Source organism: Xylanibacter sp. (genome assembly GCF_057607445.1).
This window is the reverse complement of record NZ_DBLZAX010000014.1, coordinates 1-57,671: the sequence shown is the minus strand read 5'-3', so window position 1 is coordinate 57,671 and position 57,671 is coordinate 1. Positions and strand designations below refer to the sequence as shown.

Genomic DNA, 57,671 nt, shown 5'->3' with positions numbered 1-57,671 from the left:
CGCCGTGAGGCGTTGTCAATTATTTTATCACCCTATCAGTCAAGGATTTATCAAGATCAGATGCAAAAAAAATGACATTGACAATTCTTCAATAGTCGAAAACATAAGACACATCAATATCCTAATTCGAAAATTCGTAAGCATCTATTTTCTTTATTCCGGGAATGGCAAGATACGTCTCGCGGAAACCAAACACAGACAACACCTTGCCGCGATTTTCTGGATGCTCCTTTAGATTGAGTTCCTCACGTATTTTCTTTGAGCATGACGTGAGGCATACTGAAACCACATGAGAAAGATCAGCTGTTGCAGGATCGTCAGCCAAGAGTAATGCTGTATCGTGATCAAACGGAGGTTCAAAATCATATCGTTTCTTACCATTGGCGCCAGTTGCCGAACCTACGATGTAGCCCTTCACCCATACCTGATCAACTATAGGCTTACTGATAAACGTCTCTACATCCACAACATCACCAAAAGAAATGCCTGTATCATCATCATACTCACCATCGCCTTCATCTTCATCATCTGAACCGGTGTCCTTATCCGTTCCGCCGACAATCTCCGTTCCGTCATCTATGCCTTCTTCCGAATCATCATAGGGTTTGTCGCATGCAGAAAAAAAGAATGCTGTCAACAACAGCACAAACATAAACCTGATTTTTTTCATAATATATTATGTTGGTTAACGATATACAAAAGTAACAATATTTTTCATAACAGACAAACAATCACGGGCAAAAACAAAAAGAGGTTGACGCAGGATGCTGTCAACCTCTGACGATTTCGTTAAAACTTCGAAATCATAAATAAGATGTCGCAAATATAAGGCATTTCAATGACAATTGCAAGTTTTTTGATTTAAAAAACTAATATTTAACATTTAGACTACATAAAATGTTAAATATTTTACATTTTGGCATTCTGCATTACATATTGCAAAGTGCTGTAAATCAAAGCATATTACAAAAAATAAAACAAAATAATACACACAAGCTTTCGTATTCAAATTATATTCACTATATTTGTACCAACAATCAAAAAAATAATAACATATATTAACTTTACGTATACATTACAAACTTAGTTTTTATGAAACAATTACAGACATTATTGCTATGCCTACTGTTTCCGCTTGCCATGACGGCATCAGTATGGGAAACGCAGTACAAACAAATTGAAGAAAGCATCAGGATGCCTAAGTTTGCCGACCGTACTTTTGACATAACAAAGTATGGAGCATCGCTAAAGGCCAGTGCGGCAAAAAACCAGAAAGCCATCAACAAGGCTATAGAGGCCTGCTCAAAAGCCGGTGGCGGACGTGTTGTAATCCCACAAGGAACATGGAAGACTGGCGCCATCAGAATGAAGAGCCACGTTAACCTTGTAATCGAAAAGGGTGCTACCCTATTCTTCGAATTTGACAGAAGCCTTTATCCTCTGGTTGAAACACGCTGGGAAGGACTCGACTGCATAAACTATTCACCGCTGATTTATGCTTACAAGGAAACAGACATCGCGATAACCGGAGAAGGAACTATCGACGGTAACGGTTCTGACGACACATGGTGGCTGATGAGCGGAAAGACTCCTAAGAGCAAAGACATTGTTGTTGAGGAAAAGCAGCAGAATCCAGGAGGACGCGCCGACCTGCTGAAAATGGCAGAAAACGGAGTGCCTATCGAAAAACGTATATTCGGCCCGAAAAAAGGTCTGCGCCCTCAGATGGTAAACTTCAATCAGTGTGACGGTATTCTGATTGAAGGCGTAACAATGGTACGCTCACCGTTCTGGGTAATGCACCCGCTGCTGAGCAAGAACATAACCGTAAGAAACGTAACCGTACACAACGACGGCCCTAACGGAGACGGCTGTGACCCTGAATCATGCGAGAATGTTCTTATTGAGAATTGTGTGTTCGACACTGGCGACGACTGCATCGCAATCAAGAGCGGACGCAACGAGGACGGACGCGAAGGCGGCAAGGGCCGTTATGTAGGACGTCCGAGCAAAAACATAATTGTGCGCAACTGCGTAATGAAAGACGGACACGGAGGAGTGGTTATCGGCTCTGAGATTTCAGGCGGATGCAACAATGTGTTTGTTGAAAACTGCAAAATGGACAGCCCAAACCTTGACCGTATTCTCAGAATAAAGACAAACTCATGCCGTGGCGGCGTGATTGAAAACATCTATATGCGCAACGTTGAAGTTGGCCAGTGCGCCGAGGCTGTGCTCAAGATAAATCTTGACTATGAGCCGAAAGAAATTGGCCGTCGCGGATTCTACCCGACAGTACGCAACGTCTACATGGAGAACGTAACCTGCCAGAAGAGCAAATACGGAATCATGGTTGTAGCATTCGACTCACTGACCAATGTATACAACATCAATCTGAAGGACTGTAAGTTTGACGGCGTTTATGACAAGCCGGTTTACATCAATGGCAAAACCCGCGACATGAACTACGATAACCTCTTCATCAACGGTTCACTTATCCTTGCCGAGGCTCCGTTCAAGAACTACAGCGAGTGGATGGTACACTCAGAGATGCAGCGCAACCCAGACCCGTGCATGATTGACTTCGCAAAAAAGCCAAAATGGGGATATGTTGTAGGAATAGAGCTCGAATCAATGCTCGACACCTATCTGGCATACAAAGACGAGAGCATCATAGACTATCTGAAGCAATACCCGGCTAAGATGATTGACGAAAAGGGCAACATCACAGGATACAAATATGAAGACTTCAACCTGGACAACACACGTCCGGCACGCTATATTCTGCGCATGAACAGCCTTTTCCCCGAGAAGAAGAATGAGAAAGCCCTGAAAACACTGTTCAAACAGCTCGAAAAACAGCCTCGTACAAAGGACGGAGTGTGGTGGCACAAAGCTATATACGCACACCAGGTATGGCTCGACGGCGTATATATGGGACATCCGTTCTACACAATGGGAGCACCTATACTGAAAGGCGAGAAAAAGGCAAAGAAGTATTATGACGACACTTTCGAGCAGATTTCAAAGACATACAGCCGTACATACGATGAAAAGACAGGACTGTGGAAACATGCATGGGACGAAACTCAGAAGATGTTCTGGGCCAACCCAGAAACAGGCTTGTCTAAACATACATGGGCACGCGCTCAAGGATGGTTTGCAATGGCTATACTCGAAGTGCTCGACGTTCTCCCTGAAAACTATGAGAACAGAGGTAAGCTGATTGATATGCTGAACAACGTCATGAAAGCAACCGTAAAATATCAGGACAAGAAGACCGGCTTATGGTATGATGTGCTCGACGTTAAAGATCCGCGCAACTATCTCGAAGCAACAGCTTCTTCAATGTTTACATACGTCCTGCTGAAAGGCTCACGCCTCGGCTACTTCTCTAACGACCTGAAAGAAGCCGGACTGAAAGGCTATAAAGGCATACTGAAAGAGTTTATCAAGGTGAATGCAGACAAGACTGTATCACTTACACGCTGCTGCGAAGTGTCAGGCTTAGGCCCCGACAACGCAAAAGGACGCCGCCGCGACGGCTCGTTCAACTACTACATGAGTGAACCTATACGCGACAACGACGGAAAAGGCGTTGGTCCGTTTATCTGGGCTTCACTGGAGATGGAGCGCATGGGATACGATGTTGCCAAGCTCAATCAGTAATCAGCAGCAAGACAAAATCTACTTAAAAGCATCTGACATTTATTAAAACAGATATAACAAAAGATAATTCTAACAGCATTTAATGAAAAAGAAACTCTTAATGACAACAGCAATGGCAGCGAGTGCCATTGCTGTTTCTGCGCAAGCTCCCGCATTCCCCGGAGCTGAAGGTCACGGACGCTACGTAACGGGCGGACGCGAAGGAAAGATCGTACATGTAACTAATCTGAACGACAGCGGTACAGGTTCTTTCAGATCTGCTGTCAGCGGTTCTTCTAAGAAGATTGTCGTATTTGATGTTGCCGGAGTAATACCTCTGAAATCTGATATCAGCATCGGCGCAAACACCACCATTGCCGGACAGACAGCCCCCTACCCCGGAATAACTTTAAGATATTATACTGTAAGACCGGGAGCAAACAATGTCATAAGATTTATACGCGTGCGCCGCGGACAGGAAAAAGACAAGAACGACGGAGCAGACGCAACATGGCAAAGAGAAACAACAGGTATTATTCTTGACCACTGCTCTTTCAGCTGGAGCATAGACGAAGTTGCCTCATTCTACGACAACAATAACTTTACAATGCAATGGTGTACTGTTGCCGAGAGCCTTAACAACGCCGGACACGGCAAGGGAGCACACGGCTACGGAGGCATCTGGGGCGGTAAGCTGGCAAGCTTTCACCACAACATGATAGCACACGTAACCAACCGCGTTCCGCGTTTCAACGGCGCACGCTATGAATGGAGCGGATACACGGGCAACAAACTGTACAGCACATATAACTGGAAGAACTCTGTTCAGGCCGAAAATGTTGACTTCCGCAACTGCGTGATGTATAACTGGGGCAACAGCAACGGCTGCTACGGAGGCCCCGGCGGCGGACAAATTAATATAGTGAACAACTACTATAAGGGCGGTCCGTCTACACCGGACAGCAAAGCAAAGAAGGTTACAGAAATTTCAGTTGCTGCCGATGGAAACTCTGAAGGACATCCGAAAATCTTCGGTATGACCAGCCGTTACTACATTGCAGGCAACACTACAGAAACTCACGGAGGTTCAATAACTCAAAACAGAGACTGGAGCGGCGTAAGCTATGACGACGGCACATACACCATCAATGGCGAAGAATATTCTAAGGACGTAAACAACTATTACGGAGATGCCGTTGAACACGTGGCAAACAGCGACGGCGAAATGTGCGTCAGAATAAAGATGGACGAGCCAGCTCCAATGGGCGAGGTTACAACCCACAGTGCAGAAAACGCATTCAGCAAGGTCATGCTCTACTGCGGTGCATCTCTTTATCGCGACGAGGTTGACGCCCGCTATATGGAAGAAGCCCAGACAGGTACGGCAACATATACAGGCTCTGTAACCAAGCAGGAAGGTCTTGTAGACCTTGTTTCTGATGTTAACGGATACACCGAAGCCAACTTCCCCACCGGTCAGCGCCCTGACGGCTACGACAGCGACAACGACGGAATGCCCGACGAATGGGAAATTGCCAACGGCCTTAATCCCAACGATGCCTCAGATGCAAGTCTGTATACTATAGACACACAGAAAGGATGGTACACCAACGTTGAGGTTTATATCAACTCTATCGTTGAGAATATCATGAAATCTCAGAACACGGATGCCATAAATACCGTTGACGAGTATTATCCTTCGTGCGTATCTACAGGCATAAGCAATGAAGTTACCACTTCTGAAATAAAGAAGATTGAATACTTCACACTTGGCGGAGCCAAGTTAAATGCACCAGCTAAAGGCATAAATATCAGAAAGATAACCTACGAAAACGGAAAGACAAAGACTGATAAAGTTATAAAATAAGATTCGTTTTATTAGACCTTTATGAAAAGAGTGAGGACATTAATGTTGCTCACTCTTTTTTTGATAAAAAATATTAACCACATTTTAACATAAAAAGAATTGTCCAATACAAATAAAATCTCTATTTTTGTAAAACATATAACAACATTAATAATTAAAAAAATTATGATTATGAAGAAAATTTTACGCTTATCTTTAATTGCAATACTGTCCCTTATATGCGGAACAGGATTTGCGCAAACTACATTCGACTTTACCGCATTATATGGCAACGCAACAATTAGCGACATAACAGAAATGCCACAGACTGTAGACGGTATTACTGTTTCATTTGCCAAAGGCAACTCTCAAAATCCTCCTGCATACAATAAAGCCGGAGAAGTACGTCTTTACGGAGGAAAAAGCACTGAAGTTCTTGACGGATGTACAATGACATTCACATCTACAACAGGCAACATGACAAGCATCACTCTTGAGCATGGCCAAATTGACAAATGGGGTGTCCTCACAGCCAATGTCGGCACTATAACTGAAGACGCTGACAAAAACATTACATGGACCGGAGATGCTGCCGAAGTTACATTCACAGCTTCACGTGACGCCAACAACTCAAGTGTATCAACTCAGAACCGCTACAAGAATGCCGTAGTAACACTTGCAGGTGGAGTTGCAAAGAAGAACGCAGAACTTAAGTTCAGCGAAGATGAGGTTTCTGTTGAACAGGGAACAGAGTTTACTGCTCCTACATTTACTAAAGCTACAACAGCAGCCGTTACATTTGCATCTGACAATGAAGGCGTTGCTTCTGTAAACAGCGAGGGAACTATCACATTAGGTGGCGAATTAGGAACAGCTGTTATCACAGCCACTTCTGAGGAAAACGATGAATACTATGCAGGCAAGGCTACTTGCACAATCGAAGTGTTCAAATATAACACTTACAAGAAAGTTGCTGCCATAACAAGCGGTAAAGAATATCTTATCGTTGCTCAGCGTGACAATAAGACATACTATGCATATCCGCTTTCTGAAAATTACACATACGGCTACTTGAATTCAGGCTCTATTGATGAACTTACTGACGTTATCAAAATAAAGAGCACATACGATGACAGCTTCGTATTTACAGAAAAAGGTTCAGGCTACACAATACAGGACTGCTACGACAGATACATGTATCAGAGCGGAACATACAACTCATTCAATGTAGGTTCTGAACCTAGCGTTTGGACTGTAGAGGCTCAGACTGACGGTACATTCAAGATTGCCAACAACGGATATTTCATCCAGTGGGGTGACGGCACTTATACAACATTCGGTGTATATACAGAAAAGAAGGAAAATACAGTATTGCCTTTCCTCTATCAGCTTGACGAAACAGGCACAAGCATCAGCGGCACAACAGTTGAGAAGTTTGACACAAATGCCCCTGTTTACAACCTCGCAGGTCAGCGCGTAAGCAAGAACACAAAGGGCATTCTGATTCAGAACGGCAAGAAATTCGTTAACAAATAATCTTAAACAACAGATTATACATCATAAGGGATGCAGCTGTCATGGCTGCATCCCTTTTATTTTAATATATTCAACTGGAATGAAACAGACTGAGAAGTCTATATGAATTACGGCTTGTTACGACACATAAAGCTAAATGAAGGGATGTAAAAGTTTTCTAAAATCCGAACCTTTAACGTGCGCAGAAAGGCCATCGCGAAAATAAAAGATATCCCTAGCCTTAAAATCCTGCATTTTACAAGTCATATGATAAAGCATTGGTTATCAGCATCTTATAGCATTCAGGTATTAATTCGCACTGTATAATAAAAGCAAAAGCATACCTTTCAGCGTGTAAAAGGTATGCTTTTATAACATAAAATGACATGTTTTGCAGTGTCAAAAGGCTTGTTTTATAGTCAAAAGTCAATGGTTTTCATCTCAAAACTCACCTTTCAGGCTGCTAAAAACCATAGATTTTGAATGTTTTTAGGCCAATGACAGCCATCTGAATCGCTATTTCGCGATTTTAAAATGTCATGACTTTTTACTCGATAAAATGTCATGTTGCCAAACGAGTTTTCTGTTTTATCACTTCACATCCACGCTTATACGCTTCAGATCCTTGTCAGCGCTCGATGTTCCGACCATGATGTCATACCTGCCCGGCACCACTCTCATGGCATTACTCTGAGCATCCCAGCCCTCAAAAGCTTCACGCGGAAAATCTATTTCTACGGTCTTCGTCTCGCCTGCCTTCAGCTCAACACGCGCAAATCCGCGCAATGTTTTCAGCGGTCCTTCTGCATCTGCCGTGTTGCGCATATATGCCTGCACGATTTCAACTCCGTCACGACGGCCGGTATTGCCAACCTTCACCTTTATCTTGCCGGTTGAGGCGTCATAAGACGGCTCGCCTACAGTGAATGTCGTATAGCTTAATCCGTATCCAAAGGGGAACAGCGGTTCGCCCTTAAAATAGCGGTAGGTGCGGTTTGACATATTGTAATCGTCAAACGGAGGCAGCTGACTGTCGTTCTTATAGAATGTAACAGGAAGCTTGCCGCCGGGATTGTAATCGCCAAACAGAACATCTGCCACAGCCGTACCGCCCTGCTCACCTGGATACCATGCCTGCAGAATTGCATCACATGTCTCGAGTTCTGGTGTAAGCGCAACCGCACTGCCGCTGCAATTGACCAGCACAACCTTCTTGCCTGCATCATGAAGAGCCTTAATAAGTTCGCGCTGAACTAAGGGAAGTTCAATGCTGGTACGGTCGCCATTGTCAAATCCCGGCTCCGTAACCTTAGCCTCCTCACGCTCCAGATTGGGCGATATACCGCCAACGAACACAACAGTGGATGCATCACCAACAGACTTGAGCACACCGGGAACTGTGAGTGTCTGCATTCTTGATACGTCAAAATTCAGCGAAGCACCGTTGCCAAACTGGATATAGTCGAGCTGCACAGAATAGTTGGCGCCGGCCTTAACCTTAATACGGCGCTCATTAAGCCTCACCTCGTTCTTATTATTTCTGTTTACCAAAGTGTCTCCGTTGACAATAAGGCGTATGCGTCCGTCATTCAGATATCTCACACACAGAGTCTCAGTCTTGTCAGCCGTAAAGTTTCCGTTAAACCTGACAGAAAAATCTTTCAGCTCCACTCCCGGAGCAAATACGGTGTTGCCGCCGGTGTCAAACTGAGGATGGCTCGAATAATTGCCCTCATAAACAGGCTGTCCGTCCATATCGGTGTTATTCCAGAACTTTGCTGTCATTCCGGCCTTGCCGTCAAGTCCTGTCATGCGTCCAAAAATGCTCTCACTCTCGGTCATTGACGTTATGTCGCATCCCTTGACATATCTTACGCCAGAGCCAAGCTTGTTGCGCATTCCCTCAAGCACCGTGATGGTGTGTGTAGGCTGACCGTAATATATGCCCCACATCATTGTCGAATCGGCAGCATTAGGTCCCATAACTACAATATCAGAAGCGTCCTTTGCCAACGGCAGAGTGTTGTTCTTGTTATGCAGCAGCACCATCTGCTCGCGTGCCATGTCGAGCGCCAGCTTCTTGTGGGCCTTGCTAGCTATAACACTTTCAGGAATGCGTGTCCACTCAACAAGTGAGTCAGGGTCAAAGTCGCCTAGTTCAAAACGCGCCTCAAGCAGCCGTTCTACACTTGTATTTATCTGTTGCTCCGTTATGGCTCCGGCCTTTACGGCATCAGGCAGAGCCTTATAGCTGTTTCCGCATTCGAGGTCTGTGCCGCTTATAACGGCTTTGGCTGAGGCTGAAGCAGCATCGGGTGAAACTTCATGGCAGCCAGGAGTCCAAAAATCACTGATGGCGCCGCAGTCGCTCACCACAAGCCCCTTGAATCCCCATTCGTCACGAAGAATCTGCCTAAGCAGCCTGTTGCTGCCACAGCATGGCTCTCCCTCAAAACGCTGATATGCACACATAACTTCCTTTACGCCTCCCTTCTGCACAAGCGCCTTGAATGCCGGCAAATAAGTCTCCCACAAATCACGTGGCGACAGGTTTTCGATGTCGAAATGATGGCGCGTCTTCTCAGGACCGCTATGTACGGCAAAATGCTTTGCGCAGGCATAAAGCTTCATATACTTATGTCCGGCCGGTCCCTGCAGGCCACGCACCACGGCAAGTCCCATACGCGTGTTCATATACGGGTCCTCACCATAAGTTTCCTGCCCGCGTCCCCATCTCGGATCACGGAAAATGTTTACGTTTGGAGTCCAGAACGAAAGACCCTGATAACGGCCCACGCTGCCCTTCTTTCTCTGTGCCGTATTCTTTGCACGTGCCTCATCGCTCACCGCCGTATATATACGCTCGAGCAACACATCGTCGAAAGACGCAGCCATTCCGATACATGAAGGGAACACCGTGCAATAGCCGTTGCGTCCGACGCCATGAAGGGCTTCGCTCCACCATGCAAAGCCGGGTATGCCTAGTCGGGGGATTGCCTCTGACTGATCGAGCATCAGCTTGGCTTTCTCATCAAGCGTCAACCTTGAACATAAATCAGCAGCACGTTCCTTTGCGGAAAGATTAGGATTCTGGTAAGGAAGAGTCTGAGCACCAGAAACAACAGAACAAAAGACAGCCGCTACAACAAATAGATTTCGCTTTTTCATCGTTTTCTTGGTATTATAGATTTTAAACAGTTTACAAGAACTCAAAAAGACTTTAAATAAAGTCACGATTTATCACATATGCAAAGATACTTAAAACCAAAGAAAAGTAAAAATATCACAAAATGTTTTTTATATGGTTCATCTGTTTATATACAAAACAAAATGCAAATGAACCAAAACAGGGAACAAAGCCTAATCAACAGGCTTCTAGTCAGTCATCATAATCAAGCCAAAATGGTGCTTTATATTAAGCGGATTATTGTCTGCTAATCCAAAATCAGTCTGAATAATTCTGACAAAACAGAAAATAAGAACTTCCTACAAACGCTTTTTAAAACAAAAAGGCAGAAGCCATTATGATAATGACTTCTGCCTTAATAATTATTTTATCTGCTGTTTAAACATTCTATTTAACAACAAACTTCTTGCCGTTACGGATATATATTCCGGGCTGCAATGAACCTTTCATTTCTACACCCTGCAGATTATATATCTTTCCTGCATTCTTTTCATCAGTATTGATTTCAGAGATGCCGGTTGGAGTTGTTGTTGTGAGAGAAAGTTTCCATACACACTGCTTGCCGGCTGCCTTAAACGTAAGTGTGCCTTCGGCAGGTGAAACAAGTTCTATATCATAAGACTTATACACCGGAGTTGTGCCTATTTTTGCCGGGAACACATAGTCAGTCTCTGAATATTCCATGCCGTTAAGCTCTGCAAGATAGCTGTCACCGTCAGCATAGTTGTCGTATCCATAGATGCCTACTTTTGTAACCTTCTTGCCTGAAGGAATGTTCACTGTAAACTGCACTCCGCTTGAATACTTGACACAGCCCTGCTCGCCTTTCGAATAGCCTTTACCACCATCATTAGAAATGCTGAAACCGTTGTTGAAAATCCATAAAGCAGAATTTCCAGAATCAGAATTAAGATATGTATCTGATGAAAGTTCATAAACAACAGTCTCACCATCTGACGGGTCGTTGTCATCATCATAAATCTGATTGCCGCTAAGAAGCGTTCCGCCTTCATTGCCAGCCTCCATTATCTCGGCAACAATACTGTTCATGTATCTCTCAAGATTTGAATATCCGTCAGCTCCTATGGTCTTTCCGTCACTGGCATTATTCTTGTCAAGTCCGTTTGCGTCTTCCCATGCATCAGGCATGCCGTCGCCATCGGTATCTAACGGAGCTGCCTCAGATTTCAGTTCAGGCCATGCGCTCCAATCATCTCCTGCATCAGGGAAAGCCTGCTTCAAGTCGTCCTGGCTGTCAATAATGCCCGGCAACTTGCTTGTTGCACTTGATGTACCTGTGCATGACGCACCGCCATTACGCGTATCGTTTACAACGAGTTCGTCTACCCAGTCTCTGTGCAGTGACGCACCTGCATAGGCAAGCACCCTGTCATAAGCCATCTCAGCCGAATGTGTTGTTACAGCCTCAAACGTCAATGGTTCTGACAAGCGCATCGTGTCGCGGGTCTCCTGTGTGAACGTATTGTCGTTGCCACTGTTGCTTATCTGATTGTAAATACCGTATGTCCAGTTGTCATTAGTAACATCAGAATATTTTGGATTTACATTTCCGTCTACATAAAAGTCGCCCCAGACGTGCCACATTACATCCCATTCATTAGGTTTGTCTGTATCGTGATCTGTGTATTCAGAAGTACGGATGCCGATTCCTGCTATCCTCTTCTGCATATCAGTCTTCCTTGTATTTGTAGCAGGTCCTGGCTTATAATAATTGTTCACAATGTTAACATTCATGCCTTCACCGCCGTAACATCCATTTCCGGCCCAGTTGTATATAACATTGTTGCGCATATCCATACGCTCATCTGTCTGTGTATCAGGGCGCGGGCCAAGGCGCGGAGCGCGTGACTCATGGTGAGCAAGAAGATTGTGGTGATAAGTTGCACCGGAACCACCCCAGTTACCGCCATATCCATGAGCACCCTTTGAATGGCCTGACTCACGAAGACTCTGCGCAGCAATACACCACTGAACTGTTGTGTTCTCGCTTCCGTATACAGACAAGCACTCATCTATGCTCCAGCTTACAGAACAATGGTCGACAATTATATTCTTGTTGTCAGTACCTCCAAGACCATCGCCTTCATGGTCATCTACATATTTGTTTCCAAGTCGGAAACGCAAAAAACGCATAATAACATTATCCGTAGCTATTACAAAAGGATGATCAGCAATGCATATACCGTCACCAGGAGCTGTCTGTCCGGCAATCGTCACGTTACCGTTACGCAGTTTGAGTTCACTCTTCAAATGTATTGTACCAGACACATCAAAAACGATGGTCCTAATTCCACTACGTTCGCACGCCCAACGAAATGATCCTGTACCGCTGTCATTAAGATTGGTTACATGGTATACAGCACCACCTCGTCCACCTGTGGTATAACGTCCAAAACCTTCAGCACCTGGAAAGGCTATCGGCTTATCCTGCGAGTATGCTGTCTGAAAAGAAGACAAGCACAACAATAATGATAATACCTTAAAAATAAAACTTGTTTTATACATAAAATGTAAACAACGAAAAATAGTTTCTTTATTATTAAAACAACGAACTGATAAAGCCCGTGAGATGAGTAAAATAAATTTATCTATAATATTATACCCAACTATGCTAATAAACGAAAATCAAAGAGGAGCAGAAAAGCCCTGCCCCTCTTTGATTTTATGAATGATTATTCTGCTGCGGGCCACCATCTTGGGTCACCAGCACCTGAATTATCTAATGTTCCTGAAATGAAGTGGAAGTCTGCATTTGCCGGATCAACAAACAACTTATCTGATGTGTAATCAAGAATTGTTATGTTGGGGAAGCCCTTAGACTTATAGAAGTCGCTTGCGCAATATGAGTTCACAACTTCAGGTTCAATCTTTGCTCTGATGTTCTTGTTTGTTGCCTCATCCGGAGTCTTACCGAATACGCAGTTAAATACAGAGAACGTCTCAGGACCATAGGTCTTATCGTTGAAATCGATAAAGTACTGACCACTACCGTTGTTGTTATAGAAAGTACAATACTCCATGTAGATTGAGCTCATGTTCACTTTCTCACTATAGATAAAGGTCTTACCCGTAACACAGATATTCCAGAAAGTGCTGTTTGTCATCTTAATGTTGTTAACATATACAGCCTGGTTTCCATTGTCATCAACATGTATGAATGAATATCCTGAGCCAAGATCATGCATCAAGCAGTTATCAATAACCAGATTGTTGATAACCTTAGCCTCGCTGCCCTGCAGGCGGAAGAAAGTATTCTTCATACCAGAAACTTCACAGTCAGTGAATTCAATCTTGTCTACAGTACAAGCCTTGCTCTGGTTAATCAGATAGTTTGCGCCAGAACCGTCATCTACAATCTTCAGATGCTGGAATGTTATGAAGTTATGTGAACCAGCGATGTCAATGCTCTTCAGCAGACGCAATACAGGTGTTTCACCACCACCACGGCCAAAGAAGTTAACAGACATTCCGTCAGGAACTGTAAGTGCACCCGGATCGCTCTGAGTATCATCACCAATAACCTCAATTGTCTTGTCTGCCGGGAATACAATTGTAACGCTTACATTACCAGAACCTGTTGCAGCCTGAGCTTTTGACAGGATTTCATCCATAAGAGCCTGGTTGAATCTTTCAATGTCAGCATCAAGATACTCTGTATAACTTGCAGCAGGAGGTGCAGCAGAAGTTGTAACAGTCTGTGTACCACGCTTAGCCTCACCATTATATATTATAAAGGTGTAAGTTGTCAGAGGAGTCAGACCTGTAAACGTATGAGTTTGTTCTGCCTTATCTGTTTCAGTCAACACATAGTCAGTTGTGTCTGTGCCCTGAACAACCAGGATGTTTGTTACAGAATCAGCCGGTGCATTCCAGCGTAATGTAACCTCAGAATCTGTATAGTCATCAGCCAGCACCTCATCAAAGATCTGCTCTGCCTGAGTTTTAAAAGATTCACCTTCTTTATAATAAACCCACTTAGACTCTGCCTTTGTATCAGACATTGTCTTTATTCGCATATAATACTTAGAATCACCGTCAAGACCTGTCAGAACAACAGGAGACTTTCTGATTTCTTTGTTCAGTCCAAAAACTTTGGCACGCTCACCGCCCATTGCAATTTCGTCATACAAAGAGTCTTTGCTGACCTCGATAACAAAATATAAAGAGTCCTTTGTGGCAGACATTGCCGAGAAAGTAACAGTTGCAGTTGTTGCAGTTGTTTCAACAGTAATGTCGTCCTCTCCAACTCCAAACAATCTGTCAAAAGCACTGTCCAAGCCCCAGTCGTTTCCGTCCGTACAAGAAACCACAGAGAGACCTAAAAACATTATCAGTATTGAACTGAAAAATTTATTAATAGTTTTCATCCTTTTTTAATTTACTGTAAATTAATAACCGTATGAGTTACTTAAGTATCCCTGTGAGTCAGAGATTGTTGTCAAACTTATAGGCATCAAATAACGATTCTTAACTGCAACACCTGCATCCATCGAATTTACATCATTGCCAACAAGTCCGCTACATATAGAAGGAAGGTTTGTATTTACCTGAGTATCTGTTCCTGATTCAAGATCAGCCTTTCCGAACCAGTCGCAGCTGTCTTGATAATCTGCCTCATTAACTTCCTCGACAGGTGTATACCATGTCACAGAAGAGAAATCGATACGACTCTTTGAGTCATCTGTATAGTTGAAGAACACTTTTTCAGGATATGTTCCATCAGCAAGCTGACGCAGATATGTCTGCTTAAACTCATAAATCTTCTGAACAAGCAGGTTCCAACGAATCAGATCATATTTGCGGAAGCCTTCACCTGCAAACTCCCATGCATTCTCCTGTACGATACCATCGTTGAAGAATCCTTCCTTATCTGACGGAAGAGAAGCCACATAAGCCTGAGCTTCAGCCTTATGCTCGTCATCGTAAGCACGCTCATGTACGAGAGCCAAAGCCTGACGGGCTGTCAAGCCAGCATTATCAGGATATGTTGCATCAGGACCTCCAGCCAATTCGTTCATACACTCTGCATAGAAAAGCAGTACATTAGAATAACGCATCTTAACAGGATTGATACCAGTCATGTGCTTTGAGTCAATCTTCTGGTTGTCAGAAAGCCATGTTTCAGACATCCATCTCGGATTCCATTTTCCTACATAAAGTCCAAATGGAGCATTCTTAAGCATCTTTTCAACAGCCTGCTCAGCTCTATTGTCGCTACCGCTTGTAGTAGTGATTTCATAAGGAGCAACAGTTACGTCACGGCGTGTATCGTTCTGCTTATAAGAATAGAAGAAAGGAGCTGTCAACTTAACTTTACCGCTAGAGTTACCATTACCAAATGTAGCATTATCCTTTGTGATACGCACACCAATTGTATAACCAAGCTCACTTGTAACGTTATATTTCATAGGTATCTCGAACAAGTTCTCCTGATATGTCAAATCCAATGTCTGCTGATTGATAAGATACCACTCATTTTCGAACGAAGGATTCAACTGGTGCTTGCCAGATACGATAACGGCTGTAAGATGCTTCAACGCTTTCTCATAGAGAGCCTTACGCTCCTCTGCACCAGGACGCTGTGTCGGATACACAGGATCTGAATAACTAGCTGTCTCATATCCGTCCTTAGCCTTCTCACGTATAGCATAGCCTGCACGTGTCATCGCTATCTGTGCCAACAGGGCGTGAGCATAGCCTTTTGTTACATGCTCTGTGGTATATCCGTTCTCACCTGCCCAAGGCAAAAGTTTTGTAGCTTCATCAAGGTCAACCATCAATGTGTCCATAATAACATCACGGTCAGTCTTGGCCATGAACGCATTGCTCAAATCAGGCTGAGATGTTTCGAGTTTCATAGGAATATCACCCCAGTAACGCAACATGTCAAAATATACCATAGCTCTGATAGTCAAAGCTTCACCGAGATAACGGCCCATTTCCTGGTATGAATCATTGCCTTCAACAAAAAGTGGGCTCTGACGAATGCCTTCAATAATATCATTAGCATCCTCAATGATTCCATACATTGCAGTCCACTCATCTGTAAGAGTGCTCCATCCTGTAGAAACATTATAGTTTCCGGCACCACGGTTACCTGCTTCATAAGCACCGTTTCCGAGACCGTCTACAAGCTCGATATCACTGTTTATATTGGTTGTAATACTCCAATCCTGTGAATAAGTACGGTCTTGGCCCATACCACCATAAAGTTTATTCACACGCAAACTTGTGTAATATGTTGAGTTATACACAGTTGTTTGATTCATTTCCGAAGGAGAATTCTGATCCAGGAAATCAGAACAAGATGAAAGTCCCAAAATTCCCGCAGAAAGAATCATCATTGAAAATATCTTTTTCATAATTTCTATATTCTTAAAATTTAGAATGTTACGTTAATACCTCCTACAAATGTACGGCTCTTAGGATATGCCGCATAATCTATACCAGGACACATAGGAGTCTTCTTACTGCTTGTATCAACTTCAGGATCATAGCCATCATATCCTGTGATACAGAAGAGGTTATAACCTGTGAAATAGAGTCTGATATTCTCAATATTCATAGCCTTAACCCACTTCTTAGGAAGTGTATATCCTACTGTAATATTCTGTACGCGCAAGAATGAAGCATCCTCAACTGCATAATCAATAAGGTACATCTTTGAAACACCTGCAGGGTTATACATAACCTTACCCTGGTTGATTTCGTTCAGACGTGCCATAACAGCCTCAGCGCTACCATAAGCAGCAATAGTGTTTGTTGAAGGACGACCTAAGTTAAGACCTGTCTCAGGGTCGATCCATGTATAACGGTTCTCAAGATTGAAGTCTGCAACCAGGTTGTAGTTCTTGCTTGAACCTGCATAGAAAGAGTTTGCAAGTTTTGTACCGTTAACCAACTTGTTGCCAAGAGAATAGTTAAAGAATACGTTGAAGTCAAAGTTACCTATGCGACCGTCAAATCCGAAACCACCTGTCGTAGGAGCAACAGTATTGCCAAGACGCTGCTTTATAGGATCACCATTTTCGTCAACCTGAACTTTAAGAACGCCAGGATAGAGACCGCCAAAGTAAGTATAACTGTTGTCTTTCAGTCCTTCACGCAAAGACCATGTTCCATTTGCATTCAGCACGAGGTCACCTGTGCCTGTGGCAGGATCATAAACGGTATAATAACCATTTGTCTTGTATCCCCAAAGTTCTCCCAGACGACCACCGGCAACAACACGGAAGTCCTCATACTGCTCAAGAGTCTTACCACTCCAACTTGAGCTCTGCCATGGGCTGCCGCTGTTAAGTTCTTCAATCTTGTTGCGGTTGTAAGAAATATTGAAATTAAAGTTCAATCCAAAGTTCTTCTTGTCAACAAGTACAGCGTTGATTGCAAGTTCAACACCCTTGTTTGATGTCTTACCAAAGTTCTGGAACTGAGTTTCATATCCTGTGCTTGAAGGAATTACTGTTTCCATAAGCAGATCCTTTGTTGTATTCCAGTAGAAATCCAAAGTACCGCTGATTCTGTTATTCCAGAAACCGAAGTCAATACCCAAGTTACGTGTTATGGTTGTTTCCCATTTCAAGTCAGGATTATAAAGATATTTACCATGCTCAAGCATTGAACCTGTAACGCCGTTGAACTCGGGAGCCTTTGATGTATTAGAAGCCATTGAATATAAGGGCTCGAGCAATCCTGAATTAATACGGTTGTTACCTGCTGTACCAAAGCTCAGACGAAGCTTCAAGTTAGAGAGCCAGTCAGATGCACCCTTCATGAAGTTCTCTTCTGACATACGCCATGCCAATGCAAGTGAAGGGAACCAGCCCCAACGGTTATTCTTGCCAAACTTACTTGAACCGTCAGCACGGAGAGTGAATGTTGCAAGATATTTGTCAGCCATTGTATAATTAATACGGCCGAAGTATGAAAGGATGTTTTCCTGTGCCTCAATATCGCCTTCGTTTGGAAGAGCTGTACCTGCTGCTGTGTTTGCAAGAACCTCATCGATTGTCATTTCCTCTGGGAATGCAACAGAAACATTTGTACGTGTAATATCACGTGAACTGCTCCACTCCTGACCGATCATTACGTTAATATGATCACGGCCACCGAACAATTTTCTGTTATCGTAAGTAACAGTGTTAGCATTGCGCCAGTTCTTATTCTCCAGTCTTACAAACATAGCCTGCGGCTGTCCGTTATATCCATATTTAGAGTTTGTAACGGCTCTTGCACCCCAAACCTGGTCTGTATCATTATATTTCCAGCCGTAACCGAATTCAGTACGGAATGTAATGTTCTTGAAAGGTTTCCAGTTCAAACCTACATTATAGTTCTGAGAGAAACGCTCCTGATACTTATATGTATCGCTGATACGCTCAACCGGATTGCGTCGTGTATTAGAGCTGTTTTCGCTGTCATCATCAACAGAAACCAAAGCCTCAACAGGATTCCACTTAACAGAGTTTGCTACAGCAGAGTTTGCAGCATTGCTTTCGTTGGTGTCAGCACCACCATTAAGACCTTTGAGCTTTGTGAAAGCCATACGGCCGTTGAAGTCAAGAGTCAACCATTCGTTAAGTGTAGCATTGATTTTTGCGTTAACATTGTTCTTTGCATAACCAGAACCGAGCATGATGCTCTTTTCATCGTTGTGAGAGAAACCTACGTTATACTTGATTTCTTTTGAACCACCGCTAACATTAACATTGTATTGTTTCTGTAAACCTGTACGTCCGAAAAGTTCATCCTGATAGTCACGTCCTTCGATTGACTTCCAGATATCAAGGTCATCATAGTTTCCGTAAGCATCATTACCAAGTTCATACTGATAATATGCATAGTTGTAAGGATCCATTGTCTTGATAAGCTTAGTAACCTTCTTCCATCCCAGAGATGCATTGAAGTTAACCTGAGTCTTACCCTCTTTACCGCTCTTTGTTGTAACGATGATTACACCGTTTGCACCACGCGCACCATAAATAGCAGTAGACGAAGCATCCTTCAATACGTCGATGCTCTGAATTTCGCTGGGTGCGATGTCGCTGATGCTCTCAACAGGGAAGCCGTCTACTATATAAAGAGGTGAGTTGTCCTGAGACAAAGAACCTCCACCACGCACACGAATCTTGATGTCGGCGTCAGGAGAACCTTCTGTTGTTGTGATGTTAACACCGGCCATTTTACCTGTCATAGCCTCACTTACGCTTGAAACAGGAATGTTTGCGATGTCTTCAGCACTAACTGATGCAACAGAACCAGTCAAGTCTCTTTTCTTAACTGTACCATAACCGATAACGACAACGTCATCAAGATTTGTTGCCTCATCTTCAAGTACAACGTTGATGTTTGATTTTCCGGCAGCATTTACAGTCTTAGCCTTCATACCGATGTATGAAAACTGCAACTGTCCGTCGCCGGTTGTTTTAATAGAGAAATTTCCATCAAGATCTGTCACGGCGACATTCTTGGTACCTTTCTCCTGGACAGTCACACCGATGATCGGCTCACCGTTGGTGTCCTTCACATTACCTTTAACTGTTTGTGCAGAAAGACCGCTCACCACAAAAGTGAAAAGCACTAAAAGCACAATTCGAAAAGTTTTCAAATTACCAGACATAAATGTTATTAATTTAATTAAAAATAAAAAATATAAATTCATCTTACGACAAAACCACCATAAAGGGCGCAATTATGGCATGTCCAAAACAGCCAAGCGCCGGACCCTTACGTACTCTATATCGCATAATAAAGGCTCATCAAACAAACATTTACATTGTTATTACCTTGTTTTTTGATATTAGTTTTTATAAGTTTGATAGTTTTGCCTGCAAAGATACGAAAAAAATACATTCCACAAAACAAAATCATTATTTTATACATAAAAAATTTAAATATATAAAACCCATAATTTTATTAACATATATAAATCTTCATGAATACGACTACAACAAAAGATTGTTAATTAGGATGTAGGTAAAAAGGATGTGAAAGTATTAACTTTTCGTATGTTCAAATAATCAACAGATAAAAAGCGACGGACAAAAGGAACAAAATAAATGCAGCATAAAAATACAATGACAGACAGAGACTAATGCATACAAACATTCTAAAATAAAAATGGTGGATACACATTTAAGCGCATCCACCATTACGTCTAAAAGCCTTTAATAACTATCTAATAATTTTGGTTGCTATCTGCTTACCGTCTTTCAACGTTTCTACTTTAATAACAATACCTTTATAAGAGCTGCCAACACGGGCACCCTGCACATTGTAATATGATGTGCGGACAACATCACCACCGGCTACAACAGAATCAGATATACCTGTAGCTGTTGTTGAACCCGGGCCGAAACCTCCACACTCATTAGCAGCACGTACAGAATACTCAGAAGCATTTCCTTCTGTGATGTCATAAGAAGCTGATGTTGTCATTCCGACGAACTCACCATTTCTGAACACGGCATAAGCCAAAGCTCCGTCAACAGCATTCCATGTAAGTTTGTTTCCGTCAGCCTTCAGCACGTCCATGCTCTTCTGAGCTGTATATGTTGCCGGATACCAGTTCCATGATTTAGAGATAGTCTCGAGTGAGTATTCTTCAGCCTGTTCAGCTGTAAGTATTGTTTCATAAGTATTGCTCTTGCTGTCCTTTGTAAATGTACAAACAAGTGAAGCTGGCGAAATAACCTTTCCGCTCTGATCCATAGTGTTATACTCTACAAATTTATCTGCAGGCACGTTCATTCCACCGAGAGTCCATCTGTTTTCGTTAAGACGCTCAGGCTGCAGCAGAGTTGTATTTATGTAAGCACAGCGCGGGGTGTTGTTCCATGCACGGCCGTAGTTAAACTTCTCTGCCTTGCTGTCAATTGTACAACCGCTGAATACATAACCAAACTTGTTTCCCTCTGATGAATTTGTAGAAGGAGCAGTAAGCGTACATTCACCTGAGCCGTCGGCATTGCGGGGTTCTACAGTAAGTGTACAGTTGTTAAAGAACACATCACCCTCACCGCAGATAAAGTCTACCGTTCCGTGAATGTCAGAATTCTCGAAATAGAAGTTTGAGTTGCTGTTTGAATAATATGTGTCCTGATAAGAAAGCATGCGTACATTCTTGCAGACAGTGTGCTTACCCTTGTCCTGGATAACAACGGCACGGCCGGCAAATCCGGGTTTGTAGTAGTCGTAAGCATTCTTCAGGGTAAGATCCTGCAGATAAGTATTTTCACCTGTAATGAGGAATGTTGCAGAAACTCCGATACCTTCCTGCTCAGCCTCGTTTACGATTATTGTGTTATCCATGCTCTGACCGATTACAGAGATATTGTTTCCTGATATAGGTGTAAGCACGGCGTTGCCGAGATCATAAGTTCCGTCCGGCACGAACACATAGGTACGCTTGTCTGAAGAAGAAGCAGCGTTTGCGATTTCAAGAGTTGTAAGGAAGTTACCGCCGTCGTTTGGTTTAACTACATAATAGCCCTGCTCGTTCATCTCAATAGGAGAATCTTCAACATTTGCTATCACGAGTTTGTGCAGATAAATTTCATTGCTTGACTTAAGAGTGACAGTTCCTGCCTGACCTTTATATTCGAGCATAACGCTCTTGCCGTCTGTTGAATCATATCCGGGAGCAGTAGCAACCTCATTGCCTTCTGCATCATAGAGAGTGAGTGTAGCATCCTGCTTGCTGTAACGGCACAGTGTTGCAATAATATAAGCATGACCGCCGACCAACAAGTCTATCTTGCCGTTTGACTCGAGTGTCCATCCGTGTGCAGTATCGTGGAACTGGGCCTTCTCAGCGTTAAACGCCTCATGGTCTTCATCATAGAAATATTCGTCAGTGAGATTGAATGTATAGCGTGCAGATGTGCTTTCTGTCTCTATTTCTGTAACACCTGCATAAAGATTAAGGTCAGAAGTAACGACATCATCTATAGTAAACTTACGTCCACCATCTGCCTCTGCAAACCAGCCGCGGAATTTCTTTCCTTCAGCAACAGTAACCCCTTCATCATCTCTCAATGTAGCGATGCTTGCATCTTTCTCCACTTTCTGTGAATTTTCCAGCACGCTTCCGTCTATATTATAATAGGTAAGGGTGAAGTAAGGCTTGTGAACGAAAGTAATCTTATATGTCATAACGTCCTCGTTGGCCTTCACCTTTATTGTAACGACAGATGTTTCGCCGACAGTTTCGTATGTAACGTCACCGTCAACCTCACCATTGTCGCAAGTTATATCTGTTACAGGATTCTCCAAAGAAGGCAGTGGAGTTGCATTGGGCACCTCGATAGTTGTAGTCAGCACGCCGGCAGATGTCTCTTCGAAGATATCAGCTGCATGGTATGTCTCGTTATTGTAAGAGAAAGTTCCGAGAGACGGAGTAAGCGACATGTCTACATTACCATAAATGTCAAGCTGCAGAAGATATGCATTCTGATTGGTTGTGATATTAGTAAACTTCAGCTGACAGTTTGTTCTGTTGACATCACATGTAACTTCACAGCCGGCAGCCGGATTAGCCACACTTTCCGACAGGATAACCCAGTCGGCATCGCCGTCACCTTTAGCCCAAAGTTTCCAGCCACGATTTCCGCCTGTGGCACCATGTATAAAGTGAACCTTTGTTACAGAAGCAAGTTTTGAAGTAATAATATAAGGATTGTCACTCTTTGCGGCCATCAGCATACCGCCAGTCCAATCAGGGAATTTACCAACATTAAAGTTGCTTGCGCCAATCTGTGTATTGAAGATTGAGAATGATATCTCCTCATGGCTGTACTTGGTATTCCACTTTACAACAGTTTCTTCTTCTTTGGCAGCGGTCTCATAATCTCCCCATTCAGAAAAATTGGTAGAATACAATTCCTTTTCCTGAATGTTTGAGATGAATTTAACCTGAACACTATAAAGATAAGAACCTCCGGTTGCTATTACCTCAACATAGCCTTTCTCCAGATCCTTACTTTTAACATTATAAGTTGTTACATCTGACGTTGCAGCAACTCCGCCCACAGTAAACTTATACTGACCGGGATAAGACTTCACTGTAACAACATCGTTTACAGATTTTACAGGAACCTGCAGGATTGTTCCCTGATTAAACTGTGCATAATTGTTTTTCTCTGCGTTCAATTTGCCGTTTGTGGCGTCTACATGCAGCACAACACCATCAACGTTAGATTTCAGGTCGCCAGTCTTGCCTTCAAAATTCGTACTGGCACAAATGCCTAAAGGACTGTTATGCTCCCAGTCCCACAACGCAGTAACATCATTCTGTGCCTTAGCTACGATTGCAAACAGCGCAAAAAGGCACATGAGGGTCACTTTTTGTAACGATTTTCTCATATTTAAATTAGGTTAGTTAATATATTTTAGTAAATTATTTTTCAATACTTATATAAAGTTCGTTTGTTGCGTGCAAAGATATGAATAAAAAACAAATATACGATAAAAATTAATAAAAATATGGCGACAACTTCATCTTTAATGAAAATGCTGATTAAAACCATTAACACAAAACATGCCAAAAGATAAAATATTTTCGATTTTTATCCCTTAAAAAGCATCTTATTAAAATAAATTATTATCTTTGCAGCGAAACAACAAGCTACGTGGAATAGAATAAAATATTATATCTTTTTTACAAATCAAATTATTAACTAAAAAATTAAGTCTTATGAAAAAAATTTTTACTCTTGTAGCAGCTGCTATGATGGCTGTATGTGCTAATGCGCAAGGAACTTACGCTGTACCTGACGATGGGTCTACACCTGAAGACAACATGGTGATAACAGACGTTGAGAACATCACTGTCACACTCGGAACCGGATTCAAGGAGAACAAAAGCAACACTAACCTTCCTGAATTTGTTGCCTACACACAAGGAAACAGCAATGCTGCTTTCGGAGAAGATGGTATAATTCCTGTTTCTGGAACATACTATGAATTCAAGCCTGCAGTAGACGGCTCACTGAAAGTTGGTGCCGTTATCGGTAACGGTAAAGAGTTCCGTGCAGTATGCGACGGCGCATATATGACACCCGGAACAGACTTCACTCTGGTTAACAAAGACGGCGAAACTGTTGAACTTGCAGAGGACAACACTCTCGCAGAGAAATTCTACGGATATGTAAACTTCGACGTTAAGGCAAACAGCACTTACTATCTTTACATGAAAGGTTCTAAGATGAGTTTCTACGGCTTCATCTTCTCAACAGGCGGATCTACTGGCATCTACGACATAACAAAAGACAACGTTGACGCCAACGCTCCTGTATACAACCTTGCCGGTCAGCGTGTAAGCAAAGAAACAAAAGGCATCCTTATCCAGAACGGCAAAAAATTCATCAATAAGTAAATAATATAGTTTACGTTATAATAAATGAAAGGGACAAAGCTCAAAACGACTTTGTCTCTTTTTATTTACACGATCAATAATCCTTCAGTATCTTTTCAAGACGCTTGCGTCTCTTTTCGTGCTTATGCCCCTTAAAATCAAAGAGCTTGAACATATCAAACGAGAACAAGCCCGACGGGGCCTTAAACTGTTTTGCATATTTAGACACCTCACCCTTTTTGATGCACACTATAGGTGCCTTTGCCGTAATGACAACCTCATCGAGCCGGTTGAGTTTGGGCATAAGCCATATTGTGTCACAAAGTTCCTTTCGGCTGTATGCCCTGCTTTCATAACTTACATGTGAAAAAGTGACGCCGTTACACGGCTGACTGATTACAAAACGTCCTCTTGAATCGGTAATCACGGTTCCTTTCGGATTGATATACACTCTTACACCGGCTATCTGACGTTTGGTCTCCATATCGAAGACCACACCTGTTATTTGTGCACTGCCATCAATGCATATCAACAATAACACGAGACAGCCAAAAAGTCTGACAAGAAACATACATCCAATATTTAACCTCAAAAGGAATTCATGCAAATATAAGAATTTTATAGGCTCGAAATAACATGGCAGACGGCCAATTATAAAACTTTCACGTAGTTTTAAGCCCATTAAGACCATGAACAAGATGAGGTTATGCAACATGCATATATCCATATAAAGGAATATTCAATATAACAAATCAGCCAGACTATCTATCCGGATAAAAGCATCTGTTTGAGAACTATTTTTCACAATTTAAACCAACAGCAGAAATATAGCATAAAAAACTGTAACCATTTCAATCACTAAAGATTACAGATAGGGTGTTTACGCATAGTCACACAACAATTCTTTAAGCAATCAACACGCATTTACCTTCAAACTGTTAATGGCCGGTTTATGCATCGTAACTCGGCCACTTTTTAACCGTAAATGGCCGAGTTTTTATGTAAAACTCAATCGTTTATTTTTGATCTTTTACAGTGTATCTAATTTTGTTTGCTATATATTGCAGTATACTGGATTTTGTTGACTGCTCTCCGTGTTAAAACTATATTTGTTTCCAAATCTTTTTTAAATCCAAATCAAGTTGTCACTGCCTTTATTAAAGTTCATCTTTGGTTGTAGTTTGTCATGCGCATAAAGTTATAACACTTCATCGTGTAAAGCTCACAGCCATCACCATTTTTATGGCATGATGACAGACTTATATAATAAACAAAGAAAATCGGACCGAAAGGTTCTTATTATATAATTAAAAGCATACCTCTCCTTCAACAAAGAGAAATATGCTTTTAATCGCCAAGAACGGACAGTAAAAAATATTATAAAACGTCCATGAATCATTAAGATGTTTTATAGCGGAGTATGCTGCTCCGTAAACATCTTCAAATTATAATGCTAACTTAAATATCTTTCTCATGCCGGCAGAAGATGTATGCCCCAAACAAACACGGGACAAAATAAACATTCTCCTTTTTGCCAGATGCATCTTCCGCTCATTTGCGGCATATCTAAAGTTCTGTCCGCCGACATCTATTATATCTCAGTTGTGGATTTATGCGTTCACAATGTAGCCTGCTACTTTATGATAATCTTGCAGCTCTCGCTTTTTCCTTTCGCATAGACCGTTACTACATAAAGGCCTTTAACCGGAACATACAATGAGCCTCCGTCAATAATTTTGTCTGCTATTGTTTTCCCGCTGAGATCTGTTACCACAATTCTGTAAGCGCCTTCTACAGAAGCTGAGACATTATGGCCTGACACAACAAGCCCGATTTTGTCTTCCTGCAAGACTGAGCCTACAGATACAGTACTTTCATCTTGCCAGCTTAGTAGCGGAAATCCATTATTAATGCCGTTTGCGTCTTTCTTCCATGCATTTTGTCCGTTGTCAAGCGCATATAGGAAATCATCGCTCTTCATCTCGTCTGCCGTCTTCTTGACAACAGCACTATTCTCATCAGCGGCTCCTTCTTCTGTTTCAAGATAATAGCAATTTTCTATTACAACACCGTCTTCTGTAGTGCCTACAACAGCATTGCCAGTAAAATCGCTTAATATCTCTCCACAGTTATAGCAGTTTCTCAATGTACCGTCTACCAGGAAGCCGACAAGTCCGCCTGCAAAAAATCCGGTAAAGACTATATTGCCCCTGTTATAACAATTTTCGATTACTCCTCCACGGTCTACATATCCTGCAATGCCGCCTAGGTCTGTACTGCCCGCAATATCAGCGTCATTGATGCAGCCTGACACCGTGCCGCCATACATTGTGCCGACGATGCCACCCTGCCCCAGGCCCTGGGTTATTGCTATAGATGCCTTGTTTACGCAGTTCTCAATCCTGCCACCAGTCATTGCTCCAACAACAGCGCCAGAGCCGTCGGTGCCTTCAACAACCGAATTTTTGCCTATTGTAAGATTCTTCACTACGGCATTTTTTGATATACAGGCAAAGAGTCCTGTGCCGCCTACGCTGTTTTGGGCGTCTATAAAATATATGTGCACGTTGTCCACGGTTTTACCATTGCCGTCAAAAACGCCTAAAAAATATTTTGACTCGTCAATCATCTGACCCGGATTTTCCAGATCAGCATACTCGTTAAAAAAGCCTATAGGCGAAAACTTATGCAGTCCACCTCCCATGTCAAGACTGTTTACAAGTTTAAAGAACACACCTTCATAAGTTTCTCCGGCAGTAACAGTCTCTGCCAGATAAGCCAGATTTTCTCCTGTCTCAATGAGATACGGGTCTGCTTCGGTTCCGCTTCCTTTTGCCCAAGCCTTTGCAGTACCGTCCCACACCTGTGCATTTGCAACCATAAATGCAAACAAACTCAAAATCGTAAAAATGATTTTACTCATAAATCTAATTAAGTAAACTTGTATACATACGTAATTTGTGCAAAACTAATTATATTTTTGCATAAACAAAACATTCTGTATTAATTTTATACCATATTGCATATAATGAAGTATGCAAAAAGTAAATTATGAGCATTAAGTATGACTGATAGAGGAAGAATGGAAATATTATATCAACTGATAAAATAATGTTTTCATCAGTTGGGACAGCATAAATGTCATATAAATTTAAAATAAATTCATCCAGTCATGCAATATTTTAAGATTATTAGGGTTTTATAAAAAGTAATCGCACTAACGAAATCTTATGAACATCTACATATTATGCATTATCGGGGTATTCATCATCAGTGCCATATGCGGTTTTTTGTTTATCCCGCTGATACTTAACTTCTGCAAGTCGCGTAAGCTTTATGACATACCCGACGCACGAAAAATACATCACAACGCCATTCCGCGGCTTGGAGGAATATCCTTCATGCCCAGCATGCTGCTGTCGTTTGCCGCAGCGTTGTATGTAATCAACACTACCGACAAGCAGGTAACAATCAACTTGTGGAGCATTTATTTCCTGCTGAGCATGCTGATGATATATGTAATGGGCATAGTTGATGACATTTTGGGGCTGTCGCCGCTCATCAAGTTTATCGTGCAGATTATCGCAGCCTGTGCCCTGCCTTTGTCAGGACTGTATATCAACAATATGTACGGTTTTTTCGGTATTCATGAGATCCCTTATTATATAGGTTTTCCGCTGACGGTGCTTACTATTGTGTTTATCGACAATGCCATCAACCTTATTGACGGAATAGACGGCCTTGCGGCCAGTTTGTCAATAATAGCCCTGTCTGGTTTTCTCTATATGTTCATCGTTCAGAACGTATGGAGCTATTCTATACTGATTGCAGGCCTGATAGGTGTGCTTGTGGCATTTATGTACTTCAATCTGTTCGGATCGGCTGAGAACAACCGAAAGATATTCATGGGCGACTCAGGAAGCCTTACGCTGGGTTACCTGCTCGGTTTTCTCTGTATAAAATATTCTATGAACAATACGGCTGTGATGTCTCACCACAAGTTCGACTTCATCATAGCCTTCACCCTTCTTCTGGTACCCATGTTTGATGTTGTCAGGGTTTTCATGATGAGGATTTACCACAAGAGGTCGCCTTTTTCTGCCGACAAGACACACATTCACCATAAGTTTATGAGTGCCGGATGCACTCAGCACAAAGCTCTTGTAGCAATATTGCTATTGGCTGTATTTTATGTTGCAGCCAACCACTTCATGCTTATGGCAATGAGCAACACTGTTGTGTTTATCATAGACGTGTTAATATACATCGGCGTGAACCTTGCGCTCAACTATATAATAATGAGAAAGCATTTGCACGTAGGCGATATAAAAGTTGTTTCTGAGAGAGTTAAAAGTTAAACAAATATCATCAAGATTATTAAAAGCGTCCATTTGCAATGCGAATGGACGCTTTTTTATTTGTATAACATCACCTTTTAAAATGCAGGAAACAATCTTTTATAAGTTACGAAAATCAAGATAAGATAAACATGTCGCTGCAGCCATTACTGCATAAAAATAAAAATGTGGCATGAGCCGCCTGCAAATGCCATTTTAATGTTCAAAATACTAAATCAAGAAACATCAAAATCACGGCACTCGGCTCATGCCACAGATATCAAATAATTATAATTTACATCACCCAAAAGCGTGGCGCCAATTGTATATATCCCCAAAACACTCAGACAGGGTGGTCCAAAACCACGGATAATATATTTACACTTGTATCTTAACGGAGTACAAGTTTATACCCTGACTACAATTTTTTGAAATACATACGATAAGTACCCGACAACAATATCATCTTGTTTCCACTAAGACTTTCTATGGTATACGTCTCGTCAGGCGCCACAATTCCAAAAGGATTAAGCAGCGTAATGTCCTCAAGGGGCTTGTCACCATTTTCACGGTCATAGACATAAGGATCGTAAAGACGCAGGGTGGCACCATTATGTTCAAACCTCATCAACAGGCTCTGATGCATCCCCGACTTATCGTCGAGCTGCAACAGCCTGGCCTGAAACGACCAGTAGATTCGCTCATTGCCAAGATCTGCTGTGGTCGACGTGGCCAGCGTGTCTACTCGCGTCAAATGCCATATACCATCAAGGTCGCCATTGTCCAGCGTCCGTATCTCACACGCCCCAAACATCATGGAAACAACAAAAGCTATAAAAATATTTATGTAATAATGTTTCATCTTCATATACGTAATTATAAATTAAGAAGTCCGGTCTTTGCCACCGTCAACTGAAATCCGTAATTGTTGCCAAGTATGCTGCCAAGATCCATGCCATAGGTACCCTTAACGCTCCATCCCTTCAGCAGTTTGCCGCCGAAGGCGTATTGTCCCTCAAGCATAAAGCTGAAATTGTGGCGGCTCTTGCCATACGGATCGTCATAAGTACCCAGGCCTTCCTGCCACGAAGCCAGCAATCTATATGTAAAGCGCTCAATAGGACATCCGTCTATACCGAGATGGAAAGCCATGAAGCGGTTGTCCTTCACACATATCGTGCCGTCTGAATTATACAGCGGCGAACGGTAGAGCGGATTGCCCATCACCTGTCCCCAATGCTGCCAGCCTGTATATATTCCGTGATTATAGAAATTATCCTTGCCGCCAATATGGTCGGGTATCGTACTTGTATGGTCGTGATAAATAGGACCGCTCTGATATTTCGAATAAATATACTCAAACACCACGCCGTTCACCCATCTGTCATAGTTCATTCTGAACTCTGCACCAAGCATAATGTCTTTAAAGTCATACAGAAGATAGCGGCTTTTCTTCTTTTCCTGCCACTCGCTTCCCTCGCCATATCCGTCATAGTCAACCAGGAACATGGCTGAATGATCTTCAAAATATTTGTCGGCATAGATGCTGAAACGCCACAAATCCTCTTCCCAGTTAAGGCGCACGAGCCAGCTTCCTACCTGATTGCCTTCGGCGTTCTGATAGGTAGTCTCGCCAACATCTGCTCCGCCTGGAATAAAAGCATTCCAGAATGCACTGAAACCGGTGTCGCCCTTTATGGCTGTCATGCCTCCATTTCCGTCAGGAAGATACGACGTTCCGCCGAAAGTTGAAGCCATCTCAAGTCCAAGTTCAAACGAGAAAGGACAAAAAAAATTCTCATTTCCAAACTTCAAATATCCTGCCTTGCTGTGATACAGCACATTATCGGCATATTTGCTCTTCTTTCCTGTAAAGTCATGCTGCCATCCGTCATCAGTCATCATTCCGTAGGCAATGTGTCCCTTTAGGTGCAGCCAGCCGTTGGCAAAAGGCAGAGTCCAATAATCAGGCAGAGCCAGACGCACCTGTGGCACAGGTCTTGCGTTAATGCCGAACGTCTGCGAACCGCTGCTCAGGCGGTCGTCCTTTAGTTCCATTGGATACTGTTTGCTTCCGACAGTAAGCACTCCATGAAGCCAGCGTGCCTCAACGAAAGCCTGCTGGACAACGAAATTGCTTGTATAATTATAAGGCACGGCAAGATCTACGCCATAGCCTACTCCCCACCGTCTGGCCGAATCTGTGCGTAAGGGTCTGAACAGGCCAGCCCTGACATATCCGTTCGTTTCGTCGAGCGAACTAAGTCCGTATCTGTTGGCATTGAGCCAAAGCGGCGTACTTCCAGAAGAGAAGTCGGCCTGCATCTCAACATTATATTTAAGTCCCTTGTCGAGACGCAGTTTCTCAGGCTTGTCTTCTTCCCATCCTTGTGAAAAAGCCTGACCGGCAGATGACAATAATAATAAAGCGAGTAATAATGATTTCATCAAAAACAAATTTTAATATATAACGCCATTTATTAAAAAATATTACATTTACCATTCAAAAGACTTATATCATCCTTTAAATAAAGGATTTACGGCACACCTTCAGATATAAAACAGCACTGAATATAACGTAAAATACGGCATCTGCATGCAGAATAAACACAAAATAGGGATTTTCCCCCTTGAAGTTAGGGAAAAACCTTTTTACATATGAATAATTATAGCTTTCTTTGCATACGGTTAAAAAGAAAACAGAAAGGCTTTGACATGAACAAGTTTATAATAATACTGACAACCCTGCTGACACTCACCACCGCAACAAAGGCGATGAGTTATAGTCAGGCACGCGAACAGGCACTGTTTCTGACGGACAAAATGGCCTATGAACTGAACCTGAACGAGGAGCAATATGATGCAGCATACGAGGTGAATCTCGACTACCTGATGAGCATCAACACATACGATGACCTGTACGGCACATACTGGACACAACGCAACCTCGACTTCAGCTACATTCTGCTCGACTGGCAATACAGGGCATTCTGTGCCGCAACATACTTCTACCGCCCGCTTTACTGGACTTCTGGAGTATGGCACTTTGCAATTTACGCCCGCTATCCCCGACGCGACTACTTCTACTTCAGCCATCCGACTGTATACATATCATATCGCGGAGGCCACAGCTGGCACCATAACGGAGGATGCAGCTGGTATAAAGGGCGCACGTTTAACCACGGAAGTATAAACAGAGGCCACGGCATGAGAGACAGATTTGACCGCGGCGACTACGGAAGAGGCCATAAAGGTGCTTTCTCCGGAAGAGACAGAGACAACAGGCGGCCAAGAGAAAACGGATGGGGCCGCAACTTCAACCGCAGACCTGAAAACATAAAAACCATTCAGAATGTAAAAGGGAACATCAACGGAAGCAACCTGAAGGGACAAAAAAGTTTCAGAAGGAACAACCGTGAAAGCAGTACGCGGACAACAGCAAGGCCGAGACCAAACGGCAACGGAAGCATAAACTTCAACGGGAACAGGAGGCAAGGCATCAGCCGCCAGATTAAGACTCCCAACAATACTTTCAGTCCACAGAGGTCAACCAAGAGCTTCAGCGGAAACAGAAGCACTCCCACACGCTCATTTAAGAGCAGCGGAAGCAGCAGCCGAAAAAGCTCATCTGGCGGAAACAGCGGCAGACACTTTGGCGGACGAAGATAAAAGCAAAGCCATGCAAACAGACAATATCATAACAGCATGAGCCCGGCATCATTGACACAAGAGAACAATTTGCCGCAAACATAAACGACAAACAGGGACGTTAACAAAGAGTAATGCTGCCGACAAGAGGAAGAAACATTAAAACTGATAACAAAATAAGTGACTGTTGAGGACTGAAATCTGCAATTCCTACAATAAAGACTACTTCTTAAACAGCAAGATACATGGTCTTCAACAGTCCAAAAACACCAGGACCGACAGGAGAAATCCTCGTCGGTCCTATGTTATTTTGCCGTAATCAGCGCCTTATGCAATCGCATAATACGGACAATACTGCACCTACGGAGAACATCTGACGGCAACAGGCAACAACCAGATGAACTGCCATAAGCGCCCGGCAGACTTATAGCCTACCAAGACTAAAGCATCAGCTGCCTTACCTCCGTATTGCGCATAGGCGCAATATCCTTCATTTCCTTGTCATAAAACACAGCCTGAACGGCCTTGTTTATAATGCCATGCCCAACGGCAAGCACTCTCTTTTCAGGAAAATTTTCACGTATAAAATCAATAAAGCGCCTTGCCCTTGATTTCAAAGCGTCAATTGTCTCTATGTCATCAGGCCATTCAACATCCTTCAAATCAGGTATGTAACGTCCGGTAAAGCTGCCCCAGTCGCGCTCTCTGAGCAGTTCCGTGGTAATAACTTCAGCCCCGTAAGGCTCTGCTAATATTCTACATGTCTCAACAGCACGCCACAAATCGCTCGCCACAAAGACATCTATATGCTCGGATGACATCTGCACAGCCAGTTCGCGGGCCTGCTCACGTCCTTTGTCGTTAAGCTCGCCCTGCGTCTGTCCCTGCATGATGTGGTTTGCGTTGTCCACAGTCTCGCCGTGCCTTACAAGATAAAGCGTTGTCATATTTCTTTAGTTTTCAAATCAATGCAAAGGTAATACATAACGAGAACAAAACAAAATAAAAGTCAGCTTAAGCCTGATGTTATCTGTTTTTTAGCTGACGGCAGGACACGAAAACCTTTGCATGCATATTAACAGCGCCAATATACAGTGCCGGCAGCGGGATAAAATCAAGCCGGACACGGCCAGCATCACTTTGTTATCATTCTTTGTATAAAATAAGTTAAACTTATTGTAAACAAAGACAAAACGCACTATCTTTGTAAGAAAGAGCAAAGAACTTACAGCCTGAATGCCGCATGGCCGGCAGGAAGAATAAAACTGCATAATGACTGCATGACAATAATAATCCTTAAGGACTATATATAAAAGAAAATCTAAATAAAATCTACAGACATGAAAGTATTGCAAAGTTCTGTTTTTCGCGCTATATGCGCAATAATTATCGGCATACTGCTGATAAACAACCCCGACAACACCGTGAAAGGCATAACCATTGCCATCGGACTGCTGTTTCTCGTGTCGGGTGCAATATCGTGTGCGGTATATCTGAACGCCAGGGCGCACGCATCAGACACTGAAATTTACGACGCTCAAGGGCGACTTATTGTAACGGGCAAGCCTACATTCCCTATTGTAGGAATAGGCAGCGTGCTGCTCGGTCTGATACTGACCATAGTGCCCGGTCTGTTTGTCAAGTCGCTGATGTACTTTCTCGGAGCCATAATCATCCTCGGAGCCATAAACCAGTTTATGGTTCTGGTCAATGCCAAAAGGATGTTCCGCGTGCCACTGTGGTTCTGGATATGCCCGTCGGTGATATTCCTCACTGGCCTGCTTGTGCTGATTAAGCCAATGGAAACGGCATCGCTGCCGCTGCTTATCATAGGATGGTGCCTGCTGCTTTATGGCGCAACAGAATGCGTCAACGCATTTAAGATTCACCGTGAGCGCAAGCGCATCGAGACAAATCTGACAATAAAAGACAAAGACTAATAACAACAAAGGCTGCCGTGACAATGTCGGACAGCCTTTATTGTTTTGTTATAAGAATGAGGTCTAATGCCGTCAACGCTACAATGAAGAGGCATTAAACGTTTACAAGACTTTCTATGTATTTACAAAGGATGTTTATTCCCTTATGATTCTCTCCTCCCTGCGGAATTATGAGGTCGGCATACTTCTTTGTAGGCTCTATAAACTGTTCGTGCATGGGCTTAAGCACTTCGAGATAACGGCTGATAACCATGTCTACGGTGCGCCCGCGTTCGAGCACGTCGCGCTGTATGTTGCGTATCAGACGCTCATCCGAGTCGGTGTCAACAAATATCTTCAGGTCCATCATGTCGCGCAGTTTCTTGTTGAGCAGAGTCATGATGCCTTCAATGATTATCACCGGTTTCGGCTCAACGTGCAGCGTCTCTTTCAGTCGGTTACACTTGATATACGAATATGTGGGCTGCTCAACGGCCTGTCCGTTTCTCAGTTCGTTTACCTGCTTGATAAGCAGTTTCCAGTCGAAAGCGTCAGGATGGTCAAAGTTTATGGCATGACGCTCCTCCTCGGTCATGTGCGACGTGTCGTTATAATATGAGTCGAGCGGAACCACAACCACATGATGCGGCGGCAGCGCCTCGGCTATCTTTCTCACAACGGTGGTCTTGCCCGAACCTGTTCCACCGGCTATTCCAATAATGGTCATACTCTATATGTTTTTTAGTCGCAGGCAGTTGTCTTATATTTAATAAGGTAGATATGCCCTGCGGATTTATGGTTAATAACTTTATTGCTTAAATAAGGCCAAGTTGTCTGAAGGCTTTTTCATAATATTCGGCCTTACGCTCAATCTTCATCGGATATGCGCGCGAACTGCTCGGCATGCGGTATAGCGTCAAGCTGCGGCCTAAGGCAGAAAAGCCGACGCCCTCGCCCACCTTCGGCTGCTTTATTCCGAAGTAAGAGGCAAATGTGTCCGTAGCCTTCTGTCCCGTGGTTATCACGGCGCGGCATGTTGGTATGGAGTCCAGCAGCGAGCCGAGGTCGGTGGCTTCAACAATCTCAAGGTCTTTGTCTGATGCCGTATTCTTTGTGCGGCACACCTTGCACGCCGTGTCGTAGAGACCTATGCCCTTTTCGTTAAGGAAACTGATGATGTCCTCACGTCGGAAAGTCTTCGCCTCACTGTCTACAAAATGCAATTTGTCGCCGAAGAATATATGGCCGAATATGCGCCACATGTCATTGATGAAGTTGGGATAAAAGAAATCCATACACCAACGGTTGCGTGCCGGCGGAAAACTGCCGAGCATCAGCAACCGTGTGTTTTCAGGCAGAAAAGGCCTTAGCGGATGTTCTTCTGTAACGCTCATTTCTGCTCTTTTACCAAGTAAACAACAACAGGCAGGTGGTCGCTGTATCCGTCGAGCCAGATGCCTCCTCCGTGTGTACGCTTAGGCGTGCCCTTGTATTTTCCTTCATTGTTGAATAGATAGTCGCGGCGGAATATCTGATTCTTCCAGAACTTCAGTGTCGAGAAGTCTTTCTTGCCGTCGCGGTTAAGCATGTTTGGCGTAAGCACTATCTGGTCGAAAAGATTCCATGAGCCCTGATATGAGAGCGTGCCCACGCCCTGCTTTGTCAGGATGTTATACCACGGATTATACATGTCGCCATCCTTTACGTCCTTCACTTCGGCCTTTGCTCCCAATATGTCTTTCATGCTCTTGTTTGTCGGGTCGTCGTTCATGTCGCCCATAACGAGCACCTTCATTGCCGGATTCTCGCTGACAAGCGAATCCTTGATGTTCTTGACGAGCTGTGCAGCCCTCTCACGATATGAAGATCCTGAGAAACGGCTCGGCCAGTGGCACACGATGACCGTAACAGGCTCGCCTGCAAGCTCGCCGGTAACGGTGAGGAATCCGCGCGTGCGGAAGTTGGCAGGCATGGTCTCGTCGGGTATGTATGGCAGCAGCGTAGACTTATTGACTGTGAACATAGACGGATTGTAGAGCAGCGCACAGTCGATACCGCGGCTGTCGGGTCCTTCAATATGTACATATTTATATCCACGCGCGCGAAGAGGCTCCTGCGCCGTAAGGTCGTTGAGCACATTGGCGTTTTCAACCTCAGACAGTCCTATCACAGCACATCCCACGTCAGGCAGCACGTCGGTGCCCATATCGGCCAGCACCTTGGCCATGTTGCGCAACTTATGCGAATACTTAAGACCGTTCCAGCGCGACGAACCTGTGGGCAGATACTCATAGTCTTTCTTGCCTTCATCATGACATGTGTCGAAAAGGTTTTCCTGATTGTAGAAACCTACGGCATACACTGAGTATTTCTTCTGTGCAAAACTGCTCACGGCAACAAGCCAGAGAGACAAAACAATTAACAGATTAAACTTTTTCATAATATAAAAATCATTGTTTCTTCAATACAATTTTCTGATTTATCCCCCATGGCAATGCTGAAAGCATGGCTTTTCGGAGGTGGTGGTTATTTTTGCAAAGATAATGCAACTTAAAGATAATTCAAAAAATTAGATACTTTATTTTTTGATTATCCGGATTTTGAAACAAATTTGTAGAAAACAAGTAACAATAATGACACACTGCGCCAAAAACCCACATCAGCGCCAACCGGGAGAAACCTGAAGGATACGTCACAGCATATCAGCATATGCCCATATTGCAACTTAAAGCCCACGCCGGTCCAAAACAACGCATCGGTCCAAGACTGCCGCACCCGGCAACATCACGACAAGCCTCAACACAGCTCAACATCTGCATGGAACACGCTGACCAAACTGCACATACGCACAAGCCCAAAGCCGGACAAAGACTACCGTGCGCACGGCGCTCACGCACAAAGAGATAACACACTGACATACAATAAGTTACAAACGGCATTGTAAAAGGTATCCTTTTAGGCTGCAAAAGGTGGCATATTGCAATGTAAAAGGTGGTCTTTCAGAAGCCAAAAGACCACCTTTTGCAAAACGGCATTTTGCCAACCATAATACACGGACAAAAAACTGCACGAAAAAATACCAAAACGCCATTGGAAAAAACGCAGGCTAAAACTGCATAAAAACCGTGGCATGCGAAAAATAGAACAAAAAAGCAAACTGCAAGAACACCGCTTGTTAAAGTTGCATAAAGCTAGTAAAAACGGGCTATTCAAGGCCAATGAACGTGGAGATATTACACTCTGATTAAATTTAACACAAAAAGAAGCAAGCAAAAAGATTATTTTTTGTTTTATTTTTGATGTTTATCTAAAAAAAATTATCTTTGCCAAAAGTTTATTACCTAAAACCATTATTATGCAAAAAAAGCTGAAATTAGCAGTGATTGCTTTATGCTATACGCCTTTGCTGCATGCGCAAAGCGATTCCATAGGGCAAAGGGGTGCCGTCTTGAGTGAGTCGGCATTCACATTCACGGAGGCACAATTGGGCGAAGACGATGACATGTCACAAAACGTAACCATAGTGAACTCTAACTCAAACATCTATGCAAGCGAGGTTGGATATCTGTTCTCACCTATGCGTTTCCGCTACCGTGCATTCGACCAGAAATTCAACGACATCTACATTAACGGCGTACCGATGAACGACATCGAGTCTGGACAGTTCCGCTATTCGGTCGTAGGCGGACTCAACCAGCAGACACGCAATATGGAATTCTCATTGCCCTTTGAGAGCAACAACTTTGCCATGCCGTCAATGGGCGGTGCAAACAACTATAACTTCCGCCCGGCTGCCATGCCCACAGGCCACAGGCTGACGCTGAGCGGCGCAAACCGCAACTACACCCTGCGCGGAATGTACACATTCAACTCAGGACTCAACAGCAAGGGATGGGCCTTCTCGGGCAACGTAACTTACCGCTGGGCCAACGAGGGATATGTTGAGGGAACATTCTACAACTCGCTCTCTTACTTCCTCGGCGTGCAGAAGGTGTTCGGCGACGGCGCACATTCGCTCTCGTTAGTAACATGGGGCAACCCCACGGAGCGTGCATCACAGGGTGCAGGTACTGACGAGATGTACTGGCTGGCAAACGACCGCTACTATAACCCTTACTGGGGATATCAGAACGGCAAGAAGCGCAACTCGCGCATCGTGACAGACTTTGCACCTACAGCATTGCTGACATGGGACTGGAAGATTGACGACGAGACAAAGCTCACCACGTCGCTCATGGGAAAATACAGCATGTATAAGAGCACAAAGCTCAACTACAACAATGCTGACAACCCACACCCCAACTACTGGAAGAACATGCCGAGCAGCTACTATGACGTATGGGACGAGACCGACGCCACCAACCGTACAGAGCAATGCCTGGCTGACTGGAACACGGCATACGACTACTGGACTTCGTCGAAGGCCAACCGCCAGATAAACTGGGACCGCCTGTACTATTCTAACCGCCAGGTTTCAGCACAGGGAGCCGACGCCATGTACTACATCCAGGCCAAGCACAACGACGCGCTGACAGTATCACTCGCGTCAACGCTGAACAAGCAGCTCAGCAAGAACAGTCAGCTCAACTTAGGTATCATCGCATCTACAAACAAAGGCATGCACTATCAGACGATGGAAGACCTGCTCGGAGCTACCACATATCACAACATAAACACATACGCCCTGGGAACATACGACCGCAACGCCGACGAAATACAGTACGACCTTAACAACCGCAACGGCGTGGTAAGAGAGGGCGACAGATTCGGCTACGACTACAACCTGCTCGTAAACAACGGCAAGATATGGTCGAGCTACAGCGAGAACTTCGGCATTATGCATTACACCATAGCAGCAAAACTGGGATACACCAGCATGCAGCGCGACGGTAGAATGCGTAACGGTATGGCAGCCAACAACTCTTACGGCAAGAGCAAGACAGCCCAGTTCCTCGACGGAGGCTTCAAGCTCGGCACAAGCTTCAACCTCGGACGCGGCAACACGCTGACCTTCGGAGCCGGATATGAGCACCGCGCACCTCAGGCAAGAAATGCGTTTGCATCTCCTGAAATCAACAACGACTTCGTGCTCAACCTCAAGAACGAGCGCGTGTTCAGCACCGAAATCGGCTATCAGCTGCAGACATCATGGCTGCATGCCAACATCAACGCTTACTATAGCTATCTGACAAACGTAACCGACTGGCAGAACTTCTACTTCGACGATATCAACTCGTTCTCATACGTATCTCTGACAGGCATGAAGAAAGAGTATTACGGAGTTGAAGCCGGACTTAAGTTCAAGGTTACAAGCGCATTCGACATCAAGCTTATCGGTACTATCAGCGACGCCAAAATCAAGAACAACGCTCATGTACGCTACATGAACTCAACAAGCGCGCTCTACACCGACGAAATAGTATACAACAAAGGCATGCGCGACTCTGGCACACCGCTCACAGCAGCAAGCCTCGGCTTGAGCTATCACAGCGGCGGATGGTATCTCGACCTCAGCTGCAACTACTACGACCGCATCTACCTCTCTTATTCTCCATGCTACAGATACGAGAGCACACTCAATGCACGTCAGGAGGCTGTAGGCGACATCTACGACAATGAAGGCAACGTGCGCGCATCTGCATTAGAGCAGGCACAGGGCCACGGCGGATTCATGCTTGACGGATCAATCGGCCGAAGCATCTATCTGAAACGTGGATCGCTCTCTATCAACCTCATGGTTACAAACATCCTGAACAACCAGAACCTCTGCACCGGAGGATATGAGCAGAGCAGAAGCGACTACACAAGCTCTGGCAACATCCGCGCATACCGCTTCTCTAAGAACCCGATGAAATTCTATGCTTACGGAACTAACGGCATGCTGAACATTACTTACAGATTCTAAAAATCAAAAGACGATGAAAAAAATTAAATATATAAAACTGATAATGCTCACGCTGGCCCTCGGACTTTCAGTTACATCATGCATGGACGAAGACTGGAGCGACCCGACAGGAGACACCGCGCCCTACGGCAATAACGACATACAGGAGACAAACGTAATATCTATTGCCGACCTAAAAGCCAAATATGCATCAACCCTGGCCAACCAGAACGATACGGCGCGCATAACAGACGACCTGCAGATAAAGGCCCGCGTAACAGGAAACGACATTGGCGGAAACATCTATAGCGAAGTGGCTGTCGACGACGGCACAGGAGCAATACTTATCTGCATCTCTCAGGGCGGACTCTTCGGATTTCTGCCTGTAGGTCAGGAAATACTTGTAAACCTGAAAGACCTCTATATCGGAACCTACGGCTACCAGCCGCAAATCGGCACTCCGTATACCAATGCAAGCGGAAAGACATTCCCGAGCAGAATGAACAAGACTGTATGGCAACAGCACTTCAAGCTGATGGGCGCAGCTGATGCGTCAAAGATAGACACTCTCGAGTTTGACATCAGCAAGGCAAAAGACGCCAGCTACATGAAAGAGAACTGCGGACGCCTCATGGTTGTAAAGGGTGTAAGACTCAAAGATGCCGACGGCGTGAAGACTTTTGCACCTGAATCAGAGAAAGACGGCGGCAACGGCGTAAGCCGTCCAATAGAAGGCTTCTCTTCAAACGAATTCGTAGTACGTTCAAGCACGTATGCCGACTTTGCCGGAACAGTAATGCCACAGGAGAAACTTGACATAACAGGTATCTTCACACGCTACAGCAACACATGGCAGATACTGATGCGTTCTGACTCAGACTTCAAAATATCAGAATAAAAAACATTTAACAAAACAATAAAAGAACAACAGTTATGAAAAAGATATTATTTTCAGTGCTTGCCCTCGCTATGGCAGCATTCTCATTCACAAGTTGCGAAGACGTTCCCGCTCCTTATGACGATCCCAATGCAGGCGGCGGTGGTGAGGTAGTTTTGCCTGAGGGCGTACTGCTCGACCAAAGCTTCACCAACTCGTTAGGCAGCTTCACATCTGTATCAGCAAGCGGCTCGCTCAAATGGTACAACGACTATTCAAGCGCTATGGTTACAGGATTCCAGGACTTCAATGGCGACGGTCAGAAAGAGAACCAGGCGGGAGTTACATATCTTGTTGGCCCCGAAATCGACCTTACAGGTGTTGAAAACGCATACATAACCATCAACCATGCGCTTAACTACGAACGAGGCGACATCAATACAAACAACACTATCCTGATAAGCAAGGATTATTCAGGCGACGTAAACACAGCCACATGGGAGCAGTTAAGCTACAATACAGACGGTCTGAACTCAGGTTTTGAATTCTGCGAGAAGAGCGTAAACATCCCTGCATCATACATGGGAAGCAAGGTTGTTATAGCACTGCGCCACACCTGCTCAGAAAGCCAGTCATCAACATGGGAGGTCAAGAGCATCAAGGTTCAGGAAGGCAAGGCACCTGAAGAAGGCGGCAGCGAAACTCCTGACGGCACATATATCGACCAGGATTTCTCTTCTTCACTTGGTTCATTTACATCACAGTCTGCAAGCGGAAGCCTTAAATGGTATAACGACTACTCAAGCGCCATGGTTACAGGTTTCCAGGATTTCAACGGAGACGGCTCTAAAGAGAACCAAGCAGGTGTTACATATCTCGTAAGCCCTGTAATCGACCTTACAAGCACAACAGAGGCATATATCACCATTAATCATGCCATCAACTATGAGAAAGGTGACATCAACGCCAACAACTCTATCGTTATAAGCAAAGATTACAACGGCGACGTAAAGACAGCAACATGGAAGATGCTCGAATATGACACAAACGGCTTAGGCACAAGCTTCACATTTATGGAAAAGAGCGTCAACATTCCTGCTGAGTATATTGGAAGCAAGGTTGTTATAGCACTGCGCCATACATGCAACGACCAGCAGTCATCAACATGGGAAGTTAAGAAACTTTCTGTAAAAGACGGTTCAGTAGAAGAGCAGCCGGGCGGAGACACAGGCGATCTTACAGCTCCCAATGGCGACTTTGAGGCATGGGTGTCAGGTCTTCCCAACAACTGGTCGACAACATCTACAGCCGGAAATGCAACACTCTCTATGAGTACAGACGCTCACAGCGGTTCATATTCAGTAAAAGTTGCCGGAGATTCAAAATACAACAAGCGTATATCATACAAAGAAATAGAGCTCAAAGCCGGTGAATACACAATGACATTCTACGCCAAGGCTGCCACATCTGCAGGAGCATCAGTACGTCCGGGATACGTACCTGTTACAGACGGAAAAGTAGGCAACTATTTCTATGGCGACTACACAAATGACATTACAAGCAGCGAATGGGTAAAAGTTACACACACCTTTACTATTGATGCAGACGGAACATATTGCGTAGTGATTATGAACTCTAAGAATCCTGGCGGAGATGTCCTCATCGACGACTTCACCTTGAGCATGGGAGGAACAGTCATTATAAAATAATTTATAAAAATTATTACCAAAACATTTGGCAGGCTGCGGAAATCTTCGTATTTTTGCAGCCTGTAATGTGTAATTATATTTTTAACAACAATATTTAAGAACAAAATGAAAAAAGGTATTCATCCAGAAAACTATCGCCCCGTCGTATTTAAGGATATGTCCAACGGCGATATGTTCCTTACACGTTCTACATGCAAGACTACAGAGACAGTAGAATTTGAAGGCGAAACTTACCCGGTGGTAAAAGTCGAAATTTCAAGCACATCTCACCCGTTCTATACAGGTAAGAGCAAGCTCGTTGACTCAGCTGGTCGCGTAGACAAGTTCATGAGCCGCTATGGTAAAGCTCGCAAATAATAGATTACCATATTTCGATTAACATACAAAGTGCGTTTGGGCGTAGTTGCATATACGTTTAAGCGCACTTTTTGTCTAAAGACACTTCTACTCTTTCCGCATCTTTTTCTTGCTGGCTTATGCGGATTGTTCATTATCATACCATCATAGTTATTAGTAAATTTATGTCTGTAAAAAGTATTTTTAGCAAAACAGCCCTGCTCAAACTCGCAATAATTCTGCCGTCATTTATTCTGCTGACAATCTCATGCAGCAATGACGACAACGACAACGGAGGGAGCGGAAAAGAAGAGATAAACCTCAATAAGAATGAGGTTACCACAGACAAGGCTGTCACCCGACTTGAATTTCCACGCCTGAAAGGAGGCAACAGCATAGTTCTCATATACAGGACCAAAGGCGATAAACAGTATGACAAAGACGAAATCAACTATTGTGTCGAATGGGACTGTAGCAAGAAATCGCAGCGCTGGTCGTGCTATCAGATGCACCAAGGCTACACCGGAAATTACAGTCGTGTGACTGACAGCTATCATAACGACCCCAACCTCGACTCAGAGTATTATTGGGCTGAAGACTATTATTATGGCTCCGGATATGAGCATGGGCACATCTGCCCTAACGCAGACAGGAAATTTTCTTATGATGCAAACTACCAAACTTTCTATATGACCAACATGCAGCCGCAATATCACAAATTTAACGGCTACACAAACAGTGGTCAGGATCAAGGCGAAGGCCTATGGGTAAGAATGGAGGATCAGGTACGTTCATGGACTCCCAGAGCAAAGACTGATACGCTATACGTCTGTAAAGGAGGAACAATAGACAATGAAGACCAGATAATTTCAAGAATACAGGGTAAACTTATCGTACCAAAATATTTCTTCATGGCATGCCTTCTAAAAAACAGCGAGGGCTATAGAGCTATAGGCTTCTGGGCCGAACAGAAAAAAGACGAATGGCGGACAGACGACCCGCTTTCACTATATGCAGTTACGATAGACCGGCTCGAAGAACTTACGGGCATCGACTTCTTCTGCAATCTGCCTGACGATACGGAGAACAAGGTGGAAAGCAGCATAGCCATTAAAGCATGGGGACTGAAATAACCGATTACATCATTTAAATATCTGAAGAGCCATATCATCACCCCAAAATGCAGAGATTGATATGGCTCTTCACATTCATCATGTCAAGACTGATTTGGCTTAGATATAGCATGAAAATACAAACGTGAATAACACCCAAACGACCTAAAATAGACACAATAGCCAATAATCGCATTCGATATTTACGACTCTGCGAGTTTATCCTACCAATGTATCCATAATAACATTATCATCAATATCTATTTTTATTCCGTCATTACTGATTGTCAATCAGAACAATATATACAGACAAGAAACATCTTGCCAATTTAAGAGCAAATTCAAATATTGTTGCAGCATTATCGGGGCTGATACAGATTCTATAAAACAAAAAATCGGCTCAAATCAGAATTGGATTTGAGCCGAGTGTTACATCTGAAAATCAATCATTTTCCATTTATTATCATTGTAAAGAGAGTATGCAAAAAAACATAATGACTAACAACTGCATAATTGTGACTATGAGTAAAATTACATTGTATGGTAAATCCGTGTTTTGTTTATCAGCACCCGTCTCGCCATAAATGTTTTTTATGCAAGTCCCTCCTTACTACAACTGAATATAAAGACACTGTGCCGCTTGCATCACTGCAAGATTCGGCTATACACAACTTATTCCCAATAATTTATATCAACCTAAATTTCAACATCCATCAACTTTGTCTATATATTCCATCAACCATATTATAAATAATCATCAAGTCATTTTCACCAATCCGCATGACCGGACAATATTTAAGCATTTCAGCCTATGGAATCAAGAGCATTTATGTTTTTCTTAATATCGTCATCGGACAACGAACAGTTAATCAGGTCTCCGTTGAGATACTAATCATAAGCAGTCATGTCTATTAGGCCGTGGCCGCTTAGATTAAGCAATATCACCTTCTGTTCTCCTCTATCTGCACTTAGCTGCCTCACGTATGTTTGCCGCCATGGCGTGGCAGATATCAGGAGCCGAATATCGAGCGCCTTTTCAAGCGCATATCCTCAAGTGGCGCTGAACGTTAATATTTACGCATATCGAGCACCTCATTGGGGATGTCCATCCATGCATGCTTATTGTCAAACTTCTATCTGCAACACTATTCACAGAACACGAGAAAAGTTTTTCAATTGCTCTTTTGTTGCCAGATTAAGAGGCTGCAGCGGTTTGCTAACCACGTCTATCTATATATTATACCACCATGTTTGGCATCTCCTTTTCCTGCAGAATAGACCTCTTATGCCCCTTTATATCTCAATTTATATTTCCGTTTGTTACTCTCAACATCTTACGAGGACAAATTTAATATTTTTCTTTATAAAAAACAAGAAAATTTCAAATAATTTATTCAAAAAAACTTACAATTTGATTCCATACCTTATTATATAACGGCAAAAAAGGCCGATAAACGGATTTTTGTGACAAAATTAACTGCGAACAAGCTCTGCCGGTTACAAATAAAACACTGAAGTATCTTTGTTGTTTACAAAAAAACACTACCTTTGCATTATGCTTATTCTGATTACTGTCTTGATTTATTTTGCCGTCCTCTTCGGCATAAGCCGGCTAACATCACGTAAGGCCGACAATGAAACATTCTATCGCGCCAACCGCAAGTCGCCATGGTACATGGTTGCCTTCGGCATGATCGGTGCGTCGGTGTCCGGTGCCAGTTTCGTTTCTGTGCCGGGCATGGCGATGCACATGGACATGACCTACATGCAGACGTGCATCGGATTCATACTGGGATATTTTGCCATAGCCTTCATCCTGCTGCCTGTATACTACAGACTAAATCTTACCACAATATATTCGTACCTGCGCGAACGCCTCGGGACGCGGTCGTACAAGACGGGAGCCGCATTTTTCATTCTGTCTGACCTCACGGCCGTGGCAGTGAAATTCTACGTTGTGTGCATCATCCTGCAGCGCTTTGTGCTCGATGCCTATAATGTGCCCTTTGCCGTAACCGTGCCCGTGCTGATGTTCCTTATATGGCTCTATACTCACAAGGGCGGAATAAAGACTCTGGTATGGACCGACACTGTGCAGACGGCATGCATGCTAGGTGCGCTGGTGCTGATAATAATAAAGGTGGCCGGAGAGCTCGACATGAACTTAGGCGAGGCTGCAAAGGCTGTTGTTGCCGACAGCCACAGCCGCATGTTTGTGTTTGACGACTGGATGAGCACGCAAAACTTCTGGAAACAGCTTGTCAGCGGAGCTTTCATCGTGATTGTCATGACAGGACTTAACCAGAACATGATGCAGAAGAACCTTACGTGCAAGACTCTTGCCGAGGCACGCAAGGACATGTGTACTTACGGCTTTGCGTTCGTGCCCGTCAATCTGCTGTTTCTCTCTCTCGGCATTCTGCTCATGATGCTTGCCGGACGCAAAGGCATGGCCCTGCCCGACAGTCCCGACGAACTGCTGCCCATGTTTGCCGCCACGGGCGAGCTGGGTTCTGCCGTGGTGGTGCTGTTCATCATTGGCATTGTGGCAGCTTCAGCCAGCACAGTCGACTCGTCGCTTACGGCTCTCACCACGAGCTATTGCGTAGACATTAAGGAGCGTCCGGCCGACGTTGGCCTGCGCCGCCGCGTGCATGTGGTCATCGCTGTGATATTTGCAGTGTTCATACTACTGTTCAGGATGATAAACTCAACAAGCGTGATCGACGCCATATTCATCCTCTGCTCCTACACCTACGGCCCTCTGCTCGGTCTGTTTGCCTTCGGTCTGCTCACCAAAAGAAAGGCGAGCGACACAGCCGCGCCGTATATCGCCGTGGCATCACCTCTGATATGTCTTGCCGCCAACTACATCGTGCCGGCTGCTACGGGATATAAATTCGGTTACGAACTGCTACTTCTCAACGGGCTCATAACCTTCTGCGGACTATGGATAAGCGGAATCGGCAAAAATCAGGATGCAGGCAAAGACATAAGATAAAAAGACATAAAAGAACAATCTGCAGGCACGAAACATCTTTTTATCATGATTATGCGCCTGCTTATTAAATTTGTTTTGTATTTTTGCACCACAAATCAGTTTTAAGGTAAAAATTTTTCCAGGTAATATCATGGAATGGATTAACGGACTTTTCACCACACACTCTGCCCTGCAAACAATGGTACTGCTGTCGCTAATCATAGCGGCCGGACTGGCATTGGGCAAGCTCCACGTCAAAGGCATATCACTCGGCGTTGCCTTTGTATTTTTCGTAGGCATCGTGGCCGGACACTTCCAGCTCAGCGCCGACAAGAGCATGCTCGACTTTGCCGAGACATTCGGACTTACCGTGTTTGTTTATACACTTGGACTCTACGTAGGGCCCAACTTCTTCGGACTGCTGCGCCACGAGGGCATAGCCGCCAACCTGTGGAGCCTTGGCGTCATAGTCATAGGCACCGTCATGGCCCTCGGCCTCTGCCTTGTCCTGCCCGTCAGCCTGCCCGACATGGTAGGCATACTGTGCGGAGCGACAACCAACACGCCCGCACTCGGAGCTGCACAACAGGCACTCGAGGCTGCAGGACAACCTAGCGGAGGGGCTGCCCTGGGATGCGCCGTCACTTATCCGCTGGGCGTAGTGGGCGTAATATTGGCAATGATACTAATCAGAAAGCTGCTGGTTAAGCCGGCCGACCTTGAGCCGCGCATATCCATGGAGGAAGACAACACATACGTGGCGCAGTTTGTCGTTATCAATCCGGCCCTGGAAGGCAAGACGCTTTCACAAATATCGCAGAAATCGCATATCAAGTTTATCATTTCACGCATCTGGCGCAACGGCGAGGTGATAATGCCGCTGGCCAACACCCAACTGCACATCAACGACAATGTGCTGGTGGTCACCATGGCCGACGAGATTCCGTCGATAGAGATTCTGCTGGGAAAGAAGATTGAAACCGACTGGAACAAAAAGAAAATAGACTGGAACGCCATAGACGCCCAGGTGGAAAGCCGCGTCATTGTGCTGTCGCGCCGCGTGCTCAACGGCAAGCATCTCGGGCAGCTGCACCTGCGCGACACTTACGGAGTGAACGTCAGCCGCATACAGAGAGGCGACATAAAGCTGCTGGCCACCGACGACATAAGGCTGCAGTATGGCGACCGCGTAACAGTTGTTGGCGCACCTGAGGACATAAACCACGTGGAAGGATTTTTGGGCAACGCCGTACAGACGCTCAACGAGCCCAATCTTGCGGCCATATTCCTGGGCATAATGCTCGGTCTGGCTCTCGGCACCATACCGCTCAGCCTGCCCGGCATGAGCGCCCCCGTAAGACTCGGCATAGCCGGAGGCCCAATCATCATGGGCATACTGGTAGGCTCGCTCGGCTCTCGTGCCCACTTCATAAGCTACACCACGCCGTCGGCATCGCTCATGCTGCGCAAGCTGGGCCTGTCGCTCTATCTTGCCTGCCTCGGCCTTGAAGCCGGCTATCAGTTCTTCGAAACCGTGGTGCGCCCCGAAGGTCTGCTGTGGATAGGCATAGGCTTCGCACTGACAGTGGTACCGGTGCTGATAATAGGAGCAGCCGCCCTGCTTACACGCAAATATGACTTCGGCACTATATGCGGCATCCTGTGCGGCTCTATGGCCAACCCGATGGCCCTAAGCTATGCCAACGACACGCTGAAAGGCGACTCTGCATCTATCAGCTATACATCGGTTTATCCGCTTGGCATGTTTGTCCGTGTGGTCATAGCCCAAGTATTGGTGATGTTCCTGGTTTAGCCCCATTTTTTATATCACAGGAAACAGACGTTGCAGCCGGTCGGCCAATACGTAAAAAAAAATAGAATATTGCAGCAAGGATAAATTTTCACTTTACTGCAATATTCACATTTATTCTTACTATTTGTATTTACCACACACTCTAAAACCGCAGTATTTTAAAATTAAAATCTTTTGCCCGTAATTTCGCAAAAATACGTGTGCAAACATAAATATCACGATTACAATATATTACAGGCAACCTACAGCATTATGTGCAACAAAACATACATGAAAAAGGCCTAAAAACCACTGAAAAAGGCAATAAAAACGGCCGTTTTATGAGCACAGAACAGGTATGTTTTCACTCATAAAGCGGCCATTTACCATTCAAATCCTTACCATTTAACATGGTTTGTAAATATTATCTATCATCATAAAGCATTTTGCATTGATTTAAATTCTATTTCATCTTAAAAACCAGACAAAGCTACAATATCATTCTGACACACATCAGCGCGAATATCTTACATATTTAAAAACACAGAAAGGCTCATCAATATATCAAAAATAATTACATACGCTGCAATAATTCAAATTATATTTAGAATGCAAATAATGTCAAAATTATTTATTGCTGTTCTTTTCAAGCCATTGCATACGACGCATGTCAGGCAGATGCTTTATCGAGAGGTTCTCAAACATGGCTTTAAATCCGTCACCGTCTGGACAAGCTCCCATCAGTCCAACCATTACAGGATGATTATCCTGAAGCCATGCATTGCGCATCATCGTATAGTTCTTGTCGTCGAACGAATAGAATATCTCAACAGCATCGAGCCTTCTTACAGCCTTAATCCATACATACTCAACAGGCTTGTCAAGCGGAATTATGCTCCAGTCGCTTGTATGATGGGTTACTACTGTGCTGAGGTTATACTTGCCGTCTACAAACTCAATTCCGGCCTTGATATAGTTTTCGTGGTCAATACGGATCATCAGTCCTGCCTGATCAAAACGTGTTTTATAGTCACCCGATATCTTGACCTTTGCTTCAAACTCGCCCCCGCGTATAGTGTATAAGAACGGGGCATCGTCTACCGTAAATCCGTAGTGAGAGATACGCCAATAATCTGTGTGTGGTGTAACATCCATAACAAGCGAATTATTTTTTATCTCCCATTGTTCCGGCTCGTTAAACCATTGCATCTTGTCTAACGACTGCGCCGTTCCTGTTAATGAAGCGGCAAACATTGATCCACATAACAACATAAGTCTTTTAATCTTTTCAATTATCATAAGAAATATTCTTTTTGATTATCTTTGCAAATGTAAAGCATTGACCATTGACTCGCAATAATTAAAAATAACCATTTTTTCTGCAAAATGAAGAACACCATAGACATATTGAACAAAGAATTCGCAAAACAGGATTTCTCAAAAGACAAAGCCTACGACAGCGCTACAGCAGAATTAATCAACACGGCATACAACTATGCAAAAATAGAAAATGCCATTGCCGTACTGAGCGACTTGCGTGCTAAAGTCAGCTATATATTCTATGGCAAATTTTCTCATATATTCGGTCTTGGCAGAGATGTCAGTGAAATGACAATGGCCTCTATCTGGGAGGAAGACATATTCAGCCGTATTCATCCTGACGACCTGGCAGACAAACATCTTCATGAACTTTGCTTTCTGCACTTCATAAAACAACAGCCAAGGAAAAAGAGGGCAGACTATTATCTGATGAGCAAACTCCGCATGAGGACAACCACAAACAGCTACATCCCAGTAATACACCGCATGTTCTATATTTTTGGAACTTCATGCGAAACGTTACATATGGCCTTATGCCTTTATAGCCCTATGGTTATAGATTTTTCGGAGAGATGCGTAATTATCGATTCTTCAGACGGCCACACAATCCAACCGGAAGCCCAAAATAAAGACAACATTCTGTCAACAAGGGAAAAGCATATTTTAAGTTTAATCGACAAGGGATTGACAAGCAAGGACATAGCAGAAATGTTGCACATAAGTATTAATACTGTCAGTCGTCATAGGCAAGATATCCTGAGCAAACTTCAAGTGAGAAACTCTATTGAGGCCTGCAGAATTGCCAAAGAGCTAAAAATAATATAAGCCAAAGTTTTTTACGGAAGATGAAAACATGTGGAACATCAGCCTTATATTTTACGCAACAAGAATGTTATATCCGAAGCCATAAAACAGCCAACCCTACCATAATCCATATAAAGCTTAGGGAAATCCCTAACCACTTGTAGGGAAAACAATTCTGTTTATAGATATTTTACGCCTATCTTTGCAACAGAAAAATAACAAAAATGTCTGAGCTGACTGGAAACAGAGACTGAGACAGGAAAAAAAACAATAACAAAATAAAAGGAGACTACGCTATGAGAAGATTCAGACTATTATCGCTGCTAATGCTTCTGACGCTCACATGCGCAACAACAGGAGCCTCTACACTGACTGAGACATCGTATATAACTCAGCCCAAACACCATAAGAAACATCACCACAAGGCACCGCCACATAAAAAATATCATCACAAAAAGCGCCCTGCTCCGCCGCCGCACGGACGCCCGCCTGGAGTGGTGATACATCATAACCACAGGCCGTACATCTACTCACACGGACGTTACTATTGCGACAGGGGCGGCACATACGTTGTGGTAAAGCCGTCAATCGGAATGATTGTGCCAAGTCTGCCCACCGGCTATGTAACGGTTAAGCGTCCGCACGGCAGAATAGGCTATGCATTCGGCGGAGTGGTTTACGAGAAAATTACTTCTAACGGAGCATTTAAGTTCAAAATTGTAGGTTTCTTATAAAAAATAAATTCCAAATCTAAAATGATATAACCCCAAGACCTAAAATGATATAAACCTGGAAACCCTAAATAATGCTTTAATTTTGAATATAAAAAGAAAGTATGAACGCTGCAACAACCCCATGCGCGTTCATACTTTTGTTTTCATAAATATGCTGCTATTTTTTTATCAGCCCATAGGCAACAGCCATGTCTGCCACTTCGTCAGCCATCTCGTCGCGAAACCATCCGGGCGACAACACCTCGACCGCCCCGCCGCGTGAAAGCAGTTCCTGACGGAAATCGAACGTCGGCTTTATGTAATACTCAAATACGGAATAGTCTGAATATGTTTCCGTCTCGGTCTGCGAAGAGTGAAGTCTAAGCGAACGCAGATACATACGCTGACGGCCGTACACCTTTATGCGTACCCGTTCCGGCTTGATGTCTTCAGTTATTATTCCGAAACAGCTTGAGAACCATGCTTCAGGGTCGAAGTCCTTTGGATATGTAAACTTATTGTCTGTGGTGTCAAGCCTTAATATCCTGTCGAGCGAGAATGTCCTCACGGCATTGCGCTCGTCGCATAGTCCCACGACATACCACCGCTGCCTGAACACTTTGACGCAATAAGGACTTATGGTATAAACCTTAGCCTCGCCGTCAAAGTATCCCTTATGGCTTATCTCTATCTTCAGGCTGTCGCGCATAGCCTCTATCACCGGTGCAAGATAATCCCGGCCCGACGGTATTTCCTCAAACAATATGCGCCGCTTCAGATGATGGCTCTCATTTATAAGATTGTTCACCGCAAACGTATTGAGCAGCCAGTTGCGTATTCCGCCACGCTCCATGTCCTCGGCATTCTCGATGTAATAATAGTAGCCGTGCCGGCGGTCGCATTCAATATTTATGTCAAACACTTTCTCTATGGCTTTGCGCCAGTTATGAAACGTGCGCAGAGGCAAGTCTACGCCTTCGCTTAGCTGCGAGCGCAGCCACCGCTCGTTTATCTCCTCGAAGGTTATGTTCCGGGCACGGTAGATGGTGTCAACCAGCCAGATGTATTTGTCAAAAAGATCTTGTGTCATATTTTATTCTTATTTAAATGTCAATTTATATTACGATGTCTTTCGTGATATTCCTGCATCACTAATGAATCCAACTCTCGGCATCGGATTTTTGTGTATCAGTTCTTCGTCACATTTCTCCTTTATATATTCCAGACTCATTTTCTCTTTTCCATAGAGGATGAGGTCGATGGCCTGCTTGCGCGCAACGTTCTCAATCTGCCCGCCGCTAAGATCATAATGATAAGCCAGATAGCATATATCTTCGTCACTGATTATAGGTATCATGCTCTTCCAGATGCCGCATCGTGCCACAATGCTCGGCTTTTCGAACTCTATCTTATAAAGGAAGCGGCGCTCAAAGGCTTTGTCCATATTCTCCGTAAGATTCGTCGTGGCTATGAATATGCCCTCAAGCAGTTCAAGCTCCTGAAGAATTATGTTCTGTATTGAGTTCTCCATCTTTTCCACAGCCCTGTCGGCACCTTTCTGCCTGATACCAATCAGAGCGTCGGCCTCATTAAAAAGCAGGATTGGTGTTATATCTGAAGAGTTCACCAATGTACGGTAACGGTCAAAAAGGTTTTTCACATTCTTCTCGCTCTCGCCAACCCAGCAACTTTTCAGTTCAGCATAATTCACCTGTATCACATCACGGTGTGTTGCCTTAGCCAGCTGCATAACAGTTTCAGTCTTTCCCGTTCCAGGTGCGCCATAAAACAAGCACGTAAAGCCTGAGCGCATTCCTACTCTCTTTAATTCGCTGCACACTTTGGTGTATCTTTCTTCGGTGAGCAACTCTTTCAGCTGCTCGACCTGACGGCTTTCGCGTTTGTTATAGTACATCTTGCACTCCGTTATGTCTTCATGCTTTATCAGCTCTTTGAATCTGGTCGTAGCGTTCAAATTCATGTTCAGCTCTGACAGAAACTCCTGTTTAGCCTTTACCGTCAGGTTATATTTCTCGTGGTTGACCAGTCCGTCTTCATTACAGAATTGAATCAGTCCGTTCTTTTGCAGCATGCTTTCGCCTCGAGAGAGCTTACCCTTCAGCTTATTTGCAATAGCCCTATTCTTGAATAAGTCTCTAAAACTTTGCGTGTCCAGGTTGTAATCGTTGTCACAAACTAAACGACTTGCCCAGAAAACAAATATTATGCCTTCGTCATTTACAGTATGGTCGCAGATAAGTTTATAGGTACGCAACTGCTTTACAAACTCGAGATTTCTGTTTGTTTCAAGCAAACTGAATAATTCTGAAATAAATTCTTCATACGGCAAATAATCATAAACACGAGATTCAAACAGACTGTAAATCTCACAAAACAACTCATCGCAAGTAAGGAACTTAGGCTCAGCCGGCACAAATGCCTCATTATGCTTAAACGCATCTATCACATCAGGCCCCATGGCGTATGTTGTTTCACCACGTCTGTTTTTTATGCGTATCATCTTTCTTTTTAAAAGCTCGTCTATCTCAGTGCTGTAGTTTATCATCCTTACCATACGGCATTTCAGATATTCTGCCAAAGTTCGGAGTTCGACATCTCTGTCCCAGCAGTTGTCTACAAACAGCGACAGCAGCACGGCTTGTACTTTGTTCACGGACAATTTACGGCACACATAACTGATATAACGTTTTGCCTTCTCATAAAACTCATCGCTCAGGTTTGAACCTTCAGAGAGCTCTACGATATTATCCATAGCCGTCATCAATGTCAGCTTTTCTTTCTTCTCTGTCTTTTCTGTCTGTTCGCCTGTTTCTGTTTTCACTTTTAATTCTCCCATCTTATACATCCTTTATGTTTTTGCTTTATCATCTCCAAATTGTATGAGCCTGGTGTCTGTTCCGTCTTTTTCAGACAAAGCTACCTATTTAACAGCCTTTCCGTGTACATCCAAGCCACACAATTATGTTTCACGGATGCAAAGATTGCCATTAGCTATGCCAAAATAAAGCACAACCAAAATATTTTTCTACTTTTACATGTTCGATATCACCAAGATTACATCAACATGCTGCGCCGACCGCTGCAGTGACACCTAAAGAATTTGCTATATTGTAACATATTCTCTTTCAAGATTTTCTTATTTCAAAAATCTCTGTCGTAATTTACATAATGCCGTAGTTGGCATCAAAAAAATCTGTCAGCATTTCGGAAAGTAAGGTGTTGTACACACTGTCAACAACATACAATCTGAAACACTGACAGACAAGTCTCATGATAATATTACTTTTATAACTTAAAGCTTAATCCGGCTCCACGCTTCTTCAACGCCCGACATCATGTCTGAATACATTTTTTCGTGCGTATCACCTGTATAGGTTGGATGCCAGCTGTCAATAACCATCTTACGGGTTCGTGGAGAATAATATACCCAGTTGTTCAGTTTTAGCAAGTCTGTAAGATAATTCTCTGCGACAAAATCCTTTATTGCCCCAGAAGCGCCACAACATAAAAGAATGTTTGCGTCATAGGCAGCAATCTGTTTCACCAGCAAGTCTTTATAACGCTCCATATACGACTTCAACACAGAAGTTTCGATACTGCTCTTACCTACTTGTTTTTTGCAGTTTACACGGGCTACGGGTGCCTGGTCATAAAATGGCCGATAAACATCTTGTCTGTCTATTTCTGCAAACTTCTTGGCATGTCCGTTGGCATCGATCGTCAGCAATCCGTAAACCCAGCGCATGAGGTTCTTATAGAACGGTGCAGAAACCACAACATTATTTTCGCCAGAGAAGTTGTTGCGTCCTGTCTCCGCACGTATGTCCCACGCTTCCTCATCATTAAGGTCTTTAGTAAGTATCAACACACGCCTCTTGGCACGCTCCCATATAGCATTCTCATTGCCCGGTTCACGGCTCCAATAGCCGTCTTTATAAACAAACCGTCCACGATAAAGCAGTCCGTCAGGTGCTAGTTCGCAGCCATCACCGTTGGCGACAGAACGCTTCCGCCATTCAGCAAAAATATTATCTTCAAATTGCTTATAATTCATTTTCTATAAATCATATTTGAATTAACTTATGAGCCATACTAAAATTAAAAGGGCCAAAAGAAATTATATTAAAATCTCCGCATGTTTCCATTCTAAATCATATAGCTTATTCTATTTTCAGTTTAACTAAAACAGCCCTGCAATAACGTGCCAAAACCATGTCATCACCTTTATTGTCAGCAACACAAGGAAATAAATAATTACGCACAGCATAACTATGAGAACAGCCATCCTCACCGCCTTGCGGTTTATCTCACTTATAACCTTTTTGTCGCCTTCAACAAATCCGACAATCAGTTTAAAATTTCGGACAAACGACTTGTTGAACACGTCAATGACATCACCAATATAAAATGGAATAAGTCCCATCGCGATATCGCACAGCGCATTATAAATCACCGCCAGTGTCAACGGCACCGACCGTATCTTAACTGCACTGACATAAATGTAAGGCAGCGTAAGCAACTGTGTGAGCAAGTCACCAAATCCTTCAAGCAAAAAGCCCAACACTGCATCAAGATAATATTTATCCATCAACCGCGTAATCCTTTCTGCAAGTTGGTATGACTTGGATGACTTTATTTCATACTCTGAAATATTCATATTCATTTAATCATATATAAAACATCATTAGTGTCTACTAATGTTTATTTTGAATTACTTATTCTCATATCTCTCCCAAATACTCTTATAAAATTTAAGATTATTAGGCTGAGTTAAATAACCTTTTGGCAAAGTCCTGATACTTTGGCATTTTGGACATCGCAGTGGCATTGAAAATATGGTTGCAGCATATTCTATATCCGGACCAATGAAGTTATTACCACACTCGGTGCAATGAAATTTTATAAATCCTCTTAACATAATCTTTATTTTTTACGTTATACATTAATTTTCAATTCCAAAGATACGCCTATGATATGCCATACTAAAGCATAAGGTCAATAACTTGAACGGAAATTTCAGTAAAACTAAAGAGCCATGTTATTTTCACAGCGCCGGAGAGTGGTTGCCCTTATTCGGACCTTTTGGATGATTTACGCACGGTGCTGCTGTCATCAGCATTATCGACGGGAACTTCCGACCACAATATTTACAGGTGTATTCGCTCTTCTCCGTGCCTTCATACAGCTTGTGGCGACCTTTGTTCGGGCCGTCGGGATGGCGGACACATGGGGCTGAAGTCAGCAGGCGCACTGACGGAAAGCGATGACCACAATACTCACAATAATAATATTTCTGCTGCATTTTTCCTCCTTTCTCCGACTGAATACCGGATGACAATACGATTAATGCCAAAAGGCATATGGCGGTTATAGATATAGTCGGTATTTTGTTTTTCATTATTATCTTATCAAATTTGTGTCCTTCAATATTTATTTAACAAAAATAGAGCATTTAAATCTGCAAATCAAGTTCACAATGGTTCACTTCACAATTATTAACCCAAGAGTGTTCTTGTGTTTTTGCATTATGTTACACGTTACAACAAATAATGGCTCACCCGATAAATAGTGGGGAAAGAAAATATTACGCATAAATTTTAGTCAGCCTAAAGAGGAAGAATGGTATGTCAATAACTCCTCGGAGCAATG

Annotated in this window: 37 protein-coding genes and 1 pseudogene; 16 read left to right on the top strand and 22 right to left on the bottom strand. The window is 43.6% G+C overall.

All coding sequences use genetic code 11. The annotated features are described in order from the left end of the window. Positions 1-121 precede the first annotated feature (121 nt). Entirely contained in the window at positions 122-670 is a 549-nt protein-coding gene (locus ACZMIG_RS11115) for a DUF6359 domain-containing protein (RefSeq protein WP_053398163.1), read from the bottom strand. A gap of 422 nt (positions 671-1,092) precedes the next feature. Between ACZMIG_RS11115 and ACZMIG_RS11110 the strand changes: the two genes are divergently transcribed. The 3 genes from ACZMIG_RS11110 (at position 1,093) to ACZMIG_RS11100 (ending at position 7,030) form a co-directional block, all read left to right on the top strand. After that, positions 1,093-3,669, top strand: coding sequence for a glycoside hydrolase family 88 protein (locus tag ACZMIG_RS11110; RefSeq protein WP_418874446.1), 2,577 nt, complete (start codon positions 1,093-1,095; stop codon positions 3,667-3,669). Between the two features lie 82 nt (positions 3,670-3,751). After that, positions 3,752-5,515, top strand: coding sequence for a pectate lyase (locus tag ACZMIG_RS11105; RefSeq protein WP_021853966.1), 1,764 nt, complete (start codon positions 3,752-3,754; stop codon positions 5,513-5,515). A gap of 171 nt (positions 5,516-5,686) precedes the next feature. Next, positions 5,687-7,030, top strand: a complete 1,344-nt coding sequence (locus ACZMIG_RS11100) for an Ig-like domain-containing protein (protein ID WP_418874447.1) — start codon at positions 5,687-5,689, stop codon at positions 7,028-7,030. Between the two features lie 570 nt (positions 7,031-7,600). On the opposite strand, the gene xyl3A is transcribed toward ACZMIG_RS11100, so the two are convergent. From xyl3A to ACZMIG_RS11070, 6 genes are all read right to left on the bottom strand, one after another. Further along, positions 7,601-10,177 (bottom strand): xylan 1,4-beta-xylosidase, encoded by a 2,577-nt coding sequence (xyl3A, locus tag ACZMIG_RS11095; protein ID WP_418874448.1) that lies wholly within the window; start codon positions 10,175-10,177, stop codon positions 7,601-7,603. A 406-nt stretch (positions 10,178-10,583) separates the two neighbouring features. Then, the gene (locus tag ACZMIG_RS11090; RefSeq protein ID WP_370799808.1) at positions 10,584-12,722 is read right to left on the bottom strand and encodes a pectate lyase family protein; all 2,139 of its coding nucleotides are present in this window, start codon (positions 12,720-12,722) and stop codon (positions 10,584-10,586) included. 167 nt (positions 12,723-12,889) lie between these two features. Continuing rightward, positions 12,890-14,584, bottom strand: a complete 1,695-nt coding sequence (locus ACZMIG_RS11085; RefSeq protein WP_418874449.1) for a DUF5123 domain-containing protein — start codon at positions 14,582-14,584, stop codon at positions 12,890-12,892. Positions 14,585-14,605: 21 nt separating this feature from the next. After that, a complete protein-coding gene (locus tag ACZMIG_RS11080) occupies positions 14,606-16,579 on the bottom strand; it encodes a RagB/SusD family nutrient uptake outer membrane protein (protein ID WP_418874450.1) in 1,974 nt (657 codons plus the stop codon). 20 nt (positions 16,580-16,599) lie between these two features. Next, positions 16,600-19,836 (bottom strand): SusC/RagA family TonB-linked outer membrane protein, encoded by a 3,237-nt coding sequence (locus ACZMIG_RS11075; RefSeq protein WP_288947846.1) that lies wholly within the window; start codon positions 19,834-19,836, stop codon positions 16,600-16,602. A gap of 554 nt (positions 19,837-20,390) precedes the next feature. Further along, positions 20,391-23,579 (bottom strand): pectinesterase family protein, encoded by a 3,189-nt coding sequence (locus tag ACZMIG_RS11070; RefSeq protein ID WP_487889550.1) that lies wholly within the window; start codon positions 23,577-23,579, stop codon positions 20,391-20,393. A gap of 331 nt (positions 23,580-23,910) precedes the next feature. Between ACZMIG_RS11070 and ACZMIG_RS11065 the strand changes: the two genes are divergently transcribed. Further along, the gene (locus tag ACZMIG_RS11065) at positions 23,911-24,591 is read left to right on the top strand and encodes a hypothetical protein (protein WP_021853976.1); all 681 of its coding nucleotides are present in this window, start codon (positions 23,911-23,913) and stop codon (positions 24,589-24,591) included. 73 nt (positions 24,592-24,664) lie between these two features. On the opposite strand, the gene ACZMIG_RS11060 is transcribed toward ACZMIG_RS11065, so the two are convergent. Both ACZMIG_RS11060 and ACZMIG_RS11055 read right to left on the bottom strand, forming a co-directional pair. Continuing rightward, positions 24,665-25,141, bottom strand: a complete 477-nt coding sequence (locus tag ACZMIG_RS11060; protein WP_302433579.1) for a carboxypeptidase-like regulatory domain-containing protein — start codon at positions 25,139-25,141, stop codon at positions 24,665-24,667. A 1,062-nt stretch (positions 25,142-26,203) separates the two neighbouring features. Further along, the gene (locus tag ACZMIG_RS11055; RefSeq protein ID WP_487889549.1) at positions 26,204-27,493 is read right to left on the bottom strand and encodes a T9SS type A sorting domain-containing protein; all 1,290 of its coding nucleotides are present in this window, start codon (positions 27,491-27,493) and stop codon (positions 26,204-26,206) included. A 307-nt stretch (positions 27,494-27,800) separates the two neighbouring features. On the opposite strand from ACZMIG_RS11055, the gene ACZMIG_RS11050 reads away from it, so the two are divergent. Further along, positions 27,801-28,928 carry an MraY family glycosyltransferase gene (locus ACZMIG_RS11050; protein WP_482694072.1) on the top strand — a complete coding sequence of 376 codons (1,128 nt, stop codon included), beginning with the start codon at positions 27,801-27,803 and terminating at the stop codon, positions 28,926-28,928. A 397-nt stretch (positions 28,929-29,325) separates the two neighbouring features. On the opposite strand, the gene ACZMIG_RS11045 is transcribed toward ACZMIG_RS11050, so the two are convergent. Both ACZMIG_RS11045 and ACZMIG_RS11040 read right to left on the bottom strand, forming a co-directional pair. Continuing rightward, complete coding sequence (locus ACZMIG_RS11045) at positions 29,326-29,775, bottom strand: lipocalin-like domain-containing protein (RefSeq protein WP_487889548.1); 450 nt, start codon at positions 29,773-29,775, stop codon at positions 29,326-29,328. Between the two features lie 8 nt (positions 29,776-29,783). Then, on the bottom strand, positions 29,784-31,355 hold the full coding sequence (locus tag ACZMIG_RS11040) for a capsule assembly Wzi family protein (RefSeq protein ID WP_486997813.1): 1,572 nt from the start codon (positions 31,353-31,355) through the stop codon (positions 29,784-29,786). Positions 31,356-31,622: 267 nt separating this feature from the next. Here ACZMIG_RS11040 and ACZMIG_RS11035 point away from each other — a divergent pair, with 267 nt between their 5' ends. After that, positions 31,623-32,576: a hypothetical protein gene (locus ACZMIG_RS11035; RefSeq protein WP_486997814.1), complete on the top strand. Its 954-nt coding sequence runs from the start codon at positions 31,623-31,625 to the stop codon at positions 32,574-32,576. 419 nt (positions 32,577-32,995) lie between these two features. On the opposite strand, the gene ACZMIG_RS11030 is transcribed toward ACZMIG_RS11035, so the two are convergent. Further along, entirely contained in the window at positions 32,996-33,502 is a 507-nt protein-coding gene (locus ACZMIG_RS11030; RefSeq protein WP_287601896.1) for a histidine phosphatase family protein, read from the bottom strand. Positions 33,503-33,895: 393 nt separating this feature from the next. Here ACZMIG_RS11030 and ACZMIG_RS11025 point away from each other — a divergent pair, with 393 nt between their 5' ends. Next, complete coding sequence (locus tag ACZMIG_RS11025; RefSeq protein ID WP_021853985.1) at positions 33,896-34,495, top strand: DUF308 domain-containing protein; 600 nt, start codon at positions 33,896-33,898, stop codon at positions 34,493-34,495. Positions 34,496-34,589: 94 nt separating this feature from the next. Here ACZMIG_RS11025 and udk read toward each other — a convergent pair whose 3' ends face one another. From udk to ACZMIG_RS11010, 3 genes are all read right to left on the bottom strand, one after another. Further along, on the bottom strand, positions 34,590-35,201 hold the full coding sequence (udk, locus tag ACZMIG_RS11020) for a uridine kinase (RefSeq protein WP_021853986.1): 612 nt from the start codon (positions 35,199-35,201) through the stop codon (positions 34,590-34,592). An 88-nt stretch (positions 35,202-35,289) separates the two neighbouring features. Further along, positions 35,290-35,868 carry a uracil-DNA glycosylase family protein gene (locus ACZMIG_RS11015; protein WP_370799785.1) on the bottom strand — a complete coding sequence of 193 codons (579 nt, stop codon included), beginning with the start codon at positions 35,866-35,868 and terminating at the stop codon, positions 35,290-35,292. Continuing rightward, positions 35,865-36,914, bottom strand: a complete 1,050-nt coding sequence (locus ACZMIG_RS11010; protein WP_053398147.1) for an endonuclease/exonuclease/phosphatase family protein — start codon at positions 36,912-36,914, stop codon at positions 35,865-35,867. Before ACZMIG_RS11010 ends, ACZMIG_RS11015 begins: the two co-directional genes overlap by 4 nt. A 915-nt stretch (positions 36,915-37,829) precedes the next feature. On the opposite strand from ACZMIG_RS11010, the gene ACZMIG_RS11005 reads away from it, so the two are divergent. The 5 genes from ACZMIG_RS11005 (at position 37,830) to ACZMIG_RS10985 (ending at position 44,413) form a co-directional block, all read left to right on the top strand. Further along, positions 37,830-40,379 carry a TonB-dependent receptor gene (locus ACZMIG_RS11005; protein ID WP_021853989.1) on the top strand — a complete coding sequence of 850 codons (2,550 nt, stop codon included), beginning with the start codon at positions 37,830-37,832 and terminating at the stop codon, positions 40,377-40,379. Positions 40,380-40,392: 13 nt separating this feature from the next. After that, on the top strand, positions 40,393-41,256 hold the full coding sequence (locus tag ACZMIG_RS11000; protein ID WP_053398146.1) for a DUF5689 domain-containing protein: 864 nt from the start codon (positions 40,393-40,395) through the stop codon (positions 41,254-41,256). A 35-nt stretch (positions 41,257-41,291) separates the two neighbouring features. Further along, positions 41,292-42,944 carry a choice-of-anchor J domain-containing protein gene (locus ACZMIG_RS10995; RefSeq protein WP_288947808.1) on the top strand — a complete coding sequence of 551 codons (1,653 nt, stop codon included), beginning with the start codon at positions 41,292-41,294 and terminating at the stop codon, positions 42,942-42,944. A gap of 105 nt (positions 42,945-43,049) precedes the next feature. Beyond that, positions 43,050-43,301, top strand: coding sequence for a type B 50S ribosomal protein L31 (locus ACZMIG_RS10990; protein WP_021851667.1), 252 nt, complete (start codon positions 43,050-43,052; stop codon positions 43,299-43,301). 164 nt (positions 43,302-43,465) lie between these two features. Then, the gene (locus ACZMIG_RS10985) at positions 43,466-44,413 is read left to right on the top strand and encodes a DNA/RNA non-specific endonuclease (RefSeq protein ID WP_302024649.1); all 948 of its coding nucleotides are present in this window, start codon (positions 43,466-43,468) and stop codon (positions 44,411-44,413) included. A 783-nt stretch (positions 44,414-45,196) separates the two neighbouring features. Here the strand turns inward: ACZMIG_RS10985 and ACZMIG_RS10980 are convergent. Next, positions 45,197-45,410 (bottom strand): annotated as a pseudogene (locus ACZMIG_RS10980) (TrpB-like pyridoxal phosphate-dependent enzyme); the annotation flags it as partial. A 537-nt stretch (positions 45,411-45,947) separates the two neighbouring features. Between ACZMIG_RS10980 and ACZMIG_RS10975 the strand changes: the two are divergent. Further along, complete coding sequence (locus tag ACZMIG_RS10975) at positions 45,948-47,393, top strand: sodium:solute symporter (protein ID WP_302952603.1); 1,446 nt, start codon at positions 45,948-45,950, stop codon at positions 47,391-47,393. A gap of 130 nt (positions 47,394-47,523) precedes the next feature. Next, the gene (locus tag ACZMIG_RS10970) at positions 47,524-49,185 is read left to right on the top strand and encodes a putative transporter (RefSeq protein ID WP_053398142.1); all 1,662 of its coding nucleotides are present in this window, start codon (positions 47,524-47,526) and stop codon (positions 49,183-49,185) included. Positions 49,186-49,791: 606 nt separating this feature from the next. Here the strand turns inward: ACZMIG_RS10970 and ACZMIG_RS10965 are convergent. Continuing rightward, positions 49,792-50,436: a DUF1349 domain-containing protein gene (locus tag ACZMIG_RS10965; RefSeq protein WP_418874464.1), complete on the bottom strand. Its 645-nt coding sequence runs from the start codon at positions 50,434-50,436 to the stop codon at positions 49,792-49,794. Between the two features lie 114 nt (positions 50,437-50,550). Here ACZMIG_RS10965 and ACZMIG_RS10960 point away from each other — a divergent pair, with 114 nt between their 5' ends. Further along, entirely contained in the window at positions 50,551-51,309 is a 759-nt protein-coding gene (locus tag ACZMIG_RS10960; protein ID WP_418874458.1) for a response regulator transcription factor, read from the top strand. Positions 51,310-51,584: 275 nt separating this feature from the next. Continuing rightward, positions 51,585-52,022, top strand: coding sequence for a DUF6515 family protein (locus ACZMIG_RS10955; protein WP_021853998.1), 438 nt, complete (start codon positions 51,585-51,587; stop codon positions 52,020-52,022). A gap of 157 nt (positions 52,023-52,179) precedes the next feature. Here ACZMIG_RS10955 and ACZMIG_RS10950 read toward each other — a convergent pair whose 3' ends face one another. From ACZMIG_RS10950 to ACZMIG_RS10930, 5 genes are all read right to left on the bottom strand, one after another. Beyond that, on the bottom strand, positions 52,180-53,091 hold the full coding sequence (locus tag ACZMIG_RS10950) for a helix-turn-helix transcriptional regulator (RefSeq protein WP_288948598.1): 912 nt from the start codon (positions 53,089-53,091) through the stop codon (positions 52,180-52,182). Between the two features lie 30 nt (positions 53,092-53,121). Continuing rightward, entirely contained in the window at positions 53,122-54,858 is a 1,737-nt protein-coding gene (locus ACZMIG_RS10945; RefSeq protein WP_487889547.1) for an ATP-binding protein, read from the bottom strand. 456 nt (positions 54,859-55,314) lie between these two features. Continuing rightward, positions 55,315-56,076, bottom strand: coding sequence for a hypothetical protein (locus ACZMIG_RS10940; protein WP_487889546.1), 762 nt, complete (start codon positions 56,074-56,076; stop codon positions 55,315-55,317). 126 nt (positions 56,077-56,202) lie between these two features. Beyond that, positions 56,203-56,679 (bottom strand): DUF4112 domain-containing protein, encoded by a 477-nt coding sequence (locus ACZMIG_RS10935; RefSeq protein ID WP_302698533.1) that lies wholly within the window; start codon positions 56,677-56,679, stop codon positions 56,203-56,205. A gap of 387 nt (positions 56,680-57,066) precedes the next feature. After that, entirely contained in the window at positions 57,067-57,420 is a 354-nt protein-coding gene (locus ACZMIG_RS10930) for a hypothetical protein (RefSeq protein WP_021854006.1), read from the bottom strand. Between the last annotated feature and the right edge of the window lie 251 nt (positions 57,421-57,671).

What these genes read in the sequence shown, in the direction of transcription:
- xyl3A (WP_418874448.1), bottom strand. Translation starts at nt 10,177, where the DNA reads ATGAAAAAGCGAAATCTATTTGTTGTAGCGGCTGTCTTTTGTTCTGTT.
- ACZMIG_RS11100 (WP_418874447.1), top strand. Translation starts at nt 5,687, where the DNA reads ATGAAGAAAATTTTACGCTTATCTTTAATTGCAATACTGTCCCTTATA.
- ACZMIG_RS11015 (WP_370799785.1), bottom strand. Translation starts at nt 35,868, where the DNA reads ATGAGCGTTACAGAAGAACATCCGCTAAGGCCTTTTCTGCCTGAAAAC.
- ACZMIG_RS11050 (WP_482694072.1), top strand. Translation starts at nt 27,801, where the DNA reads ATGAACATCTACATATTATGCATTATCGGGGTATTCATCATCAGTGCC.
- ACZMIG_RS11030 (WP_287601896.1), bottom strand. Translation starts at nt 33,502, where the DNA reads ATGACAACGCTTTATCTTGTAAGGCACGGCGAGACTGTGGACAACGCA.
- ACZMIG_RS11070 (WP_487889550.1), bottom strand. Translation starts at nt 23,579, where the DNA reads ATGAGAAAATCGTTACAAAAAGTGACCCTCATGTGCCTTTTTGCGCTG.
- ACZMIG_RS10955 (WP_021853998.1), top strand. Translation starts at nt 51,585, where the DNA reads ATGAGAAGATTCAGACTATTATCGCTGCTAATGCTTCTGACGCTCACA.
- ACZMIG_RS11000 (WP_053398146.1), top strand. Translation starts at nt 40,393, where the DNA reads ATGAAAAAAATTAAATATATAAAACTGATAATGCTCACGCTGGCCCTC.
- ACZMIG_RS11055 (WP_487889549.1), bottom strand. Translation starts at nt 27,493, where the DNA reads ATGAGTAAAATCATTTTTACGATTTTGAGTTTGTTTGCATTTATGGTT.
- ACZMIG_RS11025 (WP_021853985.1), top strand. Translation starts at nt 33,896, where the DNA reads ATGAAAGTATTGCAAAGTTCTGTTTTTCGCGCTATATGCGCAATAATT.
- ACZMIG_RS10940 (WP_487889546.1), bottom strand. Translation starts at nt 56,076, where the DNA reads ATGAATTATAAGCAATTTGAAGATAATATTTTTGCTGAATGGCGGAAG.
- ACZMIG_RS10930 (WP_021854006.1), bottom strand. Translation starts at nt 57,420, where the DNA reads ATGAAAAACAAAATACCGACTATATCTATAACCGCCATATGCCTTTTG.
- ACZMIG_RS11080 (WP_418874450.1), bottom strand. Translation starts at nt 16,579, where the DNA reads ATGAAAAAGATATTTTCAATGATGATTCTTTCTGCGGGAATTTTGGGA.
- ACZMIG_RS10995 (WP_288947808.1), top strand. Translation starts at nt 41,292, where the DNA reads ATGAAAAAGATATTATTTTCAGTGCTTGCCCTCGCTATGGCAGCATTC.
- ACZMIG_RS11010 (WP_053398147.1), bottom strand. Translation starts at nt 36,914, where the DNA reads ATGAAAAAGTTTAATCTGTTAATTGTTTTGTCTCTCTGGCTTGTTGCC.
- ACZMIG_RS10970 (WP_053398142.1), top strand. Translation starts at nt 47,524, where the DNA reads ATGGAATGGATTAACGGACTTTTCACCACACACTCTGCCCTGCAAACA.
- ACZMIG_RS11105 (WP_021853966.1), top strand. Translation starts at nt 3,752, where the DNA reads ATGAAAAAGAAACTCTTAATGACAACAGCAATGGCAGCGAGTGCCATT.
- udk (WP_021853986.1), bottom strand. Translation starts at nt 35,201, where the DNA reads ATGACCATTATTGGAATAGCCGGTGGAACAGGTTCGGGCAAGACCACC.
- ACZMIG_RS11060 (WP_302433579.1), bottom strand. Translation starts at nt 25,141, where the DNA reads ATGTTTCTTGTCAGACTTTTTGGCTGTCTCGTGTTATTGTTGATATGC.
- ACZMIG_RS11065 (WP_021853976.1), top strand. Translation starts at nt 23,911, where the DNA reads ATGAAAAAAATTTTTACTCTTGTAGCAGCTGCTATGATGGCTGTATGT.
- ACZMIG_RS11085 (WP_418874449.1), bottom strand. Translation starts at nt 14,584, where the DNA reads ATGAAAACTATTAATAAATTTTTCAGTTCAATACTGATAATGTTTTTA.
- ACZMIG_RS10975 (WP_302952603.1), top strand. Translation starts at nt 45,948, where the DNA reads ATGCTTATTCTGATTACTGTCTTGATTTATTTTGCCGTCCTCTTCGGC.
- ACZMIG_RS10950 (WP_288948598.1), bottom strand. Translation starts at nt 53,091, where the DNA reads ATGACACAAGATCTTTTTGACAAATACATCTGGCTGGTTGACACCATC.
- ACZMIG_RS11090 (WP_370799808.1), bottom strand. Translation starts at nt 12,722, where the DNA reads ATGTATAAAACAAGTTTTATTTTTAAGGTATTATCATTATTGTTGTGC.
- ACZMIG_RS11040 (WP_486997813.1), bottom strand. Translation starts at nt 31,355, where the DNA reads ATGAAATCATTATTACTCGCTTTATTATTATTGTCATCTGCCGGTCAG.
- ACZMIG_RS10985 (WP_302024649.1), top strand. Translation starts at nt 43,466, where the DNA reads ATGTCTGTAAAAAGTATTTTTAGCAAAACAGCCCTGCTCAAACTCGCA.
- ACZMIG_RS11075 (WP_288947846.1), bottom strand. Translation starts at nt 19,836, where the DNA reads ATGTCTGGTAATTTGAAAACTTTTCGAATTGTGCTTTTAGTGCTTTTC.
- ACZMIG_RS10960 (WP_418874458.1), top strand. Translation starts at nt 50,551, where the DNA reads ATGAAGAACACCATAGACATATTGAACAAAGAATTCGCAAAACAGGAT.
- ACZMIG_RS10965 (WP_418874464.1), bottom strand. Translation starts at nt 50,436, where the DNA reads ATGTTGTTATGTGGATCAATGTTTGCCGCTTCATTAACAGGAACGGCG.
- ACZMIG_RS10935 (WP_302698533.1), bottom strand. Translation starts at nt 56,679, where the DNA reads ATGAATATTTCAGAGTATGAAATAAAGTCATCCAAGTCATACCAACTT.
- ACZMIG_RS11045 (WP_487889548.1), bottom strand. Translation starts at nt 29,775, where the DNA reads ATGAAGATGAAACATTATTACATAAATATTTTTATAGCTTTTGTTGTT.
- ACZMIG_RS11005 (WP_021853989.1), top strand. Translation starts at nt 37,830, where the DNA reads ATGCAAAAAAAGCTGAAATTAGCAGTGATTGCTTTATGCTATACGCCT.
- ACZMIG_RS10945 (WP_487889547.1), bottom strand. Translation starts at nt 54,858, where the DNA reads ATGGGAGAATTAAAAGTGAAAACAGAAACAGGCGAACAGACAGAAAAG.
- ACZMIG_RS11115 (WP_053398163.1), bottom strand. Translation starts at nt 670, where the DNA reads ATGAAAAAAATCAGGTTTATGTTTGTGCTGTTGTTGACAGCATTCTTT.
- ACZMIG_RS10990 (WP_021851667.1), top strand. Translation starts at nt 43,050, where the DNA reads ATGAAAAAAGGTATTCATCCAGAAAACTATCGCCCCGTCGTATTTAAG.
- ACZMIG_RS11035 (WP_486997814.1), top strand. Translation starts at nt 31,623, where the DNA reads ATGAACAAGTTTATAATAATACTGACAACCCTGCTGACACTCACCACC.
- ACZMIG_RS11110 (WP_418874446.1), top strand. Translation starts at nt 1,093, where the DNA reads ATGAAACAATTACAGACATTATTGCTATGCCTACTGTTTCCGCTTGCC.